This is a genomic window from Limnobacter sp. 130 (assembly GCF_902506325.1).
Lineage (GTDB): Bacteria > Pseudomonadota > Gammaproteobacteria > Burkholderiales > Burkholderiaceae_B > Limnobacter.
This window is the reverse complement of the sequence record NZ_LR732331.1, coordinates 56,918-114,588: the sequence shown is the minus strand read 5'-3', so window position 1 is coordinate 114,588 and position 57,671 is coordinate 56,918. Positions and strand designations below refer to the sequence as shown.

The window sequence follows — 57,671 nt, the reverse complement described above, 5'->3', positions numbered from 1 at the left end:
GCGACGGTCCTAAAACAGCGATTGCCGGCACACCCACTAACGCAAGCTGGTGGCCCAACGCACTGAACATCAAATTGTTGAATCAAAACTCCCCATTGACCAACCCGATGGGTGAAGATTTTGACTATGTTGAAGAAGTCAAAAAACTCGACGTACCTGCCCTTCTGAAAGACCTTGAAGCGCTGTACACCAATTCCCAAGACTGGTGGCCCGCCGACTACGGCCACTATGGTCCATTTTTCGTTCGCATGACATGGCATGCCGCAGGTACATACCGTATCGCCGATGGCCGTGGCGGTGCTGGCACCGGCATGCAGCGTTTTGCACCCCTGAATAGCTGGCCCGACAACGGTAACCTGGACAAGGCCCGACGCCTGCTGTGGCCCATTAAGCAAAAGTACGGCAAGCAATTGTCATGGGCTGACCTGATCACCCTGGCAGGTACTTACTGTATGGACACCATGGGTTTCAAAACCTTTGGTTTTGCATTCGGCCGCAAAGACGTTTACGAGCCAGAGGAAGTGTACTGGGGCCCTGAAGCGGAATGGCTTGCCACAAGCGACAAAGCCAACAGCCGTTACAGCGGCAAGCGCGACCTGGAAAACCCATTGGCTGCCGTACAGATGGGCTTGATCTACGTGAACCCGGAAGGTCCGGACGGTAACCCCGATCCCAAACTTTCTGCACACGACATTCGCACCACATTTGCCCGCATGGCGATGAACGACTATGAAACCGTTGCACTGGTAGCCGGTGGCCACACCTTCGGCAAGGCGCACGGCGCGGGCGATCCATCACTGGTTGGCCCTGCCCCCGAGGGCGCACCAATTGAAGAGCAAGGTTTGGGCTGGATCAACAAGCACGGCACAGGCAAAGCCGGTGACGCTACCACCAGCGGCATTGAAGGCGCCTGGAAACCCAACCCCACCAAGTGGGACATGGGCTACCTGGAAACCCTGTTCAACTACGACTGGGAGCTGACCAAGAGCCCAGCCGGCGCACACCAGTGGAAGCCCAAGGGTGGCGCAGGTGCAGGCACAGTGGTCGACGCACACGACCCCAACAAGAGCCATGCACCCATGATGACCACCGCCGACCTGGCGCTGCGCATGGATCCTGATTACGAGAAAGTGTCTCGCCACTTCCTGAACAACCCGGACGAGTTTGCTGATGCCTATGCACGCGCATGGTTCAAACTGACACACCGCGACATGGGTCCAAAGAGCCGTTACATCGGCCCATTGGTACCGAAAGAAGATTTGATCTGGCAAGATCCAGTGCCAGCAGTGGACCACAAACTGGCCGATGATGCGGATGTTGCCGCACTGAAAGCCAAGGTGTTGGGCCGTGGCTTGAGCATTGCAGAATTGGTGCGCACGGCTTGGGCTTCTGCATCGACTTACCGCAACAGCGACAAGCGTGGCGGCGCCAACGGTGCACGTATTCGCTTGGCTCCTCACAAAAACTGGGAAGCCAACAACCCTGCTGAATTGGGCAAGGTGTTGGAGCAGCTTGAAGCAGTGAAAGCCGAATTCAACGATTCTGCGAAAGACGGCAAGAAAGTTTCACTTGCTGATCTGATCGTCATTGCTGGTGCTGCTGGTGTTGAAGCCGCAGCCAAGAAAGCTGGTCATGACATCAAAGTGCCTGTTGCCTTGGGTCGCACCGATGCAACGCAAGACCAAACCGATGTGGATTCGTTTGAAGTACTTGAACCCACAGCAGACGGCTTCCGCAACTATGCCCGCAAGGGTCTGGAAGGAACCGCAGCAGAGCGTTTGATCGACAAGGCCAACCTGTTGGGCCTGACTGCACCTGAAATGACTGTGTTGGTAGGTGGCCTGCGTGCCTTGAATGCCAACGTGGGTGGCATCAAGCATGGTGTATTCACCAAGCGCCCAGAAACACTGACCACCGACTTCTTCACCAACCTGCTCGACATGAGCACCAAGTGGAGCAAGTCAACCAGCGCCGATGGCGTACTGGAAGGCCGTGATCGCAAAACTGGTGAAGTAAAGTGGACAGGTACACTGGCCGACATGTGCTTCGGTTCCAACTCGCAACTGCGTGCCCTGTGTGAAGTGTATGCAGGTGCCGACGCCGAGAAGAAGTTCGTGAGCGACTTTGTGGCCGCATGGAACAAGGTGATGAATGCCGATCGTTTTGATTTGCACCATTAATTTGTTTTAAAACTTGCTTTGCAAGCGAGAAAGCCCGGTGTGAAAGCACCGGGCTTTTTTGATTGGTGTATCTTTTGCAGTCCGGTTAAATTCTAAAAGCACATTCACAGCATGTCAGCACCCGTTATTTTCAGCACCATCACAACTGCCAGCGGTCACCTATTCGGGCATGCCGTATTGAACAACCCTTCCGCCTTGAATGCGCTGACACTGCCCATGATCGATCTGCTCGATCCGCAGCTGAAAGCCTGGGCTGAAGATGATTCCATTGCAGGCGTGGTGTTGAGCGCAGCGGGCGACAAGGCATTTTGTGCAGGCGGCGATGTGGTCAGTTTGCACCATGCCAGCAAACGTGTAGGCGCCGGGCAAGTACCCCCCGAGGCCGAGGCGTTTTTCGAGCGTGAATACCGTTTGGATTACCGCATTCATACCTACCCGAAACCGATTCTGTGCTGGGCGCATGGCATTGTAATGGGTGGCGGTGTGGGCTTGATGGTGGGTGCTTCACACCGCGTGGTCAGCCCCAATGCGCGAATCGCCATGCCGGAAATTCACATTGGTTTGTACCCGGATGTCGCGGGCACCTGGTTTTTGCACCGCATGCCAAAACACACCGGTTTGTTTCTAGCATTGACTGGCGCCATGATCAACGCCGGCGACGCCATGCTGGGCAACTGGGCTGACGCGGTTGTTGAACATGCGCAGTTTTCAGAAGTGTTGCAGGTCATTGAAAACACGAACTGGTTCGGTGAATTGAAAGCAGACCGCGAGCGCTTGTCCACATTGCTCAAAGGGTTCGAGACCGAGGCACCCAAACCCTTGTTACACACGCATGCGAAAGCAATTGATGAAGTAATGAATCGCGATGCACTGATCGACATCGATCTGGCGCTACGTGAACTTTTGCAACACAGCGAGCCCTGGCTGGCCAAGGCCGCACAGGCCTATGCACACGGCTCACCCACCTCGGCGGCCTTGTCGTATGAACTGATGAAACGGCATGCCAATGCCGACTTGGCTGATGTGCTCAGGCTGGAATATCAAGCTTCAGTGGGTTGCTGCGCACACCCGGATTTCCCGGAGGGTGTGCGTGCGCTGTTGGTCGACAAAGACAAGTTACCGAGATGGACACCAGGTCACCTACGCGAAGTTGAAGCTGAACTGATCGCCGATATTCTTACACCCCGGTTTAAAGATTCACATCCGTTGGCTGATCTAGGCAAGGCTTAACCCGCGCCTGCCCTACAAATTAGCACCCACCACAAGCGACAGGAAATCCCGATCTTTAAACGGATCAAAATAGGCTTGATCGTTGAACATGCTGTAATTCATTTCCGCAAAATATTTGGCAGATTGTATTTCAGCGCGAAGGCCCAGACCCAAATTCATGCGGTCTTCAAGAAATACGCCATCGGCCGAATAACCTTTGAAATCATGCGAGAAAAATACACGCGGGGCCAGATTAATCCCGAATAAAGCATCCGGATAGGTCAGCGCTGCCAAAATGCGGTAACCGAACGCGGTCTCGGTGGCGTAACCGTCCACCACGCAGTTGCGCGCATTGGGATTGACGCCTGCATCGCAATTGCCACCGTTGTAACTGATATGCGAACCCGCTCCAAATGCGGGTGAGCGCCCGAAGCGATCCCCAGTGAAGGGGTCGCCGATTCCGCGCCACATTTGAGCACCAAGCTCGCCAACCACAGCCAGTTGGCTTGCACCCAAACGACGCGGAAACAATGCAATTGTGGACACCTGGGCTTGAATTTTATCCAACGGTTTGTAACCCTGCAGCACGGAGCCCATTGGAAACTGGGAAGCGTCGCCGTATCGAGCCAGTGGACCATCCCCAGTGGCAGAACCCTTGATCAAATCAACCGTGTTGTAACTGACCGGATAATCTTTGGTGTAACTAAGCTCGCCAAAAACCGAGTATCCGAACAGTTCTGTTGCTGCGGAAAAACCGGCAACCTGAATATTTTCCTGACTGTAATCAAAAAAGTACGACAGCGGATTCACGACATTTTGCCCGGCCACAGCCAAACCATTGAATATTGAATTGTCAAACCCGGACGGGGTTTTCACCAGGCTCAACGAAGGAATTCGTTGGTGATAATTCACCAGATAAGCGCCAAACTCGGTGCCGATTTCCCCGGCGTAGTACCGCGCCGCCAAACCCATTTGCCCAGAATCTTTGGGTCGACCGTCCGCCAGTTGCGCCATTCGAAAATTCAAACGTGCAAGATCCAAGGGCAATCCGGTCAAATTGGCCAGCGTACCCAAGCCGGGCAAGGAAGACAGGCCGCTTAGCAAAGCGGTGTTCACTGGCACGCCAGACACGTTCACAACACCACCGCCCGAAAACGTTTGTTGATCGTTGTAACCCGTGAAATCAACCGTGGCAGGTCCTAGACTCAAGACCCCCGGATTAACGGGTGCGCCCTGAAAATTACAATTCAAAAGGTCTGCTTGTGAAAAGAATGTGCCACAACCATCCACGACCACTTTTTCATGATTCAGCTGAACAAAACCCTCCAGCGACAAATCGGGAGTCGCCTGAAGGTTTCCATAAATTTGAGGGATAGGCAGAAATACTTCCTTCAATTGCGCCCCTGGCCGGCGCAGCGCAGCAGAATCGAAATTTGAATACTGATTCACGCCACCCAACACGAACAAGGCCTCGCCCCAAGTCACGACCTGATTGCCCACTTTCATGGTCAATGGCTTGCCCAAGGGTTCAAAGTCTGCAAACACATAGCTGTCAAGAAATTGGGCATCCTCGAACTTGGTGCCCTTCTCGAAGCCATTGTCATTGAGCGGTTCGTTGGAGCGAAAACCATTGTTTGAAGAGCCGTGAGGCACTCGATTGCTGCGGTTGTGGAAGTCTGAAAACGCTTTGGCGCGAACAAAAACACCATAGTTGTCTTTCTTCAATTCGAGTTCGCCCACTGCTTTGGCAACCGAATTGAACACATCGCCCTTGGCATAATTCAAATTGCCGTCATCCACAGTGCCGCTGGAAGCCTCGCCCCCATTGCCAATGAACACCAGGGATTTGTCGGCATCCTTGGTACGCATGGAGGCCCCCACGCTGACCTCCATGGCCCATCGCCCTTCAATACCGACAGGCCCATTAAAAGTTCCTGCACCGAATCCGCTTGCGCTGTAAAATGTCAACGCCAAAGGCAGCAGGCCTTGCGCAGACACGCCTTGCCCGAGTTTGAGCCACGATGGTTTCATTGGAATTTGTCTCCCACAATTTTAGGTATGTTCGTAATCAATCTTGGTACGTGCCTTGATTTTTTACTTACGACATATTTGCCCAGTATATTACTAAGCAATTTGTGAGATGTTACCGGCGCAACACATTAATCCAACACTTTGTATGAATTGACTTCAGGAATTTTTAAATGTCATCGGCACTTCTCGTTTCAACCGGTGTGATTGCACTTGCTGAAATTGGGGACAAAACCCAACTTCTCGCATTCTTGCTAGCTACCCGCTTTAAAAAACCCATTCCCATCATTGTGGGTATTACTTTGGCCACACTCATTAACCATGGCCTGGCAGGTGCTGTTGGCAGCTGGATCACAGCCAATGTGGATCAATCGGTTCTACGTTGGGTACTGGGTGCGTCCTTTATCGCCATGGCGGCGTGGACTCTGATCCCTGACAAAATTGAAGATGAAGAAACCCAGCTTGCAAGCAAGCTGGGCGTGTTCGGAGCCACTTTCATCACCTTTTTCCTCGCCGAGATGGGCGATAAAACGCAAATTGCCACGGTGGCCATGTCGGCTCACTACGCCGATGTGCTCATGGTGGTGGCTGGCACCACCTTGGGCATGTTGATTGCCGACGTACCCGCGGTTTTTGCAGGCGACAAGCTCGCCGAGAAAATCCCGATGAAGCTTGTCCACCGAATCGCTGCGGCCATGTTTGCTGCACTGGGTGTGGCAACGCTGCTGGGTGTTGGAGCAAACCTTGGCCTGTAGCGATTAAAAGTAATATCCAAAATTGATGTTGAACCGGTGGTTTCGTTTCTGGTCTGGGTTGGCACCAAACCGGCTGTTGAAACCGCCGTCACCACCAATGAAATCGTTGCCATTGCTGGTGGCGTATTCTGCATAGGTGTACCACCCCCCGGCAGTGCCAAAAGCCGCACCAATGGTGTAGAGCTCGCTGTCATTGAATCCGTTTTCGTCTTTCATGATCGAGCTGTATTCCGCAAACGGAATCACATAGTTCAACCAGCCAATCGAGGGAGTTTCCAGGTAGTAACTTAGCGACACTGCAGGAATAAAGGCCTTCTGGGCCACAGCAGTCGGGAACGCAAATGCGCCCATTAAAATTTCGCCCTGATTGGGCACACCGGCCTGCTGCACATCGTAGTCGTAATAAGTACCCTGTGTGGCCAGCGTGAAGTTGTTCCACTTGTTCACCATGTGCAGTGAATAGGCCGACATGTCGCCGTCTTGCGTTGGATTGCCCAAAGCGTTGACACCCTCGCCGCGAAGCTGACCGTACTGGGTCGAGAAACCCAAATCGGAATCAATACCGGCCAGCTTGGTGGAGTAGATCCCCCTCAAGTTCAACTGGTTTTCTTCGGCGTAACCATTGCCTGCGCCATCGGTAATGACATCGTAGGAATAGCGGTCTGCTTTTTTGGATCCACCTTTGTAAGAACCTTCATCCTGCAGGTAATACCCTGCATCCCATTTCCAGTCACCTGTGGTCCATGAATATTTCACGCCCAAATCCATGTCATCGGACAAGCCCACGTAGTAGTGCTGGTCAAAGAAAAAACTTTGCGAAACACCGTAGGGGCCAGGGCCAAACGGTACCCTGTTCACACCCACTTGCACCTGGCTGCCATTGGCGTAGTTGTAGCCCAACCAGGCGGTGTGCAACATGTGGTAGCCCGTTCCAAATCCACCATATCCGTCGTAAAACCGGTATTCAAACTTGCCCAGCACGTTGCCGTTCTCGTAATCCAGATTAATACGTGCGGTGTCCAATCCGACATTGCCCCCATCGGGGAAGGCACGGCTGCTTTCCCCGCCTCCGGTGTCTTTCGGGTAGGTGCCTGCGGTGTAGTTCACACGCACCGCACCGCCCACTTTCAGTCGGCCACCTGCAAGGTCAAAAGCCATGTCGGTGTCGGGCTCAGTCGAGGCCGTTTCTGTCACCTTGCTTTGTTGCTCAGCCTTGGCCAAGGCACGTTTGCTTTCTTCAAGCTGTGCCTCAAGCACTCGGATCCGCTCTTTCAACTCGGCGGCACTTTCCTGGGCCATCACAGGCAAACTCAGGGACAAACACATCAGTGCAGCTGCACAGCGTATGGGCTTTAAACGGGTGGTCATTGGTGTTGTTCTCCTTATCTCAATGGCAAAATCTGGCTGACCGGGCGTGCGTCAAGGCCATGGTATTGAATCTGTGCCTGTAGCAATTCTGCGCAGGCCAACGCATCCAGCAAGGCGTTGTGTGGTCTGTAAAAAGGCAGTTTGTATTGGCTGCGCACATCGGCAAGGCGTAAGGAACCCGCCTGGTTTTTTCTGAACATGCGAGCAAAAAGGCCCAAGTGCTGATTGTTTGAAAAATGCCGTTCAATGCCCATGGTGTCGAACGCCGGAAACGAAATTCCTTCCCCAATTCGGTACTGCAAGGCAGTCGACAAAAACTGCGATTCAATGCCCGCACAGTGCGCAACCACCACGCGATTCGTCATCATTTCCAGCAGGTCTGGAAATACATCGATCAAATCGGGGGCCTGCTCAATATCCGAGTGCGTGATCCCGTGAATCGGTATGGTGTCTGCACGCAACTTTGCGGCGGGTTTTAACACCCAATAGCGGCTTTGCCCCAACAGAATTCGTTTTGAATCCATGGGTATTGCACCAATGCTGATGATGTCGTCGTACTCAGGATTCAGGCCTGTTGTTTCAAAGTCGAGTGCCAACATGGGGGTGCCGTTCAAAGGCAAATCTTCATCCAGTTTCAAGCCTGAGTAAAACGCTTTCAAGGCGGGGTGCTGGGCCAGACTCGCAGCCTTTTCAAATGGCATGCGCCAAGACTGCTGCGCGCCAGGTTTGAGATAGGTGGTCAACTTGGGCAAGGGCATCATGGTTGCTATTGACCACGGCTGGATTGATAACGAAACTTCAGGAAATTTTGGGCATCACTGAGAATCTGGAATGCGTCTTTCAAATTCTTGCGCTCAAAATCAGACAATTGCCGGGGATCAACATTGTTGTCAGGCTGCTTGCCCGCTTCCACGCTAAGTGCCTGGTGGCGAATTCGAACCATGGCAATCAACTCCATGGAATCCCGAATATTTGCCACCTGACCTTTGACCAAAATACCTGCCTTTTCAATGTCTGTGAGCCGGGAGAAAGAATTGCGCGAAGTACTGCCCACAGACAATGCATGCACCCGGATCAAATCGGCCAAGGGCGCTGTACCGCGGCGCTTCATGTTGATGGTTTTTGTTTGACTGCCATCGGTTTCCATGACGAAGTCTTTGAAAAATCCAAGTGGTGGAGTGCGCAGCAAGGCGTTGCGAACCATTGACGATAAAAAACGATACGATGAACTGCCTTTGCTGCGAATCAGTTGATTCAGTTGATTCGCAAATGCGGTTTCGCCCCACACGCCATCCAGATCAAAAAACACATTGCTGTTGAGCAAGCCCTCCGGGCTGGGGTTTTCTATCCACTCGGTGAAAGTCTGCTTCCATGCAGCCAAAGGCATTCGCCATTGTGGATTGCTCGCCATGATTTTCCCGGTGCAATAGTCGTAGCCACAGGCATCCAAACCATCGCATACAAAATTTGCGAGCTTCTCAAAGTACTCACCATGTAAATCCGGGCTATAGGTATCGGCCAGCACCAGTGCATTGTCCTGATCAGTCACAATCAACTGTTCTTCACGGGCCATTGAACCCAAGGCCAGAAAACAGCAAGGTACTGGGGGTTGCCCGAATTGCTGAACAGCCAACTCGAGCAGTTTTTGTTTGAAGCTTCGGCCGATTGCCGCCATCGCGCTACCCACCATGCGCGAATTGGCATCCTCTTGCACCATGCGAACAAAAGCGTCTTGAACATCTTTCTTCAGGGCCGCCAACTCTTCCACTGACCCTGCATTGAAAATACTGTTCACCAAAAACAAACTGTTTCGCGACTGGTACTTCACCAAATCAGATTGCGACACAACGCCAATTACTTCGCCATTTTTCATCACCGGCAAATGCTGCGTATTGTGGCGCAGCATCAGCATCATCGCCTCGAACACCAATTGATTGTGTTTCACCGTTTTGGGGGTTTCGGTCATGATGTCCCGCAGTGGCGTGCTGTAGGGCAGACCTTTGGCAACCACGCGATCCCGGAAATCCTGATCACTCACAATGCCGATCAATGCCCTGGCTTCATCCTGCACAATCAGGGCAGTCTGGTTCGTTTGCACCATGTGGCGTGCCGCCTCTTGCAAGGGCGTATGACCCGGCAAACACAGGGGTACTGAGCTGATCAATTGATCAATATTCGAGGTGAACAACACATTGTTTTGATGACTGCGCGATACGGCTTGCCGCAAGCGGGTGTGGTCTTCGATCTCAACGTAATCGGCGAACGCCTCACATTGCTCAAACAGGCTCGTGAACACCGGCGCAGGAATCATGTAGCACAGGGTATCCTCCAGGGCTTTGGCCGGGAAACGTACTTTTTTTCCGCGCAACAAACCGAACTCGCCAAAGTACCCCCCTTCGCAAAGTCTGTTGTACAGCTGACCGTTCCGCCTGAATACCTCCACTGCACCACTGCGAATCACAAACCAGTAATTCGAGGGTTCATCAAAATTCAGGATTGGAGAACCGGCCTTGAAATAACTGATTTCGAGGTTGGAAAGCACAAGTTGAAGCTGCGCCTCGCTCAATGTGTTCAAGGGCGCATGCTTCTGAAAAAATTCTGTGATTTCCTGTTGCTCAACGTTCATGGACAATCCATTAGGCGCGCGGCTCGCTGGCCAAGCCTTTGATCACCGCCACAGTGGCAACCAGCAACACAATGGTGAACGGGAACCCGGTGGACACCGACATGGCTTGCAATGCGGCCAAGCCACCCCCGAGAATCAGCGCGATGGCCACCAAGCCTTCGAATACACACCAGAATACGCGCTGAGGGGTCGGCGCATCAACCTTGCCGCCTGCTGAAATTACGTCAATCACCAACGAACCCGAATCAGACGAGGTCACAAAAAACACAATCACCAACACAATGGCCACGAATGAGGTAATTTGCGCCAAGGGCAAGGCTTCAAGCATCATGAACAACTGCAAAGGCAATTCCGCTTCGGCGGCCGCCTGGTAACCCTGATTGACCACTTGCTCAATGGCCACGCCACCAAACACCGACATCCAGAGCACACAGGCCAGCGATGGAACCAGCAACACTGACACGATGAATTCACGCACTGAGCGGCCCCGGGAAACCCGCGCAATGAACATGCCCACAAAAGGTGACCAGGAGATCCACCAGGCCCAGTAAAAGGCGGTCCAGCCCTGCGTGAAATTGGCATCTTCCCGGCCCACCGGATTAGATAGCGCGGGCAGGTATTGAATGTAGGCAAGCAGGTTGTCCAACACACCTGTCAAGATCAGCACCGTTGGGCCCACTATGATGACGAACAACAGCAGCGTGACGGCCAGCACCATGTTGATCTCGGACAAACGCTTGACCCCCGCGTCCAGCCCAGCCACCACGGAAAGCAATGCGATCGCGGTGATACCGATGATCAGTAAAACCTTGCTGGTGTCATTGGCGGGAAAGTCGAACAGGAAGTTAAGGCCGGCTGCAGCTTGCGACGCCCCGAACCCGAGCGATGTGGCCAAACCGAACAAAGTGGCAAGAATTGCCAGAATGTCGATGATGTGGCCGGGCCAACCCCACACACGCTCGCCCAGCAAAGGGTAAAAAATTGAGCGAATGGTGAGCGGCAATCCTTTATTAAATGAAAAGACTGCCAGACCCAAAGCAATGATTGCGTAGATGCCCCAGGGGTGCAAACCCCAATGAAAAATGGTGGCCGCCATGCCCAAGCGAGTGGCCGCAGCAGGGTCACCTTCCGCGCCACCCAAAGGTGCCCAGTCGGTGCCGCCCACGGAACTTGTGTAATGCGACAAGGGCTCGGACACGCCATAAAACATCAAGCCAATGCCCATGCCTGCGGCAAACAGCATGGAAAACCAGCCTAGATAAGTGTAGTCGGGCTTGGCCTCGGTGCCGCCCAACCTGACTTTTCCCAGGGGGGAAACCGCAATTGCAAGGCAAACAATAATGAATACATTTGCCGCGCTCAAGAAGAACCAGTCGAGATTTGAAGTGAGCCAATCGCGCATTGAAGTAAACAACGGCGCCACATCATTTTGAAATGCCAGGGTCAGGATAACAAAGGCCACCACGGCAAGGCCGGAGATTGCAAAAACACGGTTGTGAATGTCCAGGCCGAATGGCCCTACTTTCATGACGATGTTGTCTTGGCCTACTTTGTAATCCGTATCAATCGGATTAACAGCACCATCCGGCACCATCAGATCTTTGCTGTCGCTCATCAAACTTCCTCTGTGATTCTTGGATTTGGTTTTTACCTTAACAGAGATTGATGGTTTAACAACACCACATTTACTTCATAAAGCGAATGATTTTAATAAAACGCACAAAGCTGACTATTGGTTGCTGCACCGCGTACAAATGGAATAAAAAAAAACCCGCATCGGTGATGCGGGTTTTTTCGATTGAACAGCCAACAATCACACGGCCAGTGAATACCTGTTGGCGCGGCGAAAGGTGCCGATGTCATTGAAACGCACACCCATTTCACGCATCACTTCATGGGCCCGCTTTGCAGTCAGTTGGCGGATGTAGAAGGTTTCCTTGACAACAAAGTGGTGAATGGCGTGTGTGCTACCAAAGTTGAAGCAGAACAACTGGAAGGGCAGCAGCCACCACACATTCAACACCTGGGTTTGTTGCAAGGGGTTTCTGGATTCCACGTCGCCGTAGTAGTGCATGTTCGAGCTGATGAAGTGCAGGCAGAAGGTGCGTAAAAACGAGGGCAACATGTACACCACCGCAAACACATTCAGGCCATCCAGCACGGGTTGATACTCAACGGGCAGGGCAACAGGCATGCCAATGGCGGCTGAACCCAGCAACACCGCATGTGTAACCACCCAAGCGTGGAACAGCGTGTAGTAAATAAGGCCAAGCGGGGAATAGCCAAACATCTGCTCACGGGCCATGGCTTTTTGTGCGGCGGGTGTTTCTGGTTTTTGGGCATGAATGTAGGCACGCACCGCCTTGATCATGGTGAATGGGCGCAAGTACACGGCCAGCAGGTTGTCGCCTGTCATGAAGAAGCGGCGAATGCCCCACTTCTCGCCGTTGGTGATGCCACGCTCTTCAAGATCCGATTCTGTGCCGGAAAACTTGTGGTGGTGCATGTGCAGCTTGCGGCGAACAAAAGGGCTGATCGTGCTCGCACGGGCCAGCCAGCCCACGGCCAACATCAGGTTATTGACCCAAGGCTTTTGGCGAAAGTACATGGAGTGGATCAGATCGTGTTCCAGCTCGTGAATAAACGATGCAAAAATTGCAGTCACGGGCACACACAGCCACCAAGGGATGATGCCTTCTACATACAGCAGGCCAGAACCGATCATGCCCAGCAGGGACACAACCATGATGGTTGCGCCAATGGCATCCTGGTGTTTCAAAATTGGGTACTTGCGGCGGACGTCGTCACTGGCCTGAAGTACAACTTCTTTGACGCGCGCAATGCGCTGGGCGTCGGTCATTTGTGTTGGGTTCATAAGAGCCTCCTAAGGTGAGCGCAACATGCGCTTCTTGATGGATGCCATCTTAGGTCGCATCACGCCATCTACGTGATAGCCGTTGGGGACGTTGTACCGGTCATTTCGGGCCAAGTTGCTGAGCGCGGTATTCGCTGGGCGAGAATCCTGTCCAACGTTTGAAGGCGCGACGAAAGTTGGCGGGGTCGGCATAACCCACACGCGTCGCAATGTCGTCGATGGCCCGGTCGGCATTGAGCAACAACTGCACACTGTCGCGCTTGCGCACCTCGTTCAGTAAATCACCAAAGGTGGTGTTCTCTTCCGCCAACCTGCGTTTCAGCGTACGAGCCGACAGGTGCAAACGCTCAGCCGCTGCCTCCAGGTTGGGGTACTGCCCGCCAGTACTGGTGAGCAGGGCCAACACGCGATCAGTCACACTTTGCGTGTAGCCCAGCAAGGACATTTCGCGCTCGCATTCTTCAAATGCCATTTGTGCGCTAATCGGATTTGCTGTAGGAATTGGTACGTCCAGCAGGGCCGCGCTGAAACGAAACTGATTCGATGGCATGCCAAAACGCAGGCGTGGCAGGCGGTCTGCATACTTCGCATAGTAAGGCTGCTCGGGCGAATCAAACCAGATTTCAGTGTGTGCATGGGCTTCGGCCGAACCTTGCGGGTTGGCGAAAGCACGGCAAATTTGATACACCTCGGCCATGAAATGATCAAAGCCAAACTGATGAAGCGGTCCCAGCGGCACCACCTCGCGAGCCTGCACAACCGCCAGGTCTCCCTCAATTGATTTGGTCAGGGTGAAGTACGGCACACGGGTTTTGAGATAACGCACCCCAAGGTCGGAAACCTCCTGGAACGTGGCACAGCTCATCAGCCCAAACCCCATCAAACCGGTTTTGGTGATGTTCGATCGCAAACCCAATTCCAAACCCACGCCAGGGTCGTCCAGTTCGGTGACCAGGTTGTAACTGATTACCGCCTGCTGCATCGGCGTAATGCGCGCGCTGGGCTTGTGCAATTGTTCAAGGGTGAGGTCTGCGTTGTTCAGGATTCGCTGCGCAGACACCCCCCGCTCCACCGCGAACTGAATCATGGAGAGCGGATAAATGGCAGAAACCGAAGCGTGGCTAAATGGGTTCATGGGTGTGACTCAAACCTTCTCAAGCAACTTGTCCAGCTTGTGATCAAGCGGCAAACCCGTTGAATTCAATACACCAGCCAGCATTTCATAGTGACCGATCAGCATCAGTACCTCGAGCAACTTACGCGTGCTGTAGTGTTGTTCCAATTCCGCCCAAGTGCTTTCACCCACCATGCGGTCGTGATGAAATTCATCACAAGCCTTCATCAGTGCTTTGATACGCGGCTCGAAATTGGGTGCTGTTTCCCCCAAAGGCACTTGCACAATATCATCCTCAGACAAGGCCGTGCGCAATCCAATGTCCACATGCTGGCCCCACTCGTAGCGGCAACGGCAATTCCAGCCCACACGCAATATCACCAGTTCCGTGTCGCGCCGATCAATTTCGCCGTAAGGCATCATGCGTGCGGCAAAACCCAACCAGGCTTTGAACAACCTGAAATTGCGCAACAACATCATGAACAGGTTGGAGGCCTCGAGTTTGCCCACTTTGTTGATCACACGAATTGCAATGCGTGCGAACAAACTCATTTCCTCTGGCTTCAAGGGTGCCACACGAATGCGCTCGGCTTTACGCCAGCCGCCCTCGGGAACCAAATAACCAATTTTATTGCGCTGCGCCTCACCCATTGAACTGTCTCCTGTCTGTTTTTATTGCGTTTATTCAACCACGAATACACAGACTGCAATTCACCAGCAGGTTAAACACGCAAATAAGGCCAAATCCACACTCTTATTCCCAGACCAACCTCGCATGCTCCCCCTATTAATGGTTAAACAAATCGAACGATGAAAGTATCACTCCCAGCTCGCCAGTCCACGGGTATGACGGCGGATGGGCCAACACTAAAACCCCCCGTTTTCCGAACAGCAAAAACAGTGGATTGCCGCTAGTACGCAAGCATAATGTACCACTGCACACACCGTGCCCGATGGTCAAAAAGACCCTCAATTGGCTTTTCAAACCAGAACACGCCGTTGATGTTGTGTTGATGGATATTCAGATGTCGATTGTGGATGGCAAGACCGCAGTGATGTGCCTGCTCGAAACTGGAAAGTTTGATACCCTATCCGTGATAAAACTCACAGGCGGTGCCTTGCTCAGCGAGCGGGAGAAGTCGCTTCAGGCATGAACAACTCCAACATTTTCAAGCAAAGCGACCTTCAAGCGATTGCAGTGGCCGACACGCCACCCACAGCATGGAACTGCCCTCCGCAGTTTGTCGCCACACTCACGGTACAGCCTGAACATCTTGATGAATTCGAGCACACCAACAACACCATTTACCTGGTTTGGATGCAGGCCATTGCAGCCTTGCATTCACGGCAGCTTGGGCTGACCTTTCAAGACTTTGTTGAATTGGGCTATGGCTGCGTGGCGCGCCAACACCACCTGGAATACAAACGACCAACCTTCGCGGGCGATGTACTTTGGGTGGCCACCTGGATCAGCCACAACGAAGGCAAAGCCGACATGACCCGCCAATATCAATTTGTGCGTGAAAGCGACCAAGCCACAGTGATGCTTGGCCATACCCAATGGGTTTGCATTGATATGAAAACCGGAAGGCCGAAAAAGCAGCCATCACGATTTGTTGAAGCCTACAAGGCCGTTGAAAACAGCCTGAAATAAAGGCTGTGTGGTCTTGCTGAATATTTGAAAGCCCATTGGGCTTTCCAGTGAAACAGGACTGCTTTAATTCAACTGACCATCACGGTGCAGCGCATCGATTTGGTCGTTCAATGTGCACCAGTCATAAATAACACCAATACCAAACAAACCCATTGTAAGCAGGTAAATCAAACCTGTGATCCATTTGCGCTGATAAAAGCGATGAATGCCAAACACGCCCAAGAATGTAAGCAGCACCCACGCAATGTTGTAGTTGATCGGACCCGTTAAAAAACGGCGATCGGCGCTTTTGTCCATGCCTGGAATCAAGAACAAATCCACGATCCAGCCGATCAGGAACAAGCCCAAGGTGAAAAACCAGATGATGCCGGAAATGGGCCGCCCATAATAAAAACGGTGTGCACCCATGAATCCAAAAATCCAGAGGATGTAACCGATTACGATGCTGTGGCTGTTGGTGTGCTGATTCATTCGACCTTGGTTCTCAAAAAGATAGAACCCAAAATACCACAGTACGTGGGTTTCTACATTGAACATGGTCTGGTTCTATGAGCCTAAAACAAAAAGGACCTAGCGGATCACTCACGCTAAGTCCTTGTTTTATTTGGGGCGATGTATGGGGCTCGAACCCACGACCCATGGAATCACAATCCATTGCTCTACCAACTGAGCTAACACCGCCACCGTAAACCGGTACTAAATTCTTGGCCTGCCCGGAGGGGTTCGAACCCCCGACCCTCGGCTTAGAAGGCCGATGCTCTATCCAACTGAGCTACGGGCAGAATTTGCATTGTAACTCGCACACGCGAATGGGTAGAAACAACCCACTGGACAAGGATAGAACATCCTTTAAATTCGGTGGTCGGGGCAGAAGGATTCGAACCCTCGACCCTCTGGTCCCAAACCAGATGCGCTACCAGACTGCGCTATGCCCCGACAAAGAAGCGGAATTCTATGTTTATTTCAGGGTTTCGTCAAGACCTCACACAGCGTTAAGTCAAATTGAGCGCTGCGTTGAAGGGACTCTGGCCACCTGCCTTCAACAACACCAAGCCTGTGCGATTCCTTCGCTCCCAATTCAGCCGCACGTTCCAGCCATGTTTTAACTGGTCGAAACCTGGAAACCAATCGGTTTCTGATCACCGGGCTGCCATCTGAGTACACAAACTGGCGATATTCGTTTGAAATGGCGGCCTGATCAACGCCCTTCACTTGTCGCTCTGCAAGTCGGGCAAAAAAGCCATTCGCGTTGTAAGCCATGCCAGTCAACTCCCGGCAAGAGGACGGCGATGGAGGCACCGCAAAACCAGTTTGGCGGGAAAAAGGCTCCTCCAGCCACCTGGCCATGCCCTCGGTGAACCACTTGGTTTTAAAGGGCGAATAGGCGTATTGGTACACATGAAAAAGTTCATGTGCAGGCGTGGTGCTAACACGAGGGTCCACCTGTGCACCAATCTTGATTTTCAAAGTAAGGGCAGAAGAGGACTGACCTTCATACCAGTTGGGTTTGGTGGGTTCATCGAAGGCAAGGCCTGTGCCCTGGTCAAAGTGCTGAATATGCACTTCGATTCCATCGCTTTGGGCGTACCTTGAATGCTTCAAAGGTGGAATCAAATTCAGTTGGGTTTGATAAAACCAATCTGCCGCCTTTAGCTGCATGAGAATATCGTCCACTCGATCAGGAACATCGTTACCGTCCTTGTCATCTGCTGGAACAGCATGCTTGCCTTCGGTGGTATAAAAAACCCTGAATACTCCCTCTGCCGCGCTGTGGGTGTAAAGTGCTTTGGGATGTGGCTTGGCCCACGCAGACTCCGCCTGGATTAAAAGCACACACAATGCGAGCAACAAGTACATGAGTTGTTCCAGCTTGATTACACTGAAAACCTGACTCGTCAAATATCGACCAATTCCGTCTATTTGCATGATTTTTTACTGACATCTGACTGAAAACATTATGTTCCTGGACTTCATTGAAATTGGCACCTCCGACTTCAACACCCTGATTCAGGCTGCTGGGCCGGACACGCGTGGCCTGTCGATCGATCCCATATCACTTTACATTGATCGCTTGCCTAACCGCCCGGGCTGTAAAAAAATCAACGCAGCCATCTCCAATGTGGAAGGTACGGTGAATGTCTATTTCATACCACCTCAAATGCTGGCGAAACACAAACTGCCCAACTGGCTTCGCGGCTGCAATTCAATCGGCGCACCTCACCCAACTGTTGAAAAACACCTCGCAAAGACTGGCCTGGCTCAACAAGATGTTCTGGTGATTCAGGCTGTACCCTGCCTTCGGCTGCAAACCATTTTTCAACAGCACGAAGTTCACGGCGTATTCATGCTCAAGGTCGACACCGAGGGACATGACGCAGTGATACTGAACGATTTTTTCAGTGATGCAAAACCCGGGCAATGGCCTCATCAAATCATTTTTGAATCGAATAAATTGTCCGACAGCGAAATGATTCATCGGCTAATTGCAAAGCTGATTTTGATGGGCTACGACATCGTGTCCTGTCAAACAGGCGGCGGCGCCAGCGACACGCATCTTCGCCTGAACCTGAACCGGCTGAAAGGTGAGCGCACTATCATTCAAACTGCGAAAGGGTATTACCTCGAGGGTTACCCGAAAAACTACTCACCGCTAAACCTGCCCCACGAGAACAATCTGGATTCAGCGCTCGGCTACGCCCGTCAACAACAAGCTGCCGGCGTCACCTTTCAATATGGTCGGTACGAAGTTCGGCAGGGCCGCTACCTGCAACGCTCTGTGAAAGACTTGCGGGTTTGCAGCTGGATCACTCTGCCCGTGGTAACAAATCATACACATCAACCGTAAAAAGACACTGGGATTAATGCCTACTTCTTTCTGAGCGTTTTCTTTTAATTTACGTTGGTATTAAATTAGAACATTACATTAAATTGTCAAATAAATTTTAATAAATATTCTACGTAAAACCCTTCAAGACATCACACTCTTTTCTTAATAAATTTCATAACAATATGTTTTATATATTTATTTTTCAAAAAAAGAAAAAAGAAAAATAAAAATTCTCCGTAATATTTGTTAAATCCAGAATTCCAAATAAAATCCACCTCAAATCAGCGCAAGTAGCAGTTGGACAACAACAAGTCCCGTCTGCCAAATGACCGAGCACACCGAATCAGAGGGTACAAAGCGATCTATGTCGGCGCCACTTGCTGGAGATGCGCCTATCGTCTTGAGCAATACTGACAATGCGCAATCACTTACCGGTCATGAAAAGCCAGTCCTTGTATCGCCAAAGCAAGCTGATTTATCGCAGGTAGAACAAGAAAACGAGACAGAACAAATTGAGCAGGGCGTTTTGCTCGAAAAGGATACCGACGAAGAGACTGAGAAACTGGCAGGTTTATTCGGCGCCGAGTTGGGTTTGGCTGGATTTGGTTCGCTCGCTGGAGGGGCTGTCACTCTGGGAGTAATTGCGGGTGGTTCGAGCAGTGCTGTGACACCAAGCGATGACTCCGACAGCGATTCCGACAGCGACTCTGACAGCGACTCTGACAGCGACTCTGACAGCGACTCCGACAGCGACTCCGACAGCGACTCCGACAGCGACTCCGACAGCGACTCCGACAGCGACTCCGACAGCGACTCTGACAGCGACTCTGACAGCGACTCCGACAGCGATTCCGACAGTGATTCCGACAACATCACGCTTCCGATGTTGTTAAGCGCGGATCAACTGACAGTCGCGCCACTGGGCATTCAACTGCTACAACTCCAAAACGTAGAAGCCTTAAGCGTCGAAATACACCAAGACGACCCTGAAAACTCGTCGGTTACGGTGCTTGATCCAAAAATTCAAATTTTTGCGGGCGGACAACAACCCGTATTGTCAGTTCAAGACGTGAATATTCTGAACGAGGCCTCTGCACCATCAGTTCAAAGCGACGTTGCAAATATAGATGAAAGTTCTGTCGATCTTCCGGATTCATCACAAACGGGTGAAGAAGGCCTTCTACTGAGCAATGCCTCTGTGAACTTGGGTAGCACTCTTGAAGTTCAACAGGCCACGGTGGATATTACCCGTAGCAACGTCGCACAGTCGCTGCAAAATACAGCAAGTGCCTTTCGAAGCACCTTCAGTGAAGACGGTCTGCGAATCGCACTTGGTACGTCAATCGACAATCTTGCAATCAACGCTGGCGGCACGCCAATGCGCTTTGACGTACAGCCCGGAGAAGCAACTTTGCCATCCGAAGGGCAAGTTTTTATCCCGACGGTTCTAATTCCGCAACTGGCACCTGTTACCGGACCAATTGGTGCAGGGCTAGAAAGCCTTCTCCTTGCTGCTGCAAACACGATTCAGACCGGTCGCCTTCCTCCGATATCCATAGTTCAAGCACTACAAGAACCAGACACGGCCATCGCCAATTCGGTGGTGACCTTGGGCACATTTGCCCTCAACGAAATGGGGATTGTCTCTAGGGACATCTCCACCACACAAAGGCAAATCGCCGATGTGACACTCGCTGTTATTAATAATTCTAAGGAGACAGACATGACTGCAGTTGTATTTGACCGAATCAATCAAGGCCCAGGTGGCGACAACCTGGCCACACGCGCAGCTGCTGCTGCGGGTGTTATTGCTGGCAATCTGCAAGGTATTGACCCGGCGAGTTACGCACCGGCGCCACCCCCACCCGATGAAGGCGATCCAGTTGAGCAATCACCCGAGCAACAATTTGCAAGCGACATGCAAGCCGCTTTTGAAGCTGGTAACCCAGCCACCGGTGGTAGCCCGGAAGACGGATTTGCCGCTGGCAGTCTTGCTGTTCAAAACTTTGCAGGTCAAATCATGGACGACACTTCCGGTGTCGCAGTCCAACTGGTCGAAGCCGTACCCTCCCTGGCAGCCGATGCCGTGGGCAATGTCGATGGTGAAAATGATGGTGACGATCCGGCCACGGATTTTGGCGAATTTGTCAACGGCCCCGACGGCGATGATGGCTTTGGCGACGATGACGCATTTGCGAATATGGATGTGATTGGTACCGAAAACGACGTACTGACAATTGCAGACGGCGTGTTGAGTTTTCCCGCTGAGGTTGTAGCTGCTGCCGCTGGCGGCGGTGGCGGCGGTGAAGGACCAGCACCTTCACTGGTGAAGGGTTTGGTGCCCGCAGACGCAGCCTTTGCCTCCGCATTTATTGAAGGCGTCGAACGCGCATTCACTGGCGTGGATGAAGGCCTGAACCTGTTTGTGACTGAATACAATGCAGGCACAGACGCTTTTCTCACCTCAATAGAAGAACGAGGACCTGAAGCTGGTCAAGCGTTTTTTACAAGTCGGGCTCCAGGTGGCAGCGACGAATTGGCCCCACGCATTCAAGCCATTTTAGAAGGTGAGGCTTATACCGACGCGCGCGGCACGCCCGACCAGAGCAATCCTGAGTTTGTTCAGGGCACACTCGAAGGTGCTCCCGGCGTAATCATGGCCTCATTGCAAGGCGGCGGTGCTCCAGTTGGTGGCGACTCCGGAGACGGACCTGACCCAGTGGGCTTTCTGGCCGGGACACCTGCTGCCATCTCGTCTTCAATCGAGGGGGGAAGTCCAACACCCTTCATCGAGCATCTTCAAACGCTCAGCCCCGCCTAACTTCGACTAACGTCAACCAACAGACTCAAAGAAGCCTCGAAGCCCCCCGCGATTTACTGCGGGGGCGCCTTGGGCAAAGCCTGCAAAATCGAATCAACCAAGCGATTGGCGGTGGGCTTATCGGCCGTTTCAACCATCACGCGCAGCACAGGTTCGGTGCCGGAAGGGCGAATCAACAAACGGCCATTGCTGCCAAGCTCAGCCTTCACAGCCTCGCAAACGCCCTGCACTGTCATATCGTTGGCCCAGTCGTACCCCACAGGCAAACGTGCATTTTTAAGCACCTGCGGCAACATGGCCACCGGCTTCAAAATGTCGGCCAAAGGCATGCCCAAATTGCGCACAGCGCGCAACACTTGCAAGGCGCTCACAATGCCGTCGCCGGTGGAATGACGGTCCAGCACCAGCAAATGGCCTGAACTTTCTCCGCCCAATTGCCAACCATTGGCTTGCAACTTCTCAAACACATAGCGATCGCCCACCTTGGCACGCTCAAAGTCCACATTCAGTTGCTTCAAAGCAAGCTCTAGCCCCAGGTTGCTCATCAAGGTACCCACCACACCATCGACCTTGCCCTGCATGTGCAAACGCTCGGCCACCAAAGCAAACAACAGTTCATCGCCGTTGTAAATCCGGCCACTGCCATCCACACAAATCAGCCTGTCTGCATCGCCATCCAGCGCAAAACCGTAATCGGCCTTGTGTTCAAACACGGCTCGAGCCACAAAGTCGGGGTAGGTGGCACCCACGCCGCGGTTAATATTCAAACCATCTGGCTGGTCTGCAAGCACCACCACATCGGCACCCAATTCACGAAACACAGCGGGTGCAATTTGATAAGCTGCGCCGTTGGCACAATCCACCACAATTTTTAATCCACGCAAATGTTTGTCGCGCGGAAAAGTACCTTTACAAAACTCAAGGTAACGACCCGCTGCGTCGTTCAGGCGCTTGGCCTTACCCAGCTCTTCAGACGACTTGCACGGTGCATTCAAGGCCAATTGCGCTTCAATTTCCATCTCCCAGGCATCGGGCAACTTGGTACCCTCTCCTGAAAAAAACTTGATGCCGTTGTCTTGGTAAGGGTTGTGCGAAGCGCTAATGACCACACCGGCCGACATGTTCAAAGCACGTGCCAAATAGGCCACCCCTGCCGTGGGCATGGGCCCCACCAAAACCACATCCACGCCAACCGATGTAAAGCCCGCCTCCAGGCAGCTTTCCAGCAAATACCCACTCACCCGTGTGTCTTTGCCAATCAACACCTGCGGGCGCCTTCCACCGCCCTCATATTTGGCCAGCACCGTGCCTGCGGCTTGCCCCAAACGCAACACAAAGTCAGGAACCATGGGACTTTGCCCCACCGTGCCGCGAATGCCATCGGTACCGAAATATTGTCTGCTCATTGAATGTCTGCAATAGGTGAATAATGTTTATCAATCTGATTTTACGGGAACTGTGGTGCGCCCCAGGTAATCAATCCCGCTTAATTTACAAAAGCTTTCAAGTTGCGCCGGGCTGTCAATGCCATAAGCACCCAAATCAGACCCTGGCGTGAACAAGGCATTGATCCTTTCATTGGAACGTTGTTGCAACCAGCCAAAAGGCGTGTGGCGCTTGGCGTCCATGTCAGGGTGCCAGTGCTGCCCCTCATACGCCTTGCCCACTTCCTTGTACAGGTGATACAGCGGAATCAGATTGTGCCGCGAATGAAACACCTGATAGCCCTTGGCATGCGCACGCAGGGAAAGGCTTTGTTCTTCGCCCCGAAAATACAGGTAAGGATCGTAAGGCACCTGTTGTGTAAAGTCGCCTGTGGTGAACAAAAAACAAGCCCCCACATGAAAACCTGGCAGGTGGGTAATCTCAGACGGTTCAACCCGTTTGCGAACCACCCGGAACTGCAACACAGCCCGATCGGCGGTCAGCGCACTGGCAGGGTCGCGATCAATAAAAAATATCTCGTCCGATTTAAGTGGTTCATCCGCCACTGCCCTGCCCTGTGAATCAAACCTGAAACCCGGCGGGTAGGTGCTGATCAAAGGCTTTGGATGGGAGTTTTTTAGCTGCTTGAACTGCTCAATCAACAATTCATCCCAACCTTGATCAAACAAGGTGTGGGAATCAATTTGCAGCAAATAGTCCTGATCGTTGTACAGCGAGAACGCGATAGACCGCGCCCAGCTAACCCCACGCGAATCAATTGGTGACAATCCCACATAGTTGATATTTTTGCGTGCAGGAAATTGTTGCAACCAATCCGGATTCAAATTCTCAGACTGATCCACCAGGCCCACAAAAATCCGCTGTGGGTGTTTCGCCTGTGAAAACAAATGGTGAATGGTCAGCTGAAGATGAGACTCGCAGTACGCCGCCACACTCACAAAAATTGTCGGAAGCTTTTGCAAACTGTTGGCTTGCATTATTGGTTCAACGCGAAGGCCACTTTCAATGCCTCCACAGTTTCGCGCACATCATGAACCCGCAACACAGCAGCGCCATGTTGCGCGGCGTAAGTGGCGGCTGCCACCGAACCCGCCGTGCGCAAGCCAGGGTCGGTTTGCCCGGTGAGCTCAGCGATCATGCGCTTGCGCGAAACGCCCACCAGCACCCCTGCCCCGAGCGTGGAAAACAACGGGGTCGCTTTCATCAAATCAACATTGTGTTGAAGTGTTTTACCAAAACCAAAACCAGGGTCTACCAAAATACGGCTTGCGTTTACACCCAGCTGTTCAAGCGCGACCAAGCGCTTGTTCAAAAATGCCTCCACATCGCTGACTACATTGCCGTACTCCGGTGAATTCTGCATGGTGCGCGGTTCGCCTTGCATGTGCATCACAACCGCGCCTGCATTGGATTGCGCAAGCACTGCCTCTGCGCCTGTTTCTCGAAAACCGTTCACATCATTCAGAATATCCACACCCAAATCAACAGCCCGTGCCATCACTTTGGTTTTCATCGTGTCAATTGACAAAGGCACGTTCCAGCCCATTAACTCATTGAGCACATCCTCCACACGTTTCCATTCATCATCCGCGTCTACGCCTTTTGCGCCAGGTCGAGTGGACTCGCCACCGATGTCCAGAATCTGCGCGCCTTGCTCCACCAGTTGGCGGGCATGTTCAATGGCCAGGTTGGTTTGGTTGTATCGGCCGCCATCGGAAAAAGAATCGGGCGTCACGTTCACAATACCCATAATCAGGGGCTGGCCGTGGGTGTATGTAAGCTCGAATCGACCTGCCTTCCAAGTGCGAACCATGTGCTACCTAGTGAGTTGCTGTAGAAGCCATTTTACGGCAAAGGTGCAAACCTGTTCCGCTCAGCTTGCTCAGGTGCATACCCTCTCGCGCCAGAAAACCTGTATTTCCCTTTTTGAGATTCACCCTGACTCACCTCGCTCGGCAAAAAAGCGGGCCGAGTCTCGGTGCCGGCCTATGGCCGAACGTGGCGGGTGAATTCAAACGGGCAGGTTTTCTTGATCGGCGTTGCGAGGGCATTGCGACCTGAGCAAGCCAAGCGAATGGGTTGGCAACGCGCGAGGCTTGGGTGCTACACCGGTTGGCCGGCTTTGCAAGGCTTCCCGGCGGCTTCGCAGCGCGGGGCGATCCGGGGGATCGATGCGAAGACGCTTAAGCGTTTCGCATGCCCCAAGCCAGAAGCATCAAGCCGGACCGAGAAGCGTTGCTTAGGCCAACCGGTGTAGCACCCAAGCCTCGCTCAAAGCCAACTCAATCGCACCAAACAAAAAAGCCGCTGGTCGCAAAACCAACGGCTTTTCAGTTTTCTCCAACCCGACGATTAGTCCGCTTTCACACTCATCGCAGCAGGTGCAGGTTGCGGCGCAGGTGTTACCTTCTCGCCACCACCGCCACTGGAACTGGGGCTGCCACCTGTGGGCGGCGTACTACCACCAGTTGTGGGTGGACGTGGATCTTTGCCTTCCATGATGTCATTGATCTGGTCTGCATCAATGGTTTCCCATTCCAGCAAGGCCTTGGCCATGACGTGAACCTTCTCACGGTTCTGATCCAGAATATCCCAGGCCACTTTGTACTGGGCATCAATGATCTTGCGGATTTCAGCATCGACCATTTGCATGGTTTGCTCGCTCATGTGCGTGGTCTTGGTCACAGAACGGCCCAGGAACACCTCACCTTCGTTCTCGGCATACACCATGGGGCCAAGGGCCTCGGTCATGCCGTAGCGGGTTACCATGTCGCGGGCAATGGCTGTGGCACGCTCAAAGTCATTCGAGGCACCAGTGGTCATCTGGTTCATGAAAATTTCTTCGGCAATACGACCACCAAACAAGACCGCAAGCGTACACAACATGCGTTCCTTGTCCATGCTGTAACGGTCACCTTCCGGCAACTGCATGGTTACACCCAAAGCACGGCCACGCGGAATAATTGTGACCTTGTGCACGGGGTCGGTTTTGCTCATCAATTTGGCAACCACAGCGTGGCCAGACTCATGGTAAGCCGTGTTGCGGCGTTCCTCTTCCGGCATCACCATGCTGCGGCGCTCTGCGCCCATGATGATTTTGTCTTTGGCTTTTTCAAAGTCGCTCATTTCGACCACACGGCCATTGCGGCGTGCAGCAAACAGGGCAGCCTCGTTCACCAGGTTGGCCAAATCAGCACCGGAGAAACCAGGGCAGCCACGGGCCAACACAGACGCATCGACGTCGGGCGACATCGGGATTTTGCGCATGTGCACTTTCAGGATCTGCTCACGGCCACGAATATCGGGCAGGCTGACAACCACCTGGCGGTCAAAGCGGCCAGGGCGCAGCAACGCTGGGTCCAACACATCGGGGCGGTTGGTTGCAGCAATCACAATAATGCCCTGGTTGGTATCAAAACCGTCCATCTCAACCAGCATCTGGTTCAGGGTTTGCTCGCGTTCATCGTTACCGCCGCCCAAACCTGCGCCGCGCTGGCGACCCACCGCATCAATTTCATCGATGAAAATAATGCAGGGTGCCTGCTTTTTGGCTTGTTCAAACATGTCGCGAACACGGGCCGCGCCCACACCCACGAACATTTCAACGAAGTCAGAGCCGGAAATCGCAAAGAAAGGCACTTTGGCTTCCCCGGCAATGGCTTTGGCCAACAATGTTTTACCAGTACCAGGCGAACCCACCATGAGCACGCCACGGGGAATGCGACCACCCAATTTCTGGAATTTGGTGGGGTCTTTCAGGAATTCAACCAGTTCGTGCACGTCTTCTTTGGCTTCGTCGCAACCAGCCACGTCAGCGAAAGTAACCGGGTTGGTATTTTCATCCAGCAACTTGGCTCGGCTTTTGCCAAAGCTAAACGCACCACCTTTGCCACCACCCTGCATTTGACGCATGAAGAAGATCCACACACCAATCAGCAAAATCATGGGGAACCAGCTCACGAACAGGCTCATCAACAAAGATGGCTCTTCTTCGGGCTTGGCACGTACCTGTACGCCGTACTTCAGCAGATCACCAACCATCCAGATGTCGCCGGGAGAATACACCAGGCGCTCACGGTCGTCGGTAGTGAGGGCACGCACGGTGCGGCCTTCAACGATCACACTCTTGATGCGTCCATTTTGCGCATCCTGCATGAATTCGGAATAGGTCATCTCGTTGGAACGAACCTGCTGGCCTTCAAACTGTTTGAACACAGTAAAAAGCACCAACGCCACGACCAACCAAACTGCTGCTTTGGAAAACGAATTATTCAATGCCACTTCTCCTCGAGGACTCTGCCACCACCCTAGGGAAATGGGGGCAGGTTGTCCATTTTAAACCCAAGCCAACGAATTACGCCATCACACTAATTCATGGTGTGCATTAACAATCGCAATCGCCTGGATCATGATGCTGCAAAATACCTATTTAAGACCCTTGCAAAGCAAAAAGGTTTCACGAGAACGATCCCGGGAGGCCTTGGGTTTGCGCGGCGACACACTTTTAAACACCTGTTTCATCTGATGCACAATGTTGCTGTAAGACGATCCATGAAAAATTTTCACAATCAAGGCACCGTTGGGTTTTAGCTGATTGACCGCAAAGTCGATGGCCAGCTCGCACACATGCTCAATCCGGGCTGAATCAGCCGCTGCAACACCAGAAAGATTGGGGGCCATATCAGAAACCACCAAATCCAGCTTCTCGCCACCCAGGCGTTGATTCAAATCTTCGAGCACCGCTTCGTCGCGAAAATCCCCTTGAATGAATTCAACACCCGCAATAGGTTCCATTGGAAGCAGATCCAGTGCGATAATACGGCCATTGATGACGCCACCGGGCCCAACCAAGGCTTCCCGAAGCACCTGCGACCAACTTCCCGGCGCACTGCCCAGGTCGACCACCTTGATGCCCGGCTTCAACAACCCTTCCGGCTCTGCAATTTCCTTCAGTTTGAAGGCTGCACGGGCGCGATAGCCTGCATTCGTGGCCATCTTCACGTAAGGGTCGTTGATGTGATCATGCAACCAGTTTTTATTGAGTTTCTTCTTTTTAGCCACCGATTACCCAACCGAGTGAAAAATTAATATGACGGACACCGCTGCTGTAACCCTGACACCTGCCGAAAAAAAGGCGCTTAAAGCCCAGGCCCATGCGTTGGATCCGGTAGTTTTGATTGGCGACAAGGGTTTAACACCCAATGTGGTCAAAGAAATCGACATGAACTTGAATGCACACGGCTTGATCAAGGTACGTGTAGCTGGCGACGATCGGGAAGCCCGCCTTGAATATGCGCAAACCATTTGTGACGAAACCGGGGCTGCCTTGGTTCAACACATTGGCAAATTGCTGGTTCTATTCCGCCCCAAGGCAGAAGACACCGAAAAAGCGAAAGCCAAAAGCCGACCAAAACCCAAAGGCCCACGCCAAACCAAGCGCCAGTTTGCCTCCAAAGCCTAAATCAGTCTTTTGCGGCCAAAACCGGTTTGACACCAAACCGGTTTAAACCCCACACCAGAGCCCCGATCATTTTGATGGAATACAGCACGCTCGAAATGGCATGCATATTCCCGAACTGGCTTCGCATGGCCGCAAGTGCGTCGCCCTCCAAGGTGGACATTGCTGCACGCAGATCATTCATGTGGGGCTGCAACCAGGCCAACTCGACCACGCTAACCGCCAAAATCACGGCCATCAAGACATTGAGCCGCATACCGGCGCGCAATTCACCCGCAAAATTCGACAGGGCCAACAACAAGGCGCTGCTCACCAAAGAGTACAAGGCCAATATGTAGAACAAACGGCCGGCCACCAAACCTGCTTCCGGTCGGGGTAACCATTTGAACAAACCTGGCACCACCAGAATGGCAATGAACCACAAAGCCCCGAGCCAAATCGCCCAGAACGCCAGTTCCGCACCCCGAAAACCGCGCCAAGTCATTGTTGTTGCACTCCCTTAACAAGCACTATCAAATGTACTTTACTTCCAATACTTCATATTCCCGCAAACCACCTGGCGCCTGAACATGGGCCACATCGCCTTCATACTTACCAATCAAGGCACGGGCAATGGGGCTTGAAATAGAGATGAGACCGGCTTTGATGTCCGCTTCATCGTCGCCCACAATTTGGTATTCGACCGTGGCACCGGCCTCAATGTCTTCCAGTTTCACAGTTGCACCAAACACCACACGCCCTTCAGCATCGACATTGGTGGGGTCGATGATCTGCGCATTGCTCATCTTGCCTTCAATTTCCTTGATTCGCCCTTCGATAAAACCCTGCTTTTCTTTTGCTGCATCGTATTCAGCGTTTTCGGACAAATCGCCCTGCGCCCGCGCCTCTGAAATTGCATTGATCACTGCGGGGCGATCAACGGTTTTCAGGCGGTGTAATTCTTGTTTCAGCTTTTCAGCACCCTTGACGGTCAATGGGATAGTTGCCATAAATTCAAATGTTCCTGCAAATGGAAAGCCGCCTGATAGCAGAAATTGCTATGAGACGGCTTAAAGGTTCAGACAGGCAGATTAAGCGGAGAGTTCCGCATGCAAGCCCTGGACGCTGTAAACATCCATTGCGCCGAGGTGTTTCATACCCTCGACTGAAGCCAGTGCACCTGCCATGGTTGTAAAGATCGTAACACGAGAACTCAGCGACGTGGTTCGAATGTAACGGCTGTCATTGATCGCACTTCTGCGCTCTTCCACCGTGTTGACCACCAAATGTACTTCGCCGTTTTTCAGCATGTCGACAATATTCGGGCGACCTTCCAGCACCTTGTTGACCACGGTGCATTCAATACCGCCTTCAGCAATGGCTGCCGCTGTACCGCGCGTGGCGATAATCTTGAAGCCCAGCTCAACAAGGCCCTTGGCCAGTTTCACCGTGTGCTTCTTGTCTTCGGTTTTCACGCTGATAAACGCAGTGCCACCTTCTGGCAATTTGACTGACGCGGCCAGTTGCGATTTCACGAAAGCTTCGCCAAATGTGCGACCCACACCCATGACTTCACCGGTCGACTTCATTTCGGGACCCAGAATGGTGTCCACGCCGGGGAACTTCACGAAGGGGAACACGGCTTCTTTGACCGAGAAGTACTTGGGTACCGGAATATCGGTGACGCCTTGATCAGCGAAGGTTTGGCCCGCCATGCAGCGGGCAGCAATTTTGGCCAACTGCTTGCCTGTGGCCTTGGACACATAAGGCACAGTGCGCGATGCGCGTGGGTTCACTTCAAGCACATACACGGTGTCGTTTTGAATCGCGAACTGTACGTTCATCAAGCCAATCACGTTCAAGGCTTTGGCCATGAGCTCAGACTGACGCTTCAACTCATTGACCATGTCAGCAGACAAGCTGTATGGAGGCAAGCAGCACGCAGAGTCGCCACTGTGTACGCCCGCCTGTTCAATGTGCTCCATCACACCGCCAATCATGACAGTTTGACCGTCGCACAAGGCATCCACGTCCACCTCAATCGCGTCGTTCAGGAAACGGTCCAGCAACACAGGGCTGTCGTTGCTGACTTTCACGGCTTCACGCATGTAGCGCTCAAGGTCTTTCTGCTCGTGCACAATTTCCATGGCGCGGCCACCCAACACATAGCTTGGGCGCACCACCAGCGGGTAACCAATTTCCTGCGCATGCGAAATGGCTTCAGCTTCCGTGCGCGCAGTGCGGTTTGGCGGCTGGCGCAGGTTCAGCTTGGTCAACAGTTTCTGGAAACGCTCGCGGTCTTCGGCAATGTCGATACTTTCCGGGCTGGTACCAATGATGGGCACGCCGTTGGCTTCAAGCGACTTCGCCAGCTTCAATGGGGTTTGGCCGCCATACTGAACAATCACGCCGACCGGCTTTTCAATGGCCACAATTTCCAGCACATCTTCAAGCGTCAAAGGCTCGAAATACAAGCGATCAGAGGTGTCGTAGTCGGTTGATACCGTTTCAGGGTTGCAGTTCACCATGATGGTTTCATAGCCATCTTCGCGCAGCGCCATGGCAGCGTGCACGCAGCAATAGTCAAACTCAATGCCCTGACCAATCCGGTTGGGACCGCCGCCCAGCACCATGATTTTTTTCTTGTCGGTCGGCTGGCTTTCGCATTCCTCTTCGTAGGTGGAATACATGTAGGCCGTACCGGTTTTGAATTCAGCAGCACAGGTGTCCACGCGCTTGTACACGGGGCGCACATTGTGCTGGTGGCGCAGCTTGCGAATTTCCGCTTCAGACACGTCGAGCAAATAAGCCAAACGACGATCAGAGAAACCTTTGCGCTTGAGCAAGCGCAACACGGGCTCGGTCAAGTCCGCCAGGGTTTTGGTTTCCAATTCGAGTTCTGTGTCAACGATGTCCTGAATCTGGATCAGGAACCAGCGATCAATTTTGGTCAGCTGATGCACTTCCTCAAGGCTGAAGCCTTGGGCAAAGGCATCACCCACGTAGAAAATACGCTCGGGGCCGGGTTCGCCCAGCTCACGCTCGATCACTTCACGGTCGGTTGTTTTCTGGTTCAGCCCGTCTACGCCCACTTCCAGACCGCGCAGGGCTTTCTGGAAGCTTTCCTGGAAAGTACGGCCCATGGCCATCACTTCACCTACGGATTTCATTTGGGTGGTCAGGCGATCATCGGCTGTGGGGAATTTTTCGAATGCAAAACGTGGAATTTTGGTAACCACGTAGTCGATTGAAGGCTCGAACGACGCAGGCGTAAGACCACCGGTGATGTCGTTTTTCAGCTCATCGAGTGTGTAGCCCACCGACAACTTGGCGGCCACTTTGGCAATCGGAAAACCGGTTGCTTTGGAAGCCAAGGCGGATGAACGTGACACACGTGGATTCATTTCGATCACGATCATGCGGCCATTGGCCGGGTTGATCGAGAACTGAACGTTTGAACCGCCCGTGTCCACGCCGATTTCACGCAGAATGGCAATGGATGCATTGCGCATTAACTGATATTCGCGGTCGGTCAGTGTTTGTGCCGGGGCAACAGTAATGCTGTCGCCAGTGTGCACGCCCATGGGGTCGAGGTTTTCGATTGAACACACGATAATGCAGTTGTCGGCGCTGTCGCGAACCACTTCCATTTCGTATTCTTTCCAGCCAATCAGGCTTTCTTCAATCAGCAACTCATTGGTTGGCGATGCTTCCAGGCCACGGCGGCAAATGGTTTCGAATTCTTCAGCGTTGTACGCAATACCGCCACCGGTGCCACCCAGGGTGAAACTGGGGCGAATAATGACCGGAAAGCCGTTGCTGCCAACCAGTTTGGCAATGGTGGCCTGCACTTCAAGGGCTTCTTCCATGGAATGGGCCACACCGCTTTTCGCTGAATCCAGGCCAATGCTGGTCATGGCATTCTTGAACTTCAAGCGGTCTTCGGCTTTCTCAATGGCTTCTTCTTTCGCGCCAATCAATTCCACGTTGTACTTGGCCAATACGCCATGCTTGGCCAGATCAAGCGCGCAGTTCAGCGCGGTTTGACCACCCATGGTGGGCAATACGGCATCAGGGCGCTCTTTTTCAATAATGCGCTCAACAACCTGCCAGGTAATGGGTTCGATGTAAGTGACATCAGCCATTTCCGGGTCGGTCATGATGGTGGCCGGGTTGCTGTTGACCAGCACCACTTTGTAGCCTTCTTCGCGAAGCGCTTTACAGGCTTGGGCGCCTGAGTAGTCAAATTCGCAGGCCTGGCCGATCACGATGGGGCCGGCGCCGATGATCAGGATTGTTTTTAGATCGTTACGCTTTGGCATAACTTCCCTTTAATTTTAAAAATTTCAATACGGTTCAGACTGGCAAGCACGCGGGCTGTTTAAGCCTTGGCTGCCTGAATGTCTGAAATAAAACGGTCAAACAGCTCGGCCAAATCGTGCGGGCCCGGGCTGGCTTCGGGGTGACCCTGGAAGCAGAAGGCTGCACGGTCTGTTCGCTCAAGACCCTGAATGGAGCCATCGAACAGCGACACATGCGTAACACGCAGGTTGGCGGGCAATGAATCGGCATCGACCGCAAAACCATGGTTCTGGCTGGTAATGGCCACGCGCTTGGTTTTCAGGTCTTGCACCGGGTGGTTGGCACCGTGGTGGCCGAACTTCATTTTCATTGTTTTGGCACCGCTGGCCAAAGCCATCAACTGGTGACCCAAACAAATACCGAATACCGGCAGTTTGGTGTTGTCCAGAATGTGCTTGATGGCAGAGATGGCGTAATCGCAAGGCTCGGGGTCGCCAGGGCCATTGCTCAAGAACACGCCATCGGGATTCAGGGCCAATACTTTTTCAACTGGGGTTTGCGCAGGCACTACGGTAACGCGACAGCCGCGTTGGGCCAACATGCGCAAGATATTGCGCTTGGCACCGTAATCGAATGCAACCACATGGTGTGGGCGCTCGCCTGTCTGGAAATGAGGTTCTTCGGCTGCTACGCCCAATGCCCATTCGCCTTCAACCCATTCATGGGCCTCGGTGCACGAAACCACCTTGGCCAGGTCCATGCCGGCCAGCCCAGGAAAACTTTTGGCCAGTTCAACGGCTCGCTCGGCACTGAAAGTTTCGCCGCTGCCCTCGGTCAAAAGGCAGCCGTTTTGGGCACCTTTTTCACGAAGAATGCGGGTTAACTTGCGGGTGTCGATACCAGCAATACCTGGAACACCGTGCTTTTTCAAGTAATCGGCCAGCGGCAAGGTAGAACGGAAGTTCGACACCAGTTCAGGCAGGTCCTTGATCACCAAACCCGACAAATGCAGCCCAGCGGACTCTTCGTCTTGCGGGTTAGTGCCTACGTTCCCGATGTGGGGGTAGGTAAGGGTGACGATTTGACGGCAATAGGAGGGGTCGGTGGCAATTTCTTGATAGCCCGTGAGAGAGGTATTGAAAACCACTTCACCCACTTGCGTGGTGGGGGCGCCAAAAGAAATGCCCTCGAATACTGTGCCGTCTGCGAGCGCGAGCAAGGCGCGCGGGTGGGCGCTTGCGACTAATTTCGACAAGGGAAACTCCAATAGATGCGACAAAACACCCGGGGACAAATAACACCCGCGCAGGCTTTTGCCTAAGAATCATTCAGCTAGCCGAGAATTATACCCTGAACAGCCGAGTTCGGCCACACCGAAGTGTGACCTTTCGAGAACTTTGGGCGTTTTAGGCGATTGATTTGCTTGCGATTCGACGACCGTACCAGCACAAAACCGCCACCGTGACATACATCAATAAGCCATACACCACCACTGGCACTGCAATTTCCGCGTTTTGCAACAACGACAGCGCAATCGTCAAACCCAGCGTGGAGTTTTTGACACACATTTCGATCGACACGGTCAGGCTGTCACGCGCGTCCAGGCCTGAAATCTTTCCACCGAGAAGCCCCAACGCCACGGCAGCAATATTCAACGCGACCACCGGCATCCAGGCCTGGGCAAACCATCCCAGCATGTTGTCAGACTCGCTGATGCCGATCAGCACCACGATGGCCACCAGCACAAAAACGGCAAACTTGTTGATGGCCGGCTCAAACTTTTGTGACAACGCTGGCTTCTTGGCACGGATAAACATGCCGATACACACCGGGATAATCACGATCACCATCATGGTGATCAATGTTTTCAGGAAAGGAAGCTGCAATTCAGTTCCCACCCCAACAAACATGGGCAAGGCGTACGCCATGTAAAAAGGGATGGTGATAACCGTGAGCAAACTGGCTATTACAGTCAGTGTGATTGACAAAGCCAGATTGGCCCGGGCCATGTAAGTCAGTACGTTCGACGTGGTACCACCGGGCATGGCGGCAGAAAGCACCAAGCCAGCTGCCATCACCCCACCGCCAAACAAGCCACCAATGGCGAAACCCAACAGGGGAACCCCCACCAACTGCAACACGGTACCCACAATCACGCCTTTGGGCTGTTCCTTGACGCGACGAAAATCTTCGACCGTAAGGCTGAGCCCCATGCCGATCATGATGATAAAAAGAGAAACCGGTAAACCGATCGTGATGTAGGAATTGCCGAGCATTGTGTCTCCATGAGGTCTTTTTTATTATTCAGCTACTGTAGCCGAAGCCGCACCCATGCACTGTCAGCAAATTGACGTTTAATCCGCCTTTTTGAACTCAGTTCGCACACTTTGCTCCAAAAAGTCAGCCACCACCCGGGTTTTGAGGGACAACTGACTGCTCAAGCCCGGTGGAAACACCAAGTACATGGGCAAACCACCGGTGGCCGGGTTGTCGGAATACCAATCCTCAAGAACTTCAATCAGTTCGCCGCGTGCCAAGGGACCCTGCAACATCCAATCCGCACTGCGACCCAAACCCAGCCCTGCTTGTATGGCACGAACCACCATGATTGGGCTCGAACAGGTCAACCAAGAAATCACTCGATGCTTCTGGCTGGGCTGTGCCCCGTTTTTTGGCCAGAATTCCCATTCTTTCAAATCACCACGCTGTGAAAATGCAATGCATTGGTGGTGAACCAAATCTCCAGGTGTTTGAGGTGCACCGTGCTTTTCAAGGTAGGCGGGTGAGGCATACAGCTTTCGCCAAATGGTGGCAATTTTGCGCGCACGCAAAGTGGAATCTTGAAGCGGCCCAACACGCAAGGCAATGTCAAAACCTTCCTCCACGATCATGGCATTGCGGTTGGACAAGTCCACTTGCAACTGCACATCGGGGTACTTGGCGTGAAATTCCGGCAAACGGGGTGCCAGTATTTTTTCACCCACAATCACAGGAAGACTAATACGCACGGTGCCGTGCGGCTGACCGCTTTGCAACTGGGTAATTGCATCGCGCGCTTCTTGCTGGCTTTCCAGCATGCGCTGGGCATACAGCTTATAAATTTCACCCGCCTCGGTTATTTTGACTTGCCGGGTGGTGCGGTTCAGCAGCCGGATATTCAAATGCGCCTCGAGCTGTGCAACGGCGCGGCTGATGCTGGAGGGGTTCTCGCCTTTCAGTTTGGCGGCAGCAGCAAAACTGCCGGTGTTGACCACCATCAAAAAGGTTTCAGCCGCCTGAAGTTCATTGAAATTGTTGCTCATAGCGCAATGGTGAAGTTCTATATGCGTAGTTTATTTGCACAATGTACAACAATAATATGAGTTCACACCATCTCAAAAGGAGTGTGAATCATGAATGAATGGCCCGAAAACCTACCTGGCCTGGACCTGAACTGGACAATGTTTGATACCGCAAACAAAGTCATCAGGACCATATTAATGTTGCTTGTTGTTTTAGCCGGTATTGGATTGGCGCAAGCCACCGAGCTGCCTGCAGTCATTGTGACTGAAACGGCAGAATGGCTGAACTTTTCCACGTGGTTTGCCGACGGTGCGGTGGGCGGATTCGACGCGGCAGGTGCCAGCATTGGGGGCTGGTAATGTTACTTGAACTGTTGTGGCGGCCAGCGCCACCAGGCCACCGCAACCAACAAGCCGAACAGGGTATAGACCAAGGCGAACACCCAGCCCGGGGCTTGGTAGAACATCACGCCATGCACCCAGTGCTGGATGAAGCTGCCTTGGTACACGCCCTGCCCGGCTTGCAAACGCAACCAGTTTTCAAGGGTCGTCAGCGGGCATTCAATGCCCAGCCAGCTTTCAAGAACAACCACTGAAATTGCGAGCAGGTGAAGTACCCTGAACCACCAACGGTTCACCCAGGGCCACGCACGCAAATTGCCCACAACAATGAGCAATAACCCCACCACCACAAACAGCACAATGGCGAAGTGAGTCAACAAAACAACGTCAGCTGCAAAGGCGTAATTCATGCTGTTAGCATAAACAAAAAGCCCCTCACAGGGAGGGGCTTTGCAAGCGGCTCAATCACCAAAGCGATTTAGAAATTGGCAACGGCCATTTCTGTCACGGACTGGTAACCGTTCACAATGCTGTCGCGCAGGCCGGGTACGGCGTTGAGCACGTGATCAGCAAAAAAGCGTGAAGTCAAAATCTTGTCGCTGTAGAAACTGTCTGTTTCACCAGCCTTGATTTTGGCCTCGGCAGCCAATAGCGCACGCGCCATTTGCCAGCCCGCCACTGTGGTGCCAGCCAGTTTCAGGTAAGGCACTGAACCGGCAAACACGGCGTTGGGGTTGGCTTTCATGTTGTCGACCACAAATTGTGCAGCCTCCAGGAACGACGCACGCGCCGCATCCAGACGTGCTGCAACCGCTTTGGCGTGGGCTGAACCCGATTCATTCAATTGAACCACCGTGCGCGCAATTTCAGCACACAAGGTTTTTACCATGGCACCGCCATCGCGCGATGTTTTGCGACCCACCAAATCGTTGGCCTGAATCGCAGTTGTGCCTTCGTAAATGGTCAGAATTTTCGCATCACGGTAGTACTGGGCTGCGCCTGTTTCTTCAATGAAACCCATGCCACCGTGCACTTGCACGCCAGTGGAGGCCACTTCAATGCTCATCTCAGTCGACCAGCCTTTGACCAGCGGCACCATGAATTCATACGCCGCCATGTTTTGCTTGCGGGTGGCTTCATCGGCATGGAAGTGGGCTGCATCATATGCGGCACCCGCCACGCAGGCCATTGCACGCGCAGCTTCAACCTGTGAACGCATGCTCATCAACATGCGCTTGACATCGGGGTGATGAATAATTGCAACCGCTTCGCTGGAAGTGCCATCCACGGGGCGAGACTGAACACGATCGTTCGCATAACGCACAGCCTGCTGGTAAGCACGCTCGGCCACACCAATGCCCTGCACACCCACCTGGAAGCGGGCTGCGTTCATCATCACAAACATGTATTGCAGGCCTTTGTTTTCTTCACCCACCAAATAACCGATTGCGCCCTGACCAACGTCACCCTTGTTATCGCCATACAACAGCACAGCGGTCGGTGAGGCTTTGATACCCAACTTGTGTTCGATGGATGCGCAATACACGTCGTTGCGCTTGCCCAATGAACCGTCGTCGTTCACCATGAATTTGGGCACCACGAACAGGCTGATGCCCTTCACGCCTTCAGGCGCATCGGGTGTGCGAGCCAGCACCAGGTGAACAATATTCTCGGCCATGTCGTGCTCACCGTAGGTGATGTAGATCTTCTGGCCAGAAATGCGGTAAGTGCCATCGCCTTGGGGAACGGCTTTGGAACGCACCAGCGCCAGGTCTGAACCAGCCTGTGGCTCGGTCAGGTTCATGGTGCCGGTCCATTCACCGGAAATCATTTTGGGAATGTAAGTTTCTTTCAGATGCTGGCTGCCGGCCACCAACAGCGCTTCAATGGCGCCATCGGTCAGCAGGGGACACAGCGCAAAGCTGAGATTGGCACCATTGACCATTTCCATGCAGGGTGTTGCCACCAGCTTGGGCAGGCCTTGGCCGCCGAATTCAGAAGGATGCTGCAAACCTTGCCAGCCTTGCTCGCCAAAGGCTTTGAATGCCTGCTTGAAGCCTTTGGCTGTGGTTACAACGCCGTCTTTCCAGTTGGCGGCCTCTACGTCGCCCGACCAGTTCAGTGGAGCAACCACTTCGCTGGTGAACTTTGCGTTTTCATTCAGAACCGCATCCACTGTTTCCTCGGTTGCATCTTCACAACCGGGCAACTGGGATACTTGATCCAAGCCGGCCAATTCTTTCAAGACAAACATCATGTCTTTGACTGGGGCGTTGTAACTCATTGTCGTCTCCTGATACAGCTTTGCGTGTTTTGTTTACTTACAGTTTTTCAGTCAATTGAGGCACTACTTCGAACAAATCGCCCACCAAACCGTAATCGGCCACACCAAAAATTGGTGCTTCGGGATCTTTGTTCACGGCCACAATCACCTTGCTGTCTTTCATGCCCGCCAAGTGCTGGATAGCACCGGAAATACCGAAAGCCATGTACAACTGGGGCGCCACAATTTTGCCGGTTTGACCAACCTGCCAGTCGTTCGGTGCGTAGCCTGCGTCTACCGCAGCACGCGATGCACCAATTGCGGCGTTCAGCTTGTCAGCCAATGGGTCCAGAACATGGAAATTTTCTGCGGAGCCCATACCACGGCCACCGGAGATAATGGTGCTGGCAGCAGTCAACTCGGGACGGTCGCTCTTGGCCACTTCACGGCTTACGAAAGTAGACTTGCCGGAATCGGCAACCGCACTCAGGTTTTCAATGGCGGCAGAACCGCCCTCGGTCGCAACCGGATCAAATGCGGTGGTACGCACGGTGATGACCTTGGTGGCGTCCGAAGACTGCACCGTGGCAATCACGTTGCCTGCGTAGATTGGGCGAGTGAATGTGTCCGCGCTTTCAACACTGATGATGTCGGAAATTTGTGCAACATCCAGCTTGGCAGCCACGCGCGGCAACACGTTTTTGCCCACGCTGGTGGCGGGTGCCAGAATGTGACCGTAGTTGCCGGCAATTGCGAGAATTTGTGCTGCAAAGTTTTCTGCCAACTGGTCACCCAGGGCGTCTGAATCGGCAACCAACACCTTGGCAACGCCAGCCGCTTTCGCAGCTTGCTCAGCTGCAGCGCCACAACCCTTGCCGGAAACCAGCACGTGGATGTCGCCACCAATTTTCTGGGCCGCAGCGATGGTGTTCAGCGTGGCGGGCTTGATACTTTGATTGTCGTGTTCTGCAATAACGAGTACTGACATTTTTTGCTCCTTTTGTCCCTGTGTTAGATCACTTTGGCTTCGTTCTTCAGCTTGTCGACCAGCGTGGCCACATCGGGCACGGTGATACCTGCTGAACGCACGGGTGGATCGCTTACTTTCAGGGTTTTGATACGTGGATCAACATTCACGCCCAAATCAGCGGGCTTGATGGTGTCGATCTGTTTTTTCTTGGCTTTCATGATGTTGGGCAGCGTTACATAACGTGGCTCATTCAGGCGCAGGTCGGTTGTCACAACCGCGGGCAGGCTCAAGCTAATCGTTTCCAAACCGCCATCCACTTCACGGGTTACATTGACTTTGCCGCCCTCAACCACCACCTTGGATGCAAACGTGCCCTGTGGCATGTCGCCCAAAGCAGCCAGCATTTGACCGGTTTGATTGCAATCGTCGTCAATGGCTTGTTTGCCCATGATGACCAGGTCGATGCCTTCTTTTTCGATAATGGCTTTCAGAATTTTGGCAACAGCCAAGGGCTGTAGCTCAACATCGGTCTCAACCAGAATGCCACGGTCTGCGCCAATGGCAGCGGCGGTACGCAATGTTTCTGCGCACTGGGCAACGCCACAACTAATGGCAATCACTTCGGTGGCCACGCCTGCTTCTTTCAGGCGCGTGGCTTCTTCAACAGCGATTTCGTCGAAGGGGTTCATCGACATTTTCACGTTGGCGATATCCACGCCAGAACCATCGCTTTTGCAGCGAACTTTTACGTTGTAATCGACTACGCGTTTAACGGGTACCAGGATCTTCATGCAAGCCATCCCTTTGTTGAAATTGGAGAATAGATGATTGGATTATACGAAGCGTTTTGAGAAAAAACGCACGATCGTTCGATTTTTCATAGAGTCTACACTCTAAGGGGTGGTTTGTCGAGGTTATTGGTATCGGGCGCAGATCGATTTCATCGCTGAAAAGCAGCGCTCGTCGATTTCATCACGGCTTCGAATGGTGCAATCCAGATCGATCACCCGCCCGGTCGACAGGCTATACACCAGGCCGCCCACCGCCACAGGTTCACCTCTCCCCCAAGCCGTATTCACGGCTGGGCTCAACGCCGCCAGGCGCACTTGCTGAATCACGTTCAATTCGCACAGCTTGTCAACATTGCGGTTGGCCTCTTCCAGCGACGCCGGGTTAAACATTAGGTGATCGTGGGCCAGTTCTCGCACACCTTCCAGCCAATCGCCAGGGGCGCCACCTGCATGCAAGCCCAAGGCGATGCGCACGCCTCCGCAGTTGTGATGCCCAAACACCAAAAGGTGCTTGACCTTCAAACTATCGATGGAGAACTGCAAGGCGGTTTGCAAACTAAGGTCGTTCAAACCCGTTTGGTTGGCCACATTTTTATAAACAAACAGCTCGCCCAAATTGCTTTGCAACAAGGTGTTGGGGTCGGCCCGGCTGTCGCAACAACTAATCACTGTGAATGCCGGGCTTTGCCCCGCATAAAGTCGTTTGAAATAGTCTGGATCTTGCGCGGTGATTTGCTCCACCCACTCGGCGTTTCGCGCCAGCATTTCGCTCAACCGGTCTTCAGAATACGGCGCAGGCGTTGAAAAAATCACGATGCAAGCGCCTCCACATGGGCATAAACAGAATCGGCCAGGGCCTCTAGCTCGTAACCGCCCTCCAGGGTACTAACCAGCTTTCCATCGCAATATTCATCGGCCACCCTTTTCAGGAAGTGCGTGATCCAGCCGTAGTCCTCAGTGGTCAATTGCATGTCAGCCAAAGGGTCTTTTTCGTGGGCATCAAACCCGGCAGACACCAACACCAACTGGGGCTTGAACTGATCAATCGCATCGACCCAGTGGGTTTGAATAGCGTGCTTGATTTCCTCGCGGTCACCGCCAGGCCGAACAGGACAGTTCACCATATTGCGGGCACCACCCAGCCCCCCACTGAATGGATAAAGTGGCGATTGAAAGGTGCTGCACATCAGTATTTTCGGATTGTTGGCAAATGCATGCTCGGTGCCATTGCCATGGTGCACATCGAAATCAACAATCAGCACGCGCTCAAGCCGGTAAGCGTCAATGGCGTGTTGTGCGGCAATGGCCACATTGTTGAACACACAAAAGCCCATGGCGCGGTCTACGCAGGCATGGTGGCCGGGCGGGCGAACCGCACAAAACGCGTTGTTGACCGCATGCGCCATGACCAAATCCACTGCATGCACGCAGGCGCCCGCAGCACGTCGAGCCGCATCCAGCGAGAATTCCGACAAGGTGGTGTCGCCATCAATATCAATGTTTCGCTTCAGCGGAAAACGGGCCTTGATACTTTCTACGTACGCGGGCGTGTGAACGGCAGTCACAGCCGACCAAGGCACCTCCGGTGCGTCACAGTGCACCAAGCGGAGCCACAAATCGGACGCTTGCAGTTTTTCACGAATCACGCGCAGGCGAGCCATGCTTTCCGGGTGACCAAGACCAGGATTGTGCAAGGCGCAATCATTGTGGGAAATATAGGCAGTGGTCATGGCTTAGTCCCGAACAGCGCACAAATGCTGGGTTATAGTGAACAACAGACCTGCCAAACCAAGTAAACACGCGCCGGGTCGACCGCTACTACTTTTGACTACACCTACACCGGACATGCTGACTCCTTTTGTGACTACTCATCGAATCTTAACAAGCTTTGCATCCATTCTAATCAGCACAGCCCTGTGCACTCAAGCTGTACACGCCCAAGACACCCAGAAGGTTGACTTTGCAGCGCACAGAAATGCGACAGCCCTTGCTGAGCGATTACAGGCCAAAGAGGGTATTCCTTCAAGCACCACACTGAGCCTGTTAAAACAGGCCGAGTTGCTGCCGCAGGTGGTAAAAGCCGTCATGCCGCCAAAAACCAAAGGGGTACGCAACTGGGACACCTACCGCAGCCGATTTGTTGAGCCTTATCGAATTCGCAAAGGCGTTGAGTTTTGGGACGCCAACCTGGACACCCTGAAAGAGGCTGAAGCCAAGTATGGCATTCCGCAAGAAGTGATCGTGGCCATCATTGGCGTAGAAACCATTTACGGGCAACACATTGGCAATTACCGGGTACTGGATTCACTGGCCACATTGGCCTTTGCTTATCCTGAAGGTCAAAAAGACCGTTCGGAATTCTTTCTCAGCGAACTGGAAGCCTTCATCGCCCTGTGCAACAGAACCCATCTGGACGCGCTCGAGGTGAAAGGATCGTATGCCGGGGCAATTGGCCTGGGTCAATTCATGCCCAGTTCATGGACGGCTTATGCCGTAGATGGCGATGCCGATGGCATCGTCGACCTATTTCACAGCCGCCGCGATGCCATTTTCAGTGTGGCCAATTTTTTGAAAGTACACGGCTGGGAAACAGGCAAAGCCACGCGCGTGCTGGTTGATATCGAGCATGCCGATAATTTGAAGGAACTACTGGCACCCGACATTGTGCCCACCTTTACCCCAGCAGTGATGCAACAAAAAGGCGTGAAGCTGAAGGGTGAAACATTGCCGGATGAAAAACTGGCCTTGATTGAACTGGTGCGCGGGGACGCCGAACCCGCTTTCGTCGCGGGTGGGCACAATTTTTACGTGGTCACGCGTTACAACCGCAGTTCCTTCTATGCCAACGCCGTGCTGGAGTTGAGCGAGGCGTTGAAACTTAGAAGGGACATGCTGAATTAGGCTGGAAAAACACCCGTGGACAGGTAACGATCTCCACGGTCGCACACAATGAACACGATCGTGGCGTTTTCAACTTCTTCAGCAATTTTTAGCGCAATGTGCGCAGCACCTGCGGCTGATATGCCGCAGAAAATGCCCTCTTCGGCTGCCATTTTTCGGGCCATTTCTTCGGCCTCAAGCTGGGTTACCTGCACCACACGGTCCACGCCGGCGGGCTTGTAAATTTTGGGCAGGTATTCCTGGGGCCATTTGCGAATACCGGGAATTTGCGACCCCTCGCTGGGCTCCGCACCAATAATTTGCACATTGGGATTTTGACTTTTCAGGTAACGAGACACACCCATAATCGATCCGGTGGTGCCCATGGCACTGACGAAATGAGTCACTTTGCCACCCGTGTCGCGCCAAATTTCCGGACCGGTAGTCTCGAAGTGCGCCAGCGGATTGTCTTCGTTGGCGAACTGGTCGAGGATGACACCCTTGCCTTGATCGCGCATTTGTTCGGCCAAATCACGCGCGTATTCCATGCCACCCTTTTGCGGAGTCAAAATGATTTCTGCGCCAAATGCACGCATGGTTTGACGGCGCTCGATGCTAAGGTGCTCAGGCATGATGAGTACCATGCGGTATCCGCGAATGGCCGCAGCCATGGCGAGCGCAATACCGGTGTTGCCCGATGTGGCTTCGATCAGGGTGTCGCCGGGCTTGATGGTGCCGCGTGCTTCAGCACGTTTGATCATGGAAATTGCCGGGCGGTCTTTCACTGAACCCGCCGGGTTGTTGCCCTCTAGCTTGCCAAGAATGACATTGCCGCGATCGGCATTGGCCTTGCCAGGCAAACGTTGCAACTGAACCAAGGGGGTGTTGCCGATGGTGTCTTCAATGGTGAGGTATTTCACAGCCGGATCACTTTCAACAAAGGTAATCCGGCTATTTTAGCTTAATGTGGGTGCACAACACCGTCACGTAGCGCCGGCCTGTGTTCAATCCACTGTGGCAACAGAGAGGCGATAATCATGGTGAACAAGCCCAGCACCATGCCCAACAACTGGGGTGGCCAAACTTCGCTGGGGAAGAAGTTTTTGGCAATCAACCAGCTGCTGACACCCACAATGATTGACCACACCGCGCCTTGCGAAGTGGCACCCTTCCAGTACAGGCCGAACACCAAGGGCACAAATGCGGCAGCCAAGGTAATTTCATAGGCGCTTTCCACCATTTCAAATATGGAGGAATCGCTGTTGATTGCGAAAGCCACCACGATGATGGTGAACACAAACACAGACACCCGCATGGTCAACAACAAGGCTTTGTCGTCCATGTTCGGATAAATGTTCTTCACAATATTTTCAGCGAAAGACACGGAAGGCGCTAACAAAGTGGCACTTGATGTACTCATGATGGCTGAAATAAGCGCACCGAAAAACACGATTTGCGCAAACAGGGGCGTGTGCATCAACACCAAATTGGGCAAGACCATTTGCGAGTCTTCAGACACCATTGCACTAAAGGTAGCCGGGTCGATCATGATGGCGCCATAGGCCAAAAACACCGGAATGAATGCGAAAAAGAAGTACAGGGAACCACCGAGCACCGCGCCACGTACCGCAGTTTTTTCGTTTTTGGCCGAGCTGATACGTTGAAAAATATCCTGCTGGGGAATTGAACCAAAGGCCATGGTCAGGAAAGCGCCCACGAACGGCACCCACATCACATAGCTGAATTCTTCAGGGAAAAACTGCAGTTTGCCCGCTGCTTCGGCATGGTCAACCACCGTGCCTACGCCACCAGCCAGGTCAGCCACAATCCACATGATGTAGACCAAACCAGCTGCAATCACCACCATTTGAATGAAATCGAGAATGGCCACTGACAACATGCCACCAAACAGCGTGTAGATAAGCACCACACTGGCACCAATGATCATGCCCCATTCCTGGGAAATTGCACCATCAGTGAGCACATTGAAGATCAAACCCAGTGCACTGATTTGCGCAGCCACCCAACCCAGATAGGACACCACAATACAGGCGCTGCAAAAAATCTCGACGACCCGGTTGTAGCGGACGCGGTAGTAGTCACCCAAGGTGAGCAAATTCAGACGATAAATTTTGGGCGCAATGAACAGACCCGCCAAAATCAGGCACATGGAGGCACCAAACGGATCAGCCACAATGCCGCTCAAACCCTCTTCTACAAAGGTTGAGGAAATACCCAGCACCGTTTCAGAGCCGAACCAAGTGGCAAACACCGTTGCGGTCACGATGGGCAAGGAAAGGTGCCTGCCCGCCACCGCGTAATCCGCTGTACTACTTACATTTCTGGCCACATACAGGCCAATGAATACAGAAACCAGCAAATAAGCAACTACCGAGGCAAGCAACATCTTGAAAACCCACCAGAGAGAAAAAATGATTTCGGATTATAGGCAAGAAACATGCGCACTGCTAGAACAAGCCTTTCGGCCCCGCGTAGCCAATCAAGAAAGGCCACAACAAATCAAGCGCTACAACGCCAAACAACACGGCAAGCATTAATACCATCCAGAACAAAGCGCGATTCAAGCGTTTTTGTTGTTTCACCAACTGTTCAATTTGATCGTCGACCCGGCCATTGGAATGCGTCAGGGTTTGGTGCAACAAACGTGGCAGGGCAGGCAAAATTTGAGACCACTGCGCAGCCTCCCACTGCAGGCTGGACTGGAAGCCCTTGAAACCAATTTGCTGGTGCATCCAGTTTTCCAGATACGGTTTGGCAGTTTTCCAAAGATCCAGATCGGGGTCGAGTTGTCGGCCCAAACCTTCGACGTTCAGCAGGGTTTTTTGCAACAAAACCAACTGGGGCTGAATTTCCACATTGAAGCGACGGGATGTTTGAAACAGCCGCATCAAGGCCTGTCCCAGTGAAATTTCTTTCAAGGGCTTCCCAAAAAATGGCTCAATGCACGCACGAATGGCGGATTCCAGTTCATCAATCCGTGTGCCCTTGGGCACCCAGCCCGACTGAACGTGTAGCTCGGCCACTCGCTTGTAGTCTTGTCGGAAAAAAGCCAGAAAGTTTTGCGCCAGGTATTGTTTGTCCACATCGCTGAGCGTGCCGACAATACCAAAATCCAACGCAATGTAACGGCCAAAATCCTCGGGTTGATCACCCACATAAATATTGCCGGGGTGCATGTCTGCATGGAAAAAACCATCACGAAACACCTGGGTGAAAAAGATTTCCACACCTTCACGGGACAATTTTTTCAGGTCAATGTTGTTCTCGCGTAGCCGCTCGATCTGCGAAATTGGAATGCCGTGCATGCGCTCCATGGTGATCACCGTGCTACAGCAATAGTCCCAGTACATTTCTGGAACACGCAACAAATGCCCGCTGCCCGAAGTTGGTGAGAAATTGCGGCGAAGCTGCGAAGCATTGGCTGCTTCTCGCATCAAGTCCAGTTCATCGTGCAGGTACTTGTTGAACTCGGCCACCACCTCGCGAGGCTTTAAGCGTTTGCCGTCTGAGGAAATTTTCTCAATCCACTGGGCCGCAGTTTTCATCAAGGCCAGGTCTTTGTCGATCACCTCGATCATGCCGGGGCGCAACACTTTTACTGCGACTTTTTTGCCCTCATGTTCACCCGCGCGAATTACCGCGAAATGAACCTGCGCAATTGAAGCACTGGCCACAGGCATGTTCTGGAAATCCAGAAACATGTCATCGATTTGACGACCCAAACTGGCCTCAATCAATTCACGGGCTTTTTCAGAGGAAAACGCGGGCACCTGGTCTTGCAACCGGGCCAGTTCATCCGCCACATCTTCTGGCAGCAAATCCCGGCGGGTTGATAACAGCTGCCCGAACTTGACAAACAGAGGACCAAGATCTTCAAGCGCACGGCGCATGCGCTCACCGCGTGGCGCCTGAACGTGGGACCGCGAGGAAATCAACGTCAGGAACCACTTGGCAAAACCGTTGTTGATTGAATCCGCTGCAATCAGGAAAAGGCCATATTTTCTGGCCACCAATGCGATGCGTGCCAGGCGGCGTAACTTCATTTGGGTGCACCCAGCTTGGCCAGGCGTTTTTCAAGACGCGCCAGTTCGTCTCGCATTTGATTGACTTCACCGCGAAACGCATCAAACTCCGAGGCTGTTGGAGTCATGGATTTTTCATGCACCACGTACTCGCGCAAATTACTTTTGAATCGCTGCACGACATCCCGGGCATTCGTTCCCAAAGCGGCAAGCGTATTCATGACCCACACGGCCTGCGCATCGCCAACCACACGCGCCAGATCACGTTCGGGATCCCAGCTTAAATCGTTGATGACAGTGGATACGGTTTGGGCGAAATCCATATCACCCTCGATTGCGGCCTTGCGCGACATGCTGTTGGGGTTACTGACAGAGCCGATCAAATCAGCCCATTGCATCGAAATTTTGGTATCTGCCGGTGCGGCAACGCCGTTGCTGGATGAGCTGGCCTGAAAGTAACCCTGATCGTTCACCCGTAATTTTAGTTGCACCGGTAAAATATTCAGATCAAGGACTTTGCCAGACTCTTTCTGCAATTTTGATTTGCTGCTGCGTTGCTGGTCCAGCAAGTGATTGAGCACAAGGCAAGCCATCTGCGTCACCGTTGCAGACATCAAGGCCAAAGGGGCTGAGAGCAAACCACCTGCCGCAGCCACACCTTTGGCCTGGCCAGATGACAGTAGTTTGGAGGCAAACTGAAAAAACAAAACGGGGGGACTGGCCAAGGCACACTTCCAACAGTCAAAAAATTTGTTTGAGTGTAACCCAGCCGGGCAGGCCAAGCCCGGCGGGTAGGGTCAAAAATTACAGATTGTGAATGCCCGAAAGCACCCAGCCACCGCCTGAAACAGGGCGAGACATAATCCAAAGCTCATTGATTTCGGCTGCAGGCCCGTCTTGCTCCTCGCGCAGCATGCCGGTGAAGGCCACAGTCGCGATTTGCTCATCCACATCGGTCTCGAATCCAATCAACTGCGCATCGAGTGTGACCACATCGGTGCGGTTCACTGCACCGCCCCGCGCATCAATCTCGACTTTGAGATGCTCCACAACGTCGTCGCTGCAATATTCACGCAGGCCATCAATGTCGCCCTTGTCGAATACGCCTTGCATCGTGACAAAAAACTTCTTGGCACTGTTCACAAAGTTCGCTTCATCGAAACCGGCAGGCAGGTCTTTCGTGGGTGTGGCGGCTGGCACGGGTGCGTCAAAGGCAGAAGCACCGCCAAACTGACCAAAGCTTTGATCAGCACGTGGGGCGCCCATACCGGGCACGGGATCGTTTATGGTGTTTGCCGGGCCTTGACGATAACTGTTTGCAGAATCACCCGCGTTCATGCCGGGGGCGCTGTAAGCCGGGCGAGGCTTTGTGGCCTGTTGACCGCGCAACATGCGCACCAGGAACATGACCGCAAACACGGCCAAGCCGATCATCAGGATTGTTCCGAGAAACTCAGCCATGCCCGCGCCAAAGCCCAGGTAGCCAAACAAGGCCGCCAAACCCAAACCTGCCGCCAAACCACCCAAGGGACCCAGAAAACGGTTGCGTGGTGCAGCCGCTGTACCTGCCGTAGTACCGGCAGGATTGGTGGCCTGCTGCTTGCTGGGCGCAGTTGACGTGGTGCCGGAAGGCGAAGTCGGCGCGGTTTTCTGGAACTGCGAAGGCGCCGAACGGCCAAAACTGCCACCGCCACCCATGCGACGCGCTTCCGCGTCAGTTGGCAACACACTCAGACTCAAAAAAGCGGCCACAACCGCCAACACAGACAACCGAACAGACCAAACACGGGTTTTCACAGCAACAGCCTCCAGAATATTAATTTTTCGCGTGTAGCCAATAGACACATTCAGGCGAATTTGGTTCCTTGGTGCAGGGCCACTACGCCTGCGGTAAAGTTGGTGTACTTCACCTGGTCGAAACCACTCTCAAGCATGATGCTTTTCAGGGTTTCCTGATCAGGATGCATGCGAATGCTTTCGGCCAAATATTGGTAGCTAGCGCTATCTTGGGCCACCACTTGACCAATTTTTGGCAGCACCTGGAACGAATAAAGGTCGTAAGCGGGTGCCAACAAGGGATTTACCTTCGAAAACTCGAGCACAAGCACCTTGCCGCCCGGTTTGATCACCCGGCGCATTTCGCTCAAAGCGATGTCTTTGTGGGTCATGTTGCGCAAACCAAATGCCACGGTGACCACATCGAAGTAATTGTCGGGAAACGGCAGCTTTTCCGCATCGCACAGGGCCATTTTTGGCAAATACCCGTGATCAATCATGCGATTGCGTCCCACCCGAAGCATGCTCTCGTTGATGTCAGTCAACCACACTTCCCCACTGGGGCCTGCTTTGTCCAGAAAAGCCTTGCTGAGATCGCCTGTACCGCCGGCGATATCAAGCACTTTCATCCCGGGACGCACACCAGCCGCCCGCACGGTGCTGGCCTTCCACAATCGATGCATGCCGCCCGACATCAAGTCGTTCATGATGTCGTATTTGGCGGCCACGGAATCAAATACCTCGGCTACTTTCTTGGCTTTTTGGTCCTCGGGAACCTTTTCGAAGCCGAAATCGGTAATTTTATCGTTCATGATTTTTCAGTGGCTCGCGCAGGCGCCGCCTTTCTTTTGTTCGAATGGAATGTTTTCTGGTGCGTTGGGTTCACGACTGGCACCCGCAGCTTTCATGCGTTCCAGGTAGTCTTCCCACAAACCCTCTTGGTTTTCGCCCATCCACAGCAGGTATTGCCAGCTGAACAGGCCAGAATCGTGGCCATCTGAGAAAAACGGCTTGATTGCGTACATCCCCACTGGTTCCAGGTTGTTGACCATGACTTCCTTTTTACCAACCTGAAGGGTTTCCTGGCCGGGACCATGGCCACGAACCTCGGCCGAGGGGGAATACACCCGCAATAGCTCGAAAGGCAGGTTAAAACAGGCGCCAGTGTCGAATTCAATTTCGAGCACCTTGGACTTTTGGTGCACCACAATGCGTGTGGGGGTGGGAATATTGGTGGTTTCCATGCTGCTTAGGGTCTTTGGAATGCGTAATCCTCAAGTGTATCTCATCAAGGCCGACAGCGGTTTACACCATGGCCCGGGATTAATTTGATGACGATTCATTCAAGTGTCATATTACTGTCATGGAAATCCACTACTTTAGGTGACGTTGCACCAAACAAATATGCCAGAGAAGAGGAAAAACGAGATGTCCAGCACCATCCTAGTTGTTGAAGATGAACCCGCGATTGCAGAACTGATTGCCGTCAACCTGAGCTTTGCTGGGCACAAAGTGCTGCGGGCCGCCGATGCGGACCAGGCAAAAACCCTGATTACAGCTGAATTACCTGACTTGGTGTTGCTGGACTGGATGTTGCCAGGCAAAACCGGCATTCAGTTTGCACACGAGTTGCGCGGCCACGAGCGCACACGCCACGTGCCGGTCATTATGCTAACTGCCCGCACAGAAGAACAGGACAAAGTAGACGGCCTGGAAGCAGGTGCAGACGATTACATTACCAAGCCTTTCTCGCCCAAGGAGTTGCTGGCCCGGATTAAGGCAGTATTGCGCCGCCGTGCGCCCCAGCTGACCGACGATATTGTGGAAGTACATGGCCTGAAGCTGGACCCGGTGACGCACCGCATCATGGGCCATGACAAAATTATCGACATGGGCCCCACCGAATTCCGCTTGCTGCACTTTTTCATGACCCACCCCGAGCGCGTACACAGCCGTACCCAACTGCTCGACCAGGTGTGGGGCGACCATGTGTTTGTAGAAGAGCGCACGGTAGATGTACACATTCGACGCTTGCGCCAGGCATTGACTATTTCCGGGCATGACCGCCTGATTGAAACAGTTCGTGGTGCAGGCTACCGTTTTACCGCAACGCAAAATGAAGGTGCACTAAACTAAGGGCTCCCCCCGACGGGATATTCCCCTAGAATACGCACCTATGACGTTCATCTTTTTTCGACTCATACTATTGGCCATGGTGCTGGGTGCAGCTGCCATCGTGGGCCAAATGGTTGCCGGGCCCAAGGGCGCGGTGGCTGGTTCTATTTTGGCCTCGCTACTGGTCTATGCGCTCCACGTGCGCTCGGGCCTGCGCATTATTGCCTGGCTGGATGACTTCAAAGTCGAAAACGTGCCCGAGGTTTCCAGTTGGTGGGACGACCTTGCGGCGAAACTTTTCCGCTACCTGCGCTTGCACCAGCGCCAGCAACAGGCACTGACCAATGCCTTGGTCTCTTTCAGAACCGCCGCACAGGCCTTGCCCGATGGCGTTGTTACGCTCGATTCCGAAGGTCATATTTCCTGGTGTAACGACACAGCGCAAGACCACCTGGGATTGAAACTGGGCAGCGACATTGGCCAGCCCCTGATTAACCTGGTTCGAAATCCCAATTTCTCGAAATACATACGCAGCCGCTCTTGGGAACAACCCCTGATCATGACCGCCCCACGCAGCCGCAGCAAAGTATTGTCGGTGCAGTTGGTCAGCTATGGTGACCAGCAAATGCTGGTACTTTCCCGCGATGTAACCCAGGTTGAAAAACTGGAACGCATGCGCCGGGACTTCATTGCCAATGTGTCGCATGAACTGAAAACGCCACTGACCGTGCTCAGCGGTTTTCTGGAAACATTTCGTGATTTGCCGTTGAGCAAAGAACAACAAACCGAATACCTGAATTTGATGTACACCCAGGCCAACCGCATGCAGAACCTGGTGGAAGACCTGCTGGCTTTGTCGGCGCTTGAATCATCGCCCAATGCGGGTGAAGGTGGCGAACCAGTTGATTTGAGTGGAATTGCCCAGAAAACAGGCGATGAAGCCCAACAACTTTCCGCCGGAAAGCACGATATTTCGGTGGATGTTGACAAGGGTTTAATGGGTTTCGGCAATTCAGCCGAGATTTTCAGCGCCTTCTCGAATATCGTGACCAATGCTGTGCGTTACACACCCGCGCATGGAAAAATTTCCATCAGTTTGCGCAAGACAGAAAACGAGATTGGAAAGCCCTGTGCAACGTTTGTTGTGAAAGACACGGGCATTGGTGTGTCGGCAGAACACATTCCACGACTGACTGAGCGCTTTTACCGTGTGGACCGCAGCCGTTCACGCGAAAGTGGTGGCACTGGCTTGGGTTTGGCGATTGTGAAGCATGTGGTGCAACGCCACGATGGTGAACTGGACATTCAAAGCCGGCCGAATGCGGGCAGCACATTTACGATTCTGCTGCCACTGGCGAAGGCTGGTGCGGCTTCGAAGCCTGCCGTTTCCGAAGCGACGACTGTTTGAGCGAAGCGACGTGTAGCTTTACCGCAAACCACCAATTCGGTTGCCTAGCGCAATCAACAGGGTTGGCGACTGGCGGAAGGCTCACGTTGTGCGTGAGCCTAATCTAGCCAGGCCTTAATTACATGTTCGCTACGCCAGGAAACGCCGCCAGCAACTCAGCCCGCAATGCCAGCATCCACTTGGGCTTTGAATCAAGCACCAACTGCTGCCGGGGCGACAAGGAAACACCCTGCTTGGCCACAGCCCACACCGGAGCAGGAAAGTGTTTGTCGTCGGTAAAACGCGGAATAACATGCCAATGCAAATGGGGCACCACATTGCCAAGCGTGGCAATATTTGCTTTGTCGGCCTTGAATACGCGCAACACGAATTGCTCAAGCAACACCACCGCGTCCATACACAGCACCCGATCTTCGCGGCTCAGGTCAGAAAACTCGCGAACATGGTCGTTCCAGATCAAGCGCAGAAAGCCGGGGTAATCGGCATCCACGGCCTCGATCACCCGAAACTTGCTGCAATTGAACACCCAATCGCCGCCCGGTGTGGCACACAGGGGGCAATTAGACAAGGATGCGCTCAATGCCGCCGTCGTTGGCGTCTTTCACATAGTTTTGCAACCAGTCCTGACCCAGCACATGCTTGGCAACTTCAACCACAATGTAATCTGCTTGCAAATTGGCATCGTCGCTGTAGCGGCTCAAACCCTGCAAGCAGGATGGGCAGCTGGTCAGAATTTTCACATCGGCTTGTGGTGCGTTTTCCCGAACCTTTTCCGCACCCTTGCGCATTTCCTCTTCCTTGCGGAAGCGAACCTGCGTTGCCACGTCGGGGCGCGAAACACCAAAGGTGCCCGATTCGCCACAGCAGCGATCATTCTTGGTGATGGTCTGACCCTGCAACTCGCTGTTCATCAACTGGTTCACAACCTTCAGCGGGTCGTAGGTTTTCATGGGTGTGTGGCAAGGGTCGTGGTACATGTACTTCGTACCCGTCACATTGTCCAGCGTCACGCCTTTTTCCATCAGGAATTCGTGAATGTCGATGATGCGGCAGCCAGGGAAAATTTTCTCGAACTCATAACCCTGCAACTGGTCGTAACAGGTGCCACAGCTCACCACCACGGTTTTAATATCAAGGTAGTTCAAGGTGTTGGCAACGCGGTGAAACAGCACGCGGTTGTCGGTGATCATTTTCTCGGCTTTGTCGTACTGCCCTGCCCCACGCTGCGGGTAACCACAGCACAGGTAACCAGGAGGCAGCACAGTTTGCACGCCCACATTCCACAACATGGCCTGCGTGGCCAAACCCACCTGGCTGTACAAACGTTCCGAACCGCAACCAGGGAAATAGAACACCGCTTCAGTGTCAGCCTGCGTGGTTTTCGGGTTGCGAATCACCGGCACGTAATCGCTGTTCTCGATGTCAAGCAAGGCACGTGCGGTTTTCTTGGGCAAACCACCGGGCATGGGCTTGTTGATGAAGTGAATCACCTGCTCACGAATTGGTGCCTTGCCCACCGTGGCAGGCGGCTTGGCGATTTGCTTGTTCAACATACCCAGCGACTTCGCCACTTTGTAGGCGCCACGCTGCAGCTTGTAACCAATACCTGTCATGCCCACACGCATGGCTTTGATGGTGGCCGGGTCTTTCGCATTCAGGAAAGTCATGGCCAAGGCAGTGCCGGGGTTGAAGCTTTTCTTGTCCAGCTTGCGCAACAGGGCGCGCATGTTCATGGACACGTCGCCAAAATCGATATCGACCGGGCATGGCGTTAAACACTTGTGGCACACCGTGCAGTGGTCGGCCACGTCTTCGAATTCTTCCCAATGCTTGATGGACACACCACGGCGGGTTTGTTCTTCATACAAGAAGGCTTCGACCAGCAAAGAGGTGGCCAGAATTTTGTTGCGTGGGCTGTACAGCAAATTGGCACGCGGCACGTGGGTAGAACACACGGGCTTGCACTTGCCGCAACGCAGACAATCTTTCACGGAATCCGCAATTGAGCCAATGTCGCTTTGGCTCATGATCAAGCTTTCATGGCCCATCAAGTTGAAGCTGGGCGTGTAGGCATTGGCCAAATCACCGCCGGGCAACAGCTTGCCCTTGTTGAAACGACCTTCCGGGTCGATGCGCTGCTTGTAATCCTGGAACGGCTGCAATTCCTCTTTGGTGAGGTACTGGTACTTGGTAATGCCAATACCGTGCTCACCGGAAATAACACCGTCCAGATTCCGGGCAATTTGCATGATGCGGTCAACGGTGTGTTCCGCTTCACGCAACATTTCGTAGTCGTCAGAATTCACCGGAATGTTCGTGTGCACATTGCCGTCGCCAGCATGCATGTGCAGCGCCACGAACAAACGACCGCGCAGTACCTGCTTGTGAATGGCTTTGCATTCTTCCATCACGGGCACAAACACACCGCCCTCAAAAATGCGGTTCAGGTTGTGACGCAGTTCGGTTTTCCAGCTAACCCGAATGGTGCGATCTTGCAGCACATCGAACACGGTCGCTTCAGGTTGATCTGCCAAACGCTTTTCAAGCGCGGCATCCAGATGACCCAAACCAATTGTTTTCAACACCGGGTTGGCTTGTGCCAATGGCATGTTCATATTGCCCAGCAACCAGCTCCAGCGTTCATGCACGCCTTCAAGCAACTCAACGGCGCGGCCAACACGGTCACCCACCAGGTCTTCAGTCGACAACTTGGTGGAATCCACTTCGTCGGTTTTGCCCAGGGTCAGGGGCTTCTCAAAAAAGGCTCGAAGCGCTGCAACCAGTTTCAGCTTGTTGCGAATCGACAATTCAATGTTGATGCGCTCGATTTCATCGGTGTATTCGCCCATGCGCGGCAGGGGAATGACCACGTCTTCGTTGATTTTGAAGGCGTTGGTGTGGCGCGCAATGGCGGCGGTACGGGCGCGGTCAAGCCAGAACTTCTTGCGGGCTTCGGGGCTGACTGCTACAAAACCTTCACCGGCGCGACCATTGGACAGGCGAACCACTTCAGAAGCCGCTTGGGCCACTGCATTTTCATCGTCGCCCACGATATCGCCAAACAACACCATTTTCGGGAAAGCGCCACGCTTGGACTTGGGGCTGTATTTCACCGCGCGCAAATAGCGCTCGTCGAGGTGCTCAAGGCCCGCCAAAATGGCGCCCATGGCTTTGCCCTCGGTATCGAGATAGTTCTTGATTTCGACAATTGAAGGCACTGCGTCGCGGGCCTGGCCGTAAAACTCCAGACACACCGTGCGGGTGTGTTTGGGCATGCGGTGCAAAATCCACTTGGCCGATGTGATCAGGCCATCGCAACCTTCTTTCTGGATACCGGGCAATCCGGCCAGAAACTTGTCGGTTACGTCTTTGCCCAAACCAACCTTGCGGAAACGCGCACCTTCAACGGTAAGGCGTTCGGTTTTCAGAATTTTGGCATTCGGTGCCAGGCGGCCATCGGACCACACCAGGTCAAAATCGGCCTGGGGTGCGTCGTGAATTTTGCTCAGGTTGTGGTTGACTCGAGTCACCTCAAGCCAGTCGCCCTGTGGGTCGACCATTCTCCACCACGCCAGGTTATCGAGCGCAGTACCCCACAACACGGCTTTCTTGCCGCCCGCATTCATGGCCACGTTGCCGCCAATACAGCTGGCTTCGGCCGATGTGGGGTCAACTGCAAACACGCGACCAGCGGCTTCAGCCGCTTCCGATACGCGCTTGGTGACCACACCCGCACCCGAAAACACGGTTGCGTATTCCTCAGAAAGACCAGGCAACACTTCCATTTTGACTTGGCCAAGTTCTTCCAGCTTTTCGGTGTTGATGATGGCCGACAAGGCCGTGAGTGGCACCGCGCCACCGGTGTAACCCGTGCCGCCTCCACGTGGAATAATGGTGAGACCCAAGTCGATACAGGCTTTGACCAAACCAGGAATTTCAGATTCGCGGTCGGGGGTGAGCACCACAAACGGGTACTCTACGCGCCAGTCGGTGGCGTCAGTTACGTGGGAAACACGCGACAGACCGTCGTACTTGATGTTGTCTTTCGCTGTGTGTTCACCCAACACCTTGCGGGCACGACCACGCAAAATGGCCATGGCTTCCAGCTCACGCTGAAACTCGAATACTGCTTTTTCGGCCACGGTGAGTAATTCACGAACCTTGGCACTGCGATTGTCTGTATCCGTTTCGACCGCGGCTTCTTTCACTTCCACCCGACGGGCGTCAATTTCGCCCAGGCGGTGAAACAAAGCTTCGATCAGCGCAGTCAGGCGCTTGGGATTGTCGAGCAGGTCGTCTTGCAAATACGGGTTGCGGCGCACCACCCAGATGTCGCCCAATACCTCAAACAGCATGCGTGCTGAACGGCCAGTTTTTCTTTCCTGGCGCAACTCTTGAAGAATGTTCCAGGCCGACTCGCCCAGTAAACGGATCACGATTTCACGGTCCGAAAACGAGGTGTAGTTGTATGGAATTTCCCGCAGGCGAGCGGTTTCGCCGGCAGAGGGTTTCAATGTGTTTAATTCGACGGGTGCGTTCATGCAAAACCTTTAGACTGCTTAGCCTTTTATGGTACCAAAAACCAGGCACCTGCGCCTAGAGTGAGGACTCCTCAAACTCAGCTCAAAACCCTTATTCAACAAGGGTTTTGAGCCAAAATCGCCAGAACCCGGTTACATCCGTTTGGGCGCGGAAACACCCAAAACCGCCAGGCCGTTCGCCAACACGGTCGCCACAGCCACGAGCAAGGCTACACGCGCGGTTTTCAAGGCCAGGTCGTCGATGCGCACTCGCTCGGCATTGTAGAAAGTATGGAATGCGCCAGCCAGCTCGCGAAGGTAAAAAGCGATGTGGTGTGGCGCCAACTCATCGGCAGCCTTGGACAAAATGTCCGGGTAAGAAACCAACGTTCTGAGCAAAGCAAGTTCAGATGGCGCACCCAGAAGGGCCAAATTGGCGCTGTGAACCGTTGCCAAATCCACTTCGGCCTGATCGAGAATGGAATGAATCCGGGCATGGGCATACTGCACGTAATACACCGGGTTTTCATCGGATTGGGCCAAGGCCAGATCAACATCGAACACGAACTCGGTGTCGGCTTTGCGGCTGACCAGGAAAAAACGCACGGCGTCGCGGCCTTTGACGAGCGCCTCTGGCTGT

At 53.2% G+C, this 57,671-nt stretch carries 49 protein-coding genes and 3 tRNA genes (2 of these 52 running past the window's edge); 12 read left to right on the top strand and 40 right to left on the bottom strand.

The features are described from left to right. A protein-coding gene (gene katG, locus FRIGORI9N_RS13370; protein WP_159572179.1) for a catalase/peroxidase HPI crosses the window boundary here: on the top strand, positions 1-2,180 show its 3' portion. Its footprint begins 31 nt before the window's first position; the window shows 2,180 of its 2,211 coding nt (coding positions 32-2,211); its start codon lies beyond the left edge, outside the window; it ends in the stop codon at positions 2,178-2,180. Between the two features lie 111 nt (positions 2,181-2,291). Next, complete coding sequence (locus tag FRIGORI9N_RS13365; RefSeq protein ID WP_159572176.1) at positions 2,292-3,410, top strand: enoyl-CoA hydratase/isomerase family protein; 1,119 nt, start codon at positions 2,292-2,294, stop codon at positions 3,408-3,410. A 12-nt stretch (positions 3,411-3,422) separates the two neighbouring features. On the opposite strand, the gene FRIGORI9N_RS13360 is transcribed toward FRIGORI9N_RS13365, so the two are convergent. Beyond that, positions 3,423-5,420, bottom strand: a complete 1,998-nt coding sequence (locus FRIGORI9N_RS13360; RefSeq protein ID WP_159572173.1) for a DUF1302 domain-containing protein — start codon at positions 5,418-5,420, stop codon at positions 3,423-3,425. Between the two features lie 170 nt (positions 5,421-5,590). Here FRIGORI9N_RS13360 and FRIGORI9N_RS13355 point away from each other — a divergent pair, with 170 nt between their 5' ends. Further along, on the top strand, positions 5,591-6,172 hold the full coding sequence (locus FRIGORI9N_RS13355) for a TMEM165/GDT1 family protein (protein ID WP_159572169.1): 582 nt from the start codon (positions 5,591-5,593) through the stop codon (positions 6,170-6,172). A gap of 3 nt (positions 6,173-6,175) precedes the next feature. Here the strand turns inward: FRIGORI9N_RS13355 and FRIGORI9N_RS13350 are convergent, their stop codons facing one another. The 7 genes from FRIGORI9N_RS13350 to FRIGORI9N_RS13320 form a co-directional block, all read right to left on the bottom strand. After that, positions 6,176-7,540: a hypothetical protein gene (locus FRIGORI9N_RS13350; protein WP_236550898.1), complete on the bottom strand. Its 1,365-nt coding sequence runs from the start codon at positions 7,538-7,540 to the stop codon at positions 6,176-6,178. Positions 7,541-7,554: 14 nt separating this feature from the next. Continuing rightward, positions 7,555-8,301, bottom strand: a complete 747-nt coding sequence (locus tag FRIGORI9N_RS13345; RefSeq protein WP_159572166.1) for a 3'-5' exonuclease — start codon at positions 8,299-8,301, stop codon at positions 7,555-7,557. Positions 8,302-8,306: 5 nt separating this feature from the next. Then, positions 8,307-10,166, bottom strand: coding sequence for a DUF294 nucleotidyltransferase-like domain-containing protein (locus FRIGORI9N_RS13340; RefSeq protein ID WP_159572163.1), 1,860 nt, complete (start codon positions 10,164-10,166; stop codon positions 8,307-8,309). A gap of 10 nt (positions 10,167-10,176) precedes the next feature. Next, complete coding sequence (locus tag FRIGORI9N_RS13335) at positions 10,177-11,781, bottom strand: BCCT family transporter (protein ID WP_159572160.1); 1,605 nt, start codon at positions 11,779-11,781, stop codon at positions 10,177-10,179. 198 nt (positions 11,782-11,979) lie between these two features. Continuing rightward, positions 11,980-13,041 (bottom strand): fatty acid desaturase, encoded by a 1,062-nt coding sequence (locus tag FRIGORI9N_RS13330; protein ID WP_159572157.1) that lies wholly within the window; start codon positions 13,039-13,041, stop codon positions 11,980-11,982. 100 nt (positions 13,042-13,141) lie between these two features. Continuing rightward, complete coding sequence (locus FRIGORI9N_RS13325) at positions 13,142-14,176, bottom strand: AraC family transcriptional regulator (protein ID WP_159572154.1); 1,035 nt, start codon at positions 14,174-14,176, stop codon at positions 13,142-13,144. 9 nt (positions 14,177-14,185) lie between these two features. After that, positions 14,186-14,806 carry a carboxymuconolactone decarboxylase family protein gene (locus FRIGORI9N_RS13320; protein WP_159572151.1) on the bottom strand — a complete coding sequence of 207 codons (621 nt, stop codon included), beginning with the start codon at positions 14,804-14,806 and terminating at the stop codon, positions 14,186-14,188. A 302-nt stretch (positions 14,807-15,108) separates the two neighbouring features. On the opposite strand from FRIGORI9N_RS13320, the gene FRIGORI9N_RS13315 reads away from it, so the two are divergent. After that, on the top strand, positions 15,109-15,309 hold the full coding sequence (locus FRIGORI9N_RS13315; RefSeq protein ID WP_159572148.1) for a hypothetical protein: 201 nt from the start codon (positions 15,109-15,111) through the stop codon (positions 15,307-15,309). Beyond that, positions 15,306-15,809 carry a thioesterase family protein gene (locus FRIGORI9N_RS13310; RefSeq protein ID WP_159572145.1) on the top strand — a complete coding sequence of 168 codons (504 nt, stop codon included), beginning with the start codon at positions 15,306-15,308 and terminating at the stop codon, positions 15,807-15,809. The genes FRIGORI9N_RS13315 and FRIGORI9N_RS13310 overlap by 4 nt, the downstream gene beginning before the upstream one ends. A 63-nt stretch (positions 15,810-15,872) precedes the next feature. Here FRIGORI9N_RS13310 and FRIGORI9N_RS13305 read toward each other — a convergent pair whose 3' ends face one another. The 5 genes from FRIGORI9N_RS13305 to FRIGORI9N_RS13285 form a co-directional block, all read right to left on the bottom strand. Then, positions 15,873-16,280: a TM2 domain-containing protein gene (locus FRIGORI9N_RS13305; RefSeq protein WP_159572142.1), complete on the bottom strand. Its 408-nt coding sequence runs from the start codon at positions 16,278-16,280 to the stop codon at positions 15,873-15,875. Positions 16,281-16,414: 134 nt separating this feature from the next. Next, a tRNA-His gene (locus FRIGORI9N_RS13300) sits at positions 16,415-16,490 on the bottom strand. 24 nt (positions 16,491-16,514) lie between these two features. After that, positions 16,515-16,591, bottom strand: a tRNA-Arg gene (locus FRIGORI9N_RS13295). A gap of 77 nt (positions 16,592-16,668) precedes the next feature. Continuing rightward, positions 16,669-16,745: transfer RNA gene (locus FRIGORI9N_RS13290), tRNA-Pro, on the bottom strand. 27 nt (positions 16,746-16,772) lie between these two features. Next, positions 16,773-17,735: a hypothetical protein gene (locus tag FRIGORI9N_RS13285; RefSeq protein WP_159572139.1), complete on the bottom strand. Its 963-nt coding sequence runs from the start codon at positions 17,733-17,735 to the stop codon at positions 16,773-16,775. Positions 17,736-17,766: 31 nt separating this feature from the next. On the opposite strand from FRIGORI9N_RS13285, the gene FRIGORI9N_RS13280 reads away from it, so the two are divergent. Together FRIGORI9N_RS13280 and FRIGORI9N_RS13275 are read left to right on the top strand one after the other, a co-directional pair. Then, positions 17,767-18,654, top strand: coding sequence for an FkbM family methyltransferase (locus FRIGORI9N_RS13280; protein WP_159572136.1), 888 nt, complete (start codon positions 17,767-17,769; stop codon positions 18,652-18,654). 382 nt (positions 18,655-19,036) lie between these two features. Continuing rightward, positions 19,037-21,457, top strand: a complete 2,421-nt coding sequence (locus FRIGORI9N_RS13275; protein ID WP_201301502.1) for a hypothetical protein — start codon at positions 19,037-19,039, stop codon at positions 21,455-21,457. Between the two features lie 53 nt (positions 21,458-21,510). Here FRIGORI9N_RS13275 and glmM read toward each other — a convergent pair whose 3' ends face one another. The 5 genes from glmM to FRIGORI9N_RS13250 all read right to left on the bottom strand — a co-directional run bounded on the left by glmM (position 21,511) and on the right by FRIGORI9N_RS13250 (position 27,964). Beyond that, on the bottom strand, positions 21,511-22,863 hold the full coding sequence (gene glmM, locus FRIGORI9N_RS13270; RefSeq protein ID WP_159572133.1) for a phosphoglucosamine mutase: 1,353 nt from the start codon (positions 22,861-22,863) through the stop codon (positions 21,511-21,513). Positions 22,864-22,893: 30 nt separating this feature from the next. Continuing rightward, the gene (locus tag FRIGORI9N_RS13265; RefSeq protein ID WP_159572130.1) at positions 22,894-23,880 is read right to left on the bottom strand and encodes a GlcNAc-transferase family protein; all 987 of its coding nucleotides are present in this window, start codon (positions 23,878-23,880) and stop codon (positions 22,894-22,896) included. Further along, positions 23,880-24,716: a dihydropteroate synthase gene (folP, locus tag FRIGORI9N_RS13260; RefSeq protein WP_159572127.1), complete on the bottom strand. Its 837-nt coding sequence runs from the start codon at positions 24,714-24,716 to the stop codon at positions 23,880-23,882. The genes FRIGORI9N_RS13265 and folP overlap by 1 nt, the downstream gene beginning before the upstream one ends. A gap of 539 nt (positions 24,717-25,255) precedes the next feature. Then, a complete protein-coding gene (gene ftsH, locus FRIGORI9N_RS13255) occupies positions 25,256-27,178 on the bottom strand; it encodes an ATP-dependent zinc metalloprotease FtsH (protein ID WP_236550897.1) in 1,923 nt (640 codons plus the stop codon). A 150-nt stretch (positions 27,179-27,328) separates the two neighbouring features. Then, positions 27,329-27,964, bottom strand: a complete 636-nt coding sequence (locus FRIGORI9N_RS13250) for an RlmE family RNA methyltransferase (RefSeq protein WP_159572121.1) — start codon at positions 27,962-27,964, stop codon at positions 27,329-27,331. Between the two features lie 28 nt (positions 27,965-27,992). Here FRIGORI9N_RS13250 and yhbY point away from each other — a divergent pair, with 28 nt between their 5' ends. Then, positions 27,993-28,364 carry a ribosome assembly RNA-binding protein YhbY gene (gene yhbY, locus FRIGORI9N_RS13245; RefSeq protein WP_159572118.1) on the top strand — a complete coding sequence of 124 codons (372 nt, stop codon included), beginning with the start codon at positions 27,993-27,995 and terminating at the stop codon, positions 28,362-28,364. 1 nt (position 28,365) lies between these two features. Here yhbY and FRIGORI9N_RS13240 read toward each other — a convergent pair whose 3' ends face one another. From FRIGORI9N_RS13240 to FRIGORI9N_RS13215, 6 genes are all read right to left on the bottom strand, one after another. Then, positions 28,366-28,845 carry a DUF4149 domain-containing protein gene (locus tag FRIGORI9N_RS13240; protein ID WP_159572115.1) on the bottom strand — a complete coding sequence of 160 codons (480 nt, stop codon included), beginning with the start codon at positions 28,843-28,845 and terminating at the stop codon, positions 28,366-28,368. 28 nt (positions 28,846-28,873) lie between these two features. Further along, positions 28,874-29,350 carry a transcription elongation factor GreA gene (greA, locus tag FRIGORI9N_RS13235; RefSeq protein WP_159572112.1) on the bottom strand — a complete coding sequence of 159 codons (477 nt, stop codon included), beginning with the start codon at positions 29,348-29,350 and terminating at the stop codon, positions 28,874-28,876. An 81-nt stretch (positions 29,351-29,431) separates the two neighbouring features. After that, positions 29,432-32,662, bottom strand: coding sequence for a carbamoyl-phosphate synthase large subunit (carB, locus tag FRIGORI9N_RS13230; protein WP_159572109.1), 3,231 nt, complete (start codon positions 32,660-32,662; stop codon positions 29,432-29,434). Positions 32,663-32,721: 59 nt separating this feature from the next. Continuing rightward, complete coding sequence (carA, locus tag FRIGORI9N_RS13225; RefSeq protein WP_201301501.1) at positions 32,722-33,897, bottom strand: glutamine-hydrolyzing carbamoyl-phosphate synthase small subunit; 1,176 nt, start codon at positions 33,895-33,897, stop codon at positions 32,722-32,724. 151 nt (positions 33,898-34,048) lie between these two features. Further along, the gene (locus tag FRIGORI9N_RS13220; RefSeq protein WP_159572106.1) at positions 34,049-34,918 is read right to left on the bottom strand and encodes a bile acid:sodium symporter family protein; all 870 of its coding nucleotides are present in this window, start codon (positions 34,916-34,918) and stop codon (positions 34,049-34,051) included. A 78-nt stretch (positions 34,919-34,996) separates the two neighbouring features. Continuing rightward, positions 34,997-35,944 (bottom strand): LysR family transcriptional regulator, encoded by a 948-nt coding sequence (locus tag FRIGORI9N_RS13215; RefSeq protein ID WP_159572103.1) that lies wholly within the window; start codon positions 35,942-35,944, stop codon positions 34,997-34,999. Positions 35,945-36,034: 90 nt separating this feature from the next. Between FRIGORI9N_RS13215 and FRIGORI9N_RS13210 the strand changes: the two genes are divergently transcribed. After that, entirely contained in the window at positions 36,035-36,283 is a 249-nt protein-coding gene (locus tag FRIGORI9N_RS13210; protein ID WP_159572100.1) for a hypothetical protein, read from the top strand. 2 nt (positions 36,284-36,285) lie between these two features. Here FRIGORI9N_RS13210 and FRIGORI9N_RS13205 read toward each other — a convergent pair whose 3' ends face one another. From FRIGORI9N_RS13205 to FRIGORI9N_RS13180, 6 genes are all read right to left on the bottom strand, one after another. Next, entirely contained in the window at positions 36,286-36,675 is a 390-nt protein-coding gene (locus tag FRIGORI9N_RS13205; RefSeq protein ID WP_159572097.1) for a DUF2784 domain-containing protein, read from the bottom strand. A 68-nt stretch (positions 36,676-36,743) separates the two neighbouring features. Further along, positions 36,744-38,549 carry an acyl-CoA dehydrogenase gene (locus FRIGORI9N_RS13200; protein WP_159572094.1) on the bottom strand — a complete coding sequence of 602 codons (1,806 nt, stop codon included), beginning with the start codon at positions 38,547-38,549 and terminating at the stop codon, positions 36,744-36,746. 37 nt (positions 38,550-38,586) lie between these two features. Next, entirely contained in the window at positions 38,587-39,516 is a 930-nt protein-coding gene (locus FRIGORI9N_RS13195) for an electron transfer flavoprotein subunit alpha/FixB family protein (RefSeq protein ID WP_159572091.1), read from the bottom strand. A gap of 23 nt (positions 39,517-39,539) precedes the next feature. Beyond that, the gene (locus tag FRIGORI9N_RS13190) at positions 39,540-40,289 is read right to left on the bottom strand and encodes an electron transfer flavoprotein subunit beta/FixA family protein (protein WP_159572088.1); all 750 of its coding nucleotides are present in this window, start codon (positions 40,287-40,289) and stop codon (positions 39,540-39,542) included. A 123-nt stretch (positions 40,290-40,412) separates the two neighbouring features. Beyond that, complete coding sequence (locus FRIGORI9N_RS13185) at positions 40,413-41,102, bottom strand: carbonic anhydrase (protein ID WP_159572085.1); 690 nt, start codon at positions 41,100-41,102, stop codon at positions 40,413-40,415. After that, positions 41,099-42,019 (bottom strand): histone deacetylase family protein, encoded by a 921-nt coding sequence (locus tag FRIGORI9N_RS13180; RefSeq protein WP_159572082.1) that lies wholly within the window; start codon positions 42,017-42,019, stop codon positions 41,099-41,101. Before FRIGORI9N_RS13180 ends, FRIGORI9N_RS13185 begins: the two co-directional genes overlap by 4 nt. 94 nt (positions 42,020-42,113) lie before the next feature. Here FRIGORI9N_RS13180 and mltB point away from each other — a divergent pair, with 94 nt between their 5' ends. Beyond that, positions 42,114-43,190, top strand: coding sequence for a lytic murein transglycosylase B (gene mltB, locus FRIGORI9N_RS13175; protein WP_159572079.1), 1,077 nt, complete (start codon positions 42,114-42,116; stop codon positions 43,188-43,190). Here the strand turns inward: mltB and cysM are convergent. The 7 genes from cysM to FRIGORI9N_RS13140 all read right to left on the bottom strand — a co-directional run bounded on the left by cysM (position 43,187) and on the right by FRIGORI9N_RS13140 (position 50,232). Further along, complete coding sequence (gene cysM / locus FRIGORI9N_RS13170) at positions 43,187-44,089, bottom strand: cysteine synthase CysM (RefSeq protein WP_159572076.1); 903 nt, start codon at positions 44,087-44,089, stop codon at positions 43,187-43,189. The genes mltB and cysM overlap by 4 nt on opposite strands. 41 nt (positions 44,090-44,130) lie before the next feature. Beyond that, positions 44,131-45,576: a sodium:solute symporter family protein gene (locus FRIGORI9N_RS13165; RefSeq protein WP_159572073.1), complete on the bottom strand. Its 1,446-nt coding sequence runs from the start codon at positions 45,574-45,576 to the stop codon at positions 44,131-44,133. A 61-nt stretch (positions 45,577-45,637) separates the two neighbouring features. Next, positions 45,638-47,233 carry a ubiquinone biosynthesis regulatory protein kinase UbiB gene (gene ubiB / locus FRIGORI9N_RS13160; protein WP_159572070.1) on the bottom strand — a complete coding sequence of 532 codons (1,596 nt, stop codon included), beginning with the start codon at positions 47,231-47,233 and terminating at the stop codon, positions 45,638-45,640. Then, positions 47,230-47,937, bottom strand: a complete 708-nt coding sequence (locus tag FRIGORI9N_RS13155; RefSeq protein WP_159572067.1) for an SCP2 domain-containing protein — start codon at positions 47,935-47,937, stop codon at positions 47,230-47,232. The genes ubiB and FRIGORI9N_RS13155 overlap by 4 nt, the downstream gene beginning before the upstream one ends. A gap of 79 nt (positions 47,938-48,016) precedes the next feature. Next, the gene (locus tag FRIGORI9N_RS13150; protein WP_159572064.1) at positions 48,017-49,009 is read right to left on the bottom strand and encodes a Tim44 domain-containing protein; all 993 of its coding nucleotides are present in this window, start codon (positions 49,007-49,009) and stop codon (positions 48,017-48,019) included. A gap of 50 nt (positions 49,010-49,059) precedes the next feature. Next, positions 49,060-49,800 carry a bifunctional demethylmenaquinone methyltransferase/2-methoxy-6-polyprenyl-1,4-benzoquinol methylase UbiE gene (gene ubiE, locus FRIGORI9N_RS13145; RefSeq protein ID WP_159572061.1) on the bottom strand — a complete coding sequence of 247 codons (741 nt, stop codon included), beginning with the start codon at positions 49,798-49,800 and terminating at the stop codon, positions 49,060-49,062. 6 nt (positions 49,801-49,806) lie between these two features. Then, complete coding sequence (locus FRIGORI9N_RS13140; RefSeq protein ID WP_159572058.1) at positions 49,807-50,232, bottom strand: gamma-butyrobetaine hydroxylase-like domain-containing protein; 426 nt, start codon at positions 50,230-50,232, stop codon at positions 49,807-49,809. Positions 50,233-50,416: 184 nt separating this feature from the next. Here FRIGORI9N_RS13140 and phoB point away from each other — a divergent pair, with 184 nt between their 5' ends. Continuing rightward, on the top strand, positions 50,417-51,124 hold the full coding sequence (gene phoB / locus FRIGORI9N_RS13135) for a phosphate regulon transcriptional regulator PhoB (RefSeq protein WP_008250307.1): 708 nt from the start codon (positions 50,417-50,419) through the stop codon (positions 51,122-51,124). Positions 51,125-51,164: 40 nt separating this feature from the next. Further along, positions 51,165-52,511, top strand: coding sequence for a phosphate regulon sensor histidine kinase PhoR (gene phoR / locus FRIGORI9N_RS13130; RefSeq protein ID WP_159572055.1), 1,347 nt, complete (start codon positions 51,165-51,167; stop codon positions 52,509-52,511). Positions 52,512-52,629: 118 nt separating this feature from the next. On the opposite strand, the gene FRIGORI9N_RS13125 is transcribed toward phoR, so the two are convergent. The 3 genes from FRIGORI9N_RS13125 to argS all read right to left on the bottom strand — a co-directional run. Further along, positions 52,630-53,079, bottom strand: coding sequence for an HIT family protein (locus FRIGORI9N_RS13125; protein ID WP_159572052.1), 450 nt, complete (start codon positions 53,077-53,079; stop codon positions 52,630-52,632). Further along, positions 53,072-57,052, bottom strand: a complete 3,981-nt coding sequence (locus tag FRIGORI9N_RS13120) for an FAD/FMN-binding oxidoreductase (RefSeq protein ID WP_159572049.1) — start codon at positions 57,050-57,052, stop codon at positions 53,072-53,074. Before FRIGORI9N_RS13120 ends, FRIGORI9N_RS13125 begins: the two co-directional genes overlap by 8 nt. A gap of 132 nt (positions 57,053-57,184) precedes the next feature. After that, a protein-coding gene (gene argS / locus FRIGORI9N_RS13115; protein WP_159572046.1) for an arginine--tRNA ligase crosses the window boundary here: on the bottom strand, positions 57,185-57,671 show its final stretch. 1,253 nt of this gene lie beyond the right edge of the window; 487 of the gene's 1,740 nt are visible here — the last part of the coding sequence; its start codon lies beyond the right edge, outside the window; the stop codon is at positions 57,185-57,187.

What these genes read in the sequence shown, in the direction of transcription:
- FRIGORI9N_RS13365 (WP_159572176.1), top strand. Translation starts at nt 2,292, where the DNA reads ATGTCAGCACCCGTTATTTTCAGCACCATCACAACTGCCAGCGGTCAC.
- FRIGORI9N_RS13360 (WP_159572173.1), bottom strand. Translation starts at nt 5,420, where the DNA reads ATGAAACCATCGTGGCTCAAACTCGGGCAAGGCGTGTCTGCGCAAGGC.
- FRIGORI9N_RS13355 (WP_159572169.1), top strand. Translation starts at nt 5,591, where the DNA reads ATGTCATCGGCACTTCTCGTTTCAACCGGTGTGATTGCACTTGCTGAA.
- FRIGORI9N_RS13350 (WP_236550898.1), bottom strand. Translation starts at nt 7,540, where the DNA reads ATGACCACCCGTTTAAAGCCCATACGCTGTGCAGCTGCACTGATGTGT.
- FRIGORI9N_RS13345 (WP_159572166.1), bottom strand. Translation starts at nt 8,301, where the DNA reads ATGATGCCCTTGCCCAAGTTGACCACCTATCTCAAACCTGGCGCGCAG.
- FRIGORI9N_RS13340 (WP_159572163.1), bottom strand. Translation starts at nt 10,166, where the DNA reads ATGAACGTTGAGCAACAGGAAATCACAGAATTTTTTCAGAAGCATGCG.
- FRIGORI9N_RS13335 (WP_159572160.1), bottom strand. Translation starts at nt 11,781, where the DNA reads ATGAGCGACAGCAAAGATCTGATGGTGCCGGATGGTGCTGTTAATCCG.
- FRIGORI9N_RS13330 (WP_159572157.1), bottom strand. Translation starts at nt 13,041, where the DNA reads ATGAACCCAACACAAATGACCGACGCCCAGCGCATTGCGCGCGTCAAA.
- FRIGORI9N_RS13325 (WP_159572154.1), bottom strand. Translation starts at nt 14,176, where the DNA reads ATGAACCCATTTAGCCACGCTTCGGTTTCTGCCATTTATCCGCTCTCC.
- FRIGORI9N_RS13320 (WP_159572151.1), bottom strand. Translation starts at nt 14,806, where the DNA reads ATGGGTGAGGCGCAGCGCAATAAAATTGGTTATTTGGTTCCCGAGGGC.
- FRIGORI9N_RS13315 (WP_159572148.1), top strand. Translation starts at nt 15,109, where the DNA reads ATGGTCAAAAAGACCCTCAATTGGCTTTTCAAACCAGAACACGCCGTT.
- FRIGORI9N_RS13310 (WP_159572145.1), top strand. Translation starts at nt 15,306, where the DNA reads ATGAACAACTCCAACATTTTCAAGCAAAGCGACCTTCAAGCGATTGCA.
- FRIGORI9N_RS13305 (WP_159572142.1), bottom strand. Translation starts at nt 16,280, where the DNA reads ATGAATCAGCACACCAACAGCCACAGCATCGTAATCGGTTACATCCTC.
- FRIGORI9N_RS13285 (WP_159572139.1), bottom strand. Translation starts at nt 17,735, where the DNA reads ATGCAAATAGACGGAATTGGTCGATATTTGACGAGTCAGGTTTTCAGT.
- FRIGORI9N_RS13280 (WP_159572136.1), top strand. Translation starts at nt 17,767, where the DNA reads ATGTTCCTGGACTTCATTGAAATTGGCACCTCCGACTTCAACACCCTG.
- glmM (WP_159572133.1), bottom strand. Translation starts at nt 22,863, where the DNA reads ATGAGCAGACAATATTTCGGTACCGATGGCATTCGCGGCACGGTGGGG.
- FRIGORI9N_RS13265 (WP_159572130.1), bottom strand. Translation starts at nt 23,880, where the DNA reads ATGCAAGCCAACAGTTTGCAAAAGCTTCCGACAATTTTTGTGAGTGTG.
- folP (WP_159572127.1), bottom strand. Translation starts at nt 24,716, where the DNA reads ATGGTTCGCACTTGGAAGGCAGGTCGATTCGAGCTTACATACACCCAC.
- yhbY (WP_159572118.1), top strand. Translation starts at nt 27,993, where the DNA reads ATGACGGACACCGCTGCTGTAACCCTGACACCTGCCGAAAAAAAGGCG.
- FRIGORI9N_RS13240 (WP_159572115.1), bottom strand. Translation starts at nt 28,845, where the DNA reads ATGACTTGGCGCGGTTTTCGGGGTGCGGAACTGGCGTTCTGGGCGATT.
- greA (WP_159572112.1), bottom strand. Translation starts at nt 29,350, where the DNA reads ATGGCAACTATCCCATTGACCGTCAAGGGTGCTGAAAAGCTGAAACAA.
- carB (WP_159572109.1), bottom strand. Translation starts at nt 32,662, where the DNA reads ATGCCAAAGCGTAACGATCTAAAAACAATCCTGATCATCGGCGCCGGC.
- FRIGORI9N_RS13220 (WP_159572106.1), bottom strand. Translation starts at nt 34,918, where the DNA reads ATGCTCGGCAATTCCTACATCACGATCGGTTTACCGGTTTCTCTTTTT.
- FRIGORI9N_RS13215 (WP_159572103.1), bottom strand. Translation starts at nt 35,944, where the DNA reads ATGAGCAACAATTTCAATGAACTTCAGGCGGCTGAAACCTTTTTGATG.
- FRIGORI9N_RS13210 (WP_159572100.1), top strand. Translation starts at nt 36,035, where the DNA reads ATGAATGAATGGCCCGAAAACCTACCTGGCCTGGACCTGAACTGGACA.
- FRIGORI9N_RS13205 (WP_159572097.1), bottom strand. Translation starts at nt 36,675, where the DNA reads ATGAATTACGCCTTTGCAGCTGACGTTGTTTTGTTGACTCACTTCGCC.
- FRIGORI9N_RS13200 (WP_159572094.1), bottom strand. Translation starts at nt 38,549, where the DNA reads ATGAGTTACAACGCCCCAGTCAAAGACATGATGTTTGTCTTGAAAGAA.
- FRIGORI9N_RS13195 (WP_159572091.1), bottom strand. Translation starts at nt 39,516, where the DNA reads ATGTCAGTACTCGTTATTGCAGAACACGACAATCAAAGTATCAAGCCC.
- FRIGORI9N_RS13190 (WP_159572088.1), bottom strand. Translation starts at nt 40,289, where the DNA reads ATGAAGATCCTGGTACCCGTTAAACGCGTAGTCGATTACAACGTAAAA.
- FRIGORI9N_RS13180 (WP_159572082.1), bottom strand. Translation starts at nt 42,019, where the DNA reads ATGACCACTGCCTATATTTCCCACAATGATTGCGCCTTGCACAATCCT.
- FRIGORI9N_RS13165 (WP_159572073.1), bottom strand. Translation starts at nt 45,576, where the DNA reads ATGTTGCTTGCCTCGGTAGTTGCTTATTTGCTGGTTTCTGTATTCATT.
- ubiB (WP_159572070.1), bottom strand. Translation starts at nt 47,233, where the DNA reads ATGAAGTTACGCCGCCTGGCACGCATCGCATTGGTGGCCAGAAAATAT.
- ubiE (WP_159572061.1), bottom strand. Translation starts at nt 49,800, where the DNA reads ATGAACGATAAAATTACCGATTTCGGCTTCGAAAAGGTTCCCGAGGAC.
- FRIGORI9N_RS13140 (WP_159572058.1), bottom strand. Translation starts at nt 50,232, where the DNA reads ATGGAAACCACCAATATTCCCACCCCCACACGCATTGTGGTGCACCAA.
- phoB (WP_008250307.1), top strand. Translation starts at nt 50,417, where the DNA reads ATGTCCAGCACCATCCTAGTTGTTGAAGATGAACCCGCGATTGCAGAA.
- phoR (WP_159572055.1), top strand. Translation starts at nt 51,165, where the DNA reads ATGACGTTCATCTTTTTTCGACTCATACTATTGGCCATGGTGCTGGGT.
- FRIGORI9N_RS13120 (WP_159572049.1), bottom strand. Translation starts at nt 57,052, where the DNA reads ATGAACGCACCCGTCGAATTAAACACATTGAAACCCTCTGCCGGCGAA.